The organism is Pedobacter sp., assembly GCF_037719805.1.
Lineage (GTDB): Bacteria > Bacteroidota > Bacteroidia > Sphingobacteriales > Sphingobacteriaceae > Pedobacter.
Genome location: NZ_JBBJLZ010000001.1, coordinates 922,744 through 980,414 on the forward strand (window position 1 = coordinate 922,744; position 57,671 = coordinate 980,414).

Annotated in this window: 51 protein-coding genes and 3 tRNA genes (2 of these 54 only partly in view); 30 read left to right on the plus strand and 24 right to left on the minus strand. The window is 40.5% G+C overall.

Going from position 1 to position 57,671, the window contains the following annotated elements; all coding sequences use genetic code 11:
- The 8 genes in view from WKF66_RS04115 to WKF66_RS04150 are tightly spaced (at most 35 nt apart) and all read left to right on the plus strand, a layout consistent with a single transcriptional unit that may run on beyond the window.
- Positions 1-588: the 3' portion of a fasciclin domain-containing protein gene (locus WKF66_RS04115; protein WP_489673138.1), read on the plus strand. 75 nt of this gene lie to the left of the window's left edge; only the last 588 of its 663 coding nucleotides appear in the window; its start codon lies off the left edge, out of view; its stop codon occupies positions 586-588.
- 11 nt (positions 589-599) lie between these two features.
- The gene (locus WKF66_RS04120) at positions 600-2,177 is read left to right on the plus strand and encodes a hypothetical protein (RefSeq protein WP_489673139.1); all 1,578 of its coding nucleotides are present in this window, start codon (positions 600-602) and stop codon (positions 2,175-2,177) included.
- Between the two features lie 6 nt (positions 2,178-2,183).
- Positions 2,184-4,190 (plus strand): FAD-dependent oxidoreductase, encoded by a 2,007-nt coding sequence (locus WKF66_RS04125; protein ID WP_489673140.1) that lies wholly within the window; start codon positions 2,184-2,186, stop codon positions 4,188-4,190.
- A complete protein-coding gene (locus WKF66_RS04130) occupies positions 4,180-5,631 on the plus strand; it encodes a glycosyl hydrolase family 28 protein (RefSeq protein WP_489673141.1) in 1,452 nt (483 codons plus the stop codon). Before WKF66_RS04125 ends, WKF66_RS04130 begins: the two co-directional genes overlap by 11 nt.
- Entirely contained in the window at positions 5,631-7,430 is a 1,800-nt protein-coding gene (locus WKF66_RS04135) for an FAD-dependent oxidoreductase (RefSeq protein WP_489673142.1), read from the plus strand. The genes WKF66_RS04130 and WKF66_RS04135 overlap by 1 nt, the downstream gene beginning before the upstream one ends.
- 2 nt (positions 7,431-7,432) lie before the next feature.
- Complete coding sequence (locus WKF66_RS04140) at positions 7,433-8,884, plus strand: sialate O-acetylesterase (protein WP_489673143.1); 1,452 nt, start codon at positions 7,433-7,435, stop codon at positions 8,882-8,884.
- Positions 8,885-8,919: 35 nt separating this feature from the next.
- Positions 8,920-9,483: a hypothetical protein gene (locus tag WKF66_RS04145; RefSeq protein ID WP_489673144.1), complete on the plus strand. Its 564-nt coding sequence runs from the start codon at positions 8,920-8,922 to the stop codon at positions 9,481-9,483.
- 25 nt (positions 9,484-9,508) lie between these two features.
- Complete coding sequence (locus WKF66_RS04150) at positions 9,509-10,744, plus strand: MFS transporter (RefSeq protein WP_489673337.1); 1,236 nt, start codon at positions 9,509-9,511, stop codon at positions 10,742-10,744.
- An 83-nt stretch (positions 10,745-10,827) separates the two neighbouring features.
- Here WKF66_RS04150 and WKF66_RS04155 read toward each other — a convergent pair.
- From WKF66_RS04155 to WKF66_RS04165, 3 genes are all read right to left on the minus strand, one after another.
- Positions 10,828-10,902 (minus strand) — tRNA-Val (locus WKF66_RS04155).
- 112 nt (positions 10,903-11,014) lie between these two features.
- On the minus strand, positions 11,015-11,584 hold the full coding sequence (locus tag WKF66_RS04160) for a hypothetical protein (protein ID WP_489673145.1): 570 nt from the start codon (positions 11,582-11,584) through the stop codon (positions 11,015-11,017).
- 478 nt (positions 11,585-12,062) lie between these two features.
- Positions 12,063-12,695 carry a DUF6266 family protein gene (locus tag WKF66_RS04165; protein WP_489673146.1) on the minus strand — a complete coding sequence of 211 codons (633 nt, stop codon included), beginning with the start codon at positions 12,693-12,695 and terminating at the stop codon, positions 12,063-12,065.
- A gap of 203 nt (positions 12,696-12,898) precedes the next feature.
- Here WKF66_RS04165 and WKF66_RS04170 point away from each other — a divergent pair, with 203 nt between their 5' ends.
- The gene (locus WKF66_RS04170; protein WP_489673147.1) at positions 12,899-13,531 is read left to right on the plus strand and encodes a hypothetical protein; all 633 of its coding nucleotides are present in this window, start codon (positions 12,899-12,901) and stop codon (positions 13,529-13,531) included.
- 299 nt (positions 13,532-13,830) lie between these two features.
- Here the strand turns inward: WKF66_RS04170 and WKF66_RS04175 are convergent, their stop codons facing one another.
- The 3 genes from WKF66_RS04175 to WKF66_RS04185 all read right to left on the minus strand — a co-directional run bounded on the left by WKF66_RS04175 (position 13,831) and on the right by WKF66_RS04185 (position 16,462).
- Complete coding sequence (locus WKF66_RS04175; RefSeq protein WP_489673148.1) at positions 13,831-14,370, minus strand: BLUF domain-containing protein; 540 nt, start codon at positions 14,368-14,370, stop codon at positions 13,831-13,833.
- A 329-nt stretch (positions 14,371-14,699) separates the two neighbouring features.
- Positions 14,700-14,775, minus strand: a tRNA-Leu gene (locus WKF66_RS04180).
- A gap of 1,123 nt (positions 14,776-15,898) precedes the next feature.
- The gene (locus WKF66_RS04185) at positions 15,899-16,462 is read right to left on the minus strand and encodes a hypothetical protein (RefSeq protein WP_489673149.1); all 564 of its coding nucleotides are present in this window, start codon (positions 16,460-16,462) and stop codon (positions 15,899-15,901) included.
- Positions 16,463-16,809: 347 nt separating this feature from the next.
- Between WKF66_RS04185 and WKF66_RS04190 the strand changes: the two genes are divergently transcribed.
- Positions 16,810-17,415: a PAS domain-containing protein gene (locus WKF66_RS04190; RefSeq protein WP_489673150.1), complete on the plus strand. Its 606-nt coding sequence runs from the start codon at positions 16,810-16,812 to the stop codon at positions 17,413-17,415.
- A 356-nt stretch (positions 17,416-17,771) separates the two neighbouring features.
- Here WKF66_RS04190 and WKF66_RS04195 read toward each other — a convergent pair whose 3' ends face one another.
- The 6 genes from WKF66_RS04195 to WKF66_RS04220 all read right to left on the minus strand — a co-directional run bounded on the left by WKF66_RS04195 (position 17,772) and on the right by WKF66_RS04220 (position 21,410).
- Entirely contained in the window at positions 17,772-17,969 is a 198-nt protein-coding gene (locus WKF66_RS04195) for a hypothetical protein (protein WP_489673151.1), read from the minus strand.
- A 570-nt stretch (positions 17,970-18,539) separates the two neighbouring features.
- The gene (locus WKF66_RS04200; RefSeq protein ID WP_489673152.1) at positions 18,540-18,854 is read right to left on the minus strand and encodes a helix-turn-helix domain-containing protein; all 315 of its coding nucleotides are present in this window, start codon (positions 18,852-18,854) and stop codon (positions 18,540-18,542) included.
- Between the two features lie 128 nt (positions 18,855-18,982).
- Positions 18,983-19,465 (minus strand): BLUF domain-containing protein, encoded by a 483-nt coding sequence (locus WKF66_RS04205; RefSeq protein ID WP_489673153.1) that lies wholly within the window; start codon positions 19,463-19,465, stop codon positions 18,983-18,985.
- Between the two features lie 692 nt (positions 19,466-20,157).
- Positions 20,158-20,235: transfer RNA gene (locus WKF66_RS04210), tRNA-Val, on the minus strand.
- Positions 20,236-20,339: 104 nt separating this feature from the next.
- Positions 20,340-21,065 (minus strand): DNA repair protein RecO, encoded by a 726-nt coding sequence (recO, locus tag WKF66_RS04215; RefSeq protein WP_489673154.1) that lies wholly within the window; start codon positions 21,063-21,065, stop codon positions 20,340-20,342.
- Complete coding sequence (locus WKF66_RS04220; protein WP_489673155.1) at positions 21,066-21,410, minus strand: diacylglycerol kinase; 345 nt, start codon at positions 21,408-21,410, stop codon at positions 21,066-21,068.
- Positions 21,411-21,469: 59 nt separating this feature from the next.
- On the opposite strand from WKF66_RS04220, the gene rlmF reads away from it, so the two are divergent.
- Positions 21,470-22,384, plus strand: coding sequence for a 23S rRNA (adenine(1618)-N(6))-methyltransferase RlmF (gene rlmF, locus WKF66_RS04225; RefSeq protein WP_489673156.1), 915 nt, complete (start codon positions 21,470-21,472; stop codon positions 22,382-22,384).
- Here rlmF and WKF66_RS04230 read toward each other — a convergent pair.
- Both WKF66_RS04230 and WKF66_RS04235 read right to left on the minus strand, forming a co-directional pair.
- Positions 22,381-23,697 (minus strand): DUF2130 domain-containing protein, encoded by a 1,317-nt coding sequence (locus WKF66_RS04230; protein ID WP_489673157.1) that lies wholly within the window; start codon positions 23,695-23,697, stop codon positions 22,381-22,383. The two genes, rlmF and WKF66_RS04230, sit on opposite strands and share 4 nt — an antisense overlap.
- 51 nt (positions 23,698-23,748) lie before the next feature.
- The gene (locus WKF66_RS04235; protein ID WP_489673158.1) at positions 23,749-24,435 is read right to left on the minus strand and encodes a metal-dependent transcriptional regulator; all 687 of its coding nucleotides are present in this window, start codon (positions 24,433-24,435) and stop codon (positions 23,749-23,751) included.
- 89 nt (positions 24,436-24,524) lie between these two features.
- On the opposite strand from WKF66_RS04235, the gene WKF66_RS04240 reads away from it, so the two are divergent.
- Complete coding sequence (locus WKF66_RS04240; RefSeq protein ID WP_489673159.1) at positions 24,525-26,813, plus strand: TonB-dependent receptor; 2,289 nt, start codon at positions 24,525-24,527, stop codon at positions 26,811-26,813.
- 23 nt (positions 26,814-26,836) lie between these two features.
- A complete protein-coding gene (locus tag WKF66_RS04245; RefSeq protein WP_489673160.1) occupies positions 26,837-27,979 on the plus strand; it encodes a putative sensor domain DACNV-containing protein in 1,143 nt (380 codons plus the stop codon).
- Here WKF66_RS04245 and WKF66_RS04250 read toward each other — a convergent pair whose 3' ends face one another.
- A complete protein-coding gene (locus tag WKF66_RS04250; protein WP_489673161.1) occupies positions 27,980-28,138 on the minus strand; it encodes a hypothetical protein in 159 nt (52 codons plus the stop codon).
- 322 nt (positions 28,139-28,460) lie between these two features.
- Between WKF66_RS04250 and WKF66_RS04255 the strand changes: the two genes are divergently transcribed.
- Together WKF66_RS04255 and WKF66_RS04260 are read left to right on the plus strand one after the other, a co-directional pair.
- Positions 28,461-28,826 (plus strand): PadR family transcriptional regulator, encoded by a 366-nt coding sequence (locus WKF66_RS04255; RefSeq protein ID WP_489673162.1) that lies wholly within the window; start codon positions 28,461-28,463, stop codon positions 28,824-28,826.
- Positions 28,826-30,370: a PspC domain-containing protein gene (locus WKF66_RS04260; RefSeq protein ID WP_489673163.1), complete on the plus strand. Its 1,545-nt coding sequence runs from the start codon at positions 28,826-28,828 to the stop codon at positions 30,368-30,370. The genes WKF66_RS04255 and WKF66_RS04260 overlap by 1 nt, the downstream gene beginning before the upstream one ends.
- A gap of 29 nt (positions 30,371-30,399) precedes the next feature.
- On the opposite strand, the gene WKF66_RS04265 is transcribed toward WKF66_RS04260, so the two are convergent.
- The gene (locus WKF66_RS04265; protein ID WP_489673164.1) at positions 30,400-33,132 is read right to left on the minus strand and encodes a carboxypeptidase-like regulatory domain-containing protein; all 2,733 of its coding nucleotides are present in this window, start codon (positions 33,130-33,132) and stop codon (positions 30,400-30,402) included.
- 263 nt (positions 33,133-33,395) lie between these two features.
- Here WKF66_RS04265 and WKF66_RS04270 point away from each other — a divergent pair, with 263 nt between their 5' ends.
- Genes WKF66_RS04270 through WKF66_RS04285 form a run of 4 tightly spaced genes read left to right on the plus strand, consistent with a single transcriptional unit; the run spans position 33,396 to position 39,733 of the window.
- Complete coding sequence (locus WKF66_RS04270) at positions 33,396-36,728, plus strand: TonB-dependent receptor (RefSeq protein WP_489673165.1); 3,333 nt, start codon at positions 33,396-33,398, stop codon at positions 36,726-36,728.
- A gap of 49 nt (positions 36,729-36,777) precedes the next feature.
- Positions 36,778-37,560, plus strand: coding sequence for a S1/P1 nuclease (locus WKF66_RS04275; RefSeq protein WP_489673166.1), 783 nt, complete (start codon positions 36,778-36,780; stop codon positions 37,558-37,560).
- Positions 37,561-37,566: 6 nt separating this feature from the next.
- Positions 37,567-38,835, plus strand: coding sequence for an alkaline phosphatase family protein (locus WKF66_RS04280; protein WP_489673167.1), 1,269 nt, complete (start codon positions 37,567-37,569; stop codon positions 38,833-38,835).
- 1 nt (position 38,836) lies between these two features.
- Positions 38,837-39,733: a glycerophosphodiester phosphodiesterase family protein gene (locus WKF66_RS04285; protein ID WP_489673168.1), complete on the plus strand. Its 897-nt coding sequence runs from the start codon at positions 38,837-38,839 to the stop codon at positions 39,731-39,733.
- Between the two features lie 43 nt (positions 39,734-39,776).
- Here the strand turns inward: WKF66_RS04285 and WKF66_RS04290 are convergent, their stop codons facing one another.
- Positions 39,777-40,409, minus strand: a complete 633-nt coding sequence (locus WKF66_RS04290) for an NAD(P)H-dependent oxidoreductase (protein ID WP_489673169.1) — start codon at positions 40,407-40,409, stop codon at positions 39,777-39,779.
- Between the two features lie 199 nt (positions 40,410-40,608).
- Here WKF66_RS04290 and WKF66_RS04295 point away from each other — a divergent pair, with 199 nt between their 5' ends.
- The gene (locus WKF66_RS04295) at positions 40,609-41,217 is read left to right on the plus strand and encodes a DUF4142 domain-containing protein (RefSeq protein WP_489673170.1); all 609 of its coding nucleotides are present in this window, start codon (positions 40,609-40,611) and stop codon (positions 41,215-41,217) included.
- Here WKF66_RS04295 and WKF66_RS04300 read toward each other — a convergent pair whose 3' ends face one another.
- The gene (locus WKF66_RS04300) at positions 41,218-41,475 is read right to left on the minus strand and encodes a hypothetical protein (RefSeq protein WP_489673171.1); all 258 of its coding nucleotides are present in this window, start codon (positions 41,473-41,475) and stop codon (positions 41,218-41,220) included. It lies immediately after the preceding gene.
- A 46-nt stretch (positions 41,476-41,521) separates the two neighbouring features.
- Positions 41,522-42,121 carry a peptide-methionine (S)-S-oxide reductase MsrA gene (gene msrA, locus WKF66_RS04305; RefSeq protein WP_489673172.1) on the minus strand — a complete coding sequence of 200 codons (600 nt, stop codon included), beginning with the start codon at positions 42,119-42,121 and terminating at the stop codon, positions 41,522-41,524.
- A 242-nt stretch (positions 42,122-42,363) separates the two neighbouring features.
- Here msrA and WKF66_RS04310 point away from each other — a divergent pair, with 242 nt between their 5' ends.
- Positions 42,364-43,326: an isopenicillin N synthase family dioxygenase gene (locus WKF66_RS04310; protein WP_489673173.1), complete on the plus strand. Its 963-nt coding sequence runs from the start codon at positions 42,364-42,366 to the stop codon at positions 43,324-43,326.
- A gap of 408 nt (positions 43,327-43,734) precedes the next feature.
- On the opposite strand, the gene WKF66_RS04315 is transcribed toward WKF66_RS04310, so the two are convergent.
- Positions 43,735-45,534 (minus strand): serine hydrolase domain-containing protein, encoded by a 1,800-nt coding sequence (locus WKF66_RS04315; protein ID WP_489673174.1) that lies wholly within the window; start codon positions 45,532-45,534, stop codon positions 43,735-43,737.
- Between the two features lie 119 nt (positions 45,535-45,653).
- Here WKF66_RS04315 and mutL point away from each other — a divergent pair, with 119 nt between their 5' ends.
- The 7 genes from mutL to WKF66_RS04350 are packed head-to-tail and all read left to right on the plus strand — an operon-like array spanning position 45,654 to position 53,498.
- Positions 45,654-47,513: a DNA mismatch repair endonuclease MutL gene (mutL, locus tag WKF66_RS04320; RefSeq protein WP_489673175.1), complete on the plus strand. Its 1,860-nt coding sequence runs from the start codon at positions 45,654-45,656 to the stop codon at positions 47,511-47,513.
- A gap of 2 nt (positions 47,514-47,515) precedes the next feature.
- Positions 47,516-48,253 (plus strand): rhomboid family intramembrane serine protease, encoded by a 738-nt coding sequence (locus WKF66_RS04325; RefSeq protein ID WP_489673176.1) that lies wholly within the window; start codon positions 47,516-47,518, stop codon positions 48,251-48,253.
- On the plus strand, positions 48,246-49,130 hold the full coding sequence (locus WKF66_RS04330; RefSeq protein ID WP_489673177.1) for a rhomboid family intramembrane serine protease: 885 nt from the start codon (positions 48,246-48,248) through the stop codon (positions 49,128-49,130). Before WKF66_RS04325 ends, WKF66_RS04330 begins: the two co-directional genes overlap by 8 nt.
- Positions 49,130-50,245 (plus strand): endonuclease/exonuclease/phosphatase family protein, encoded by a 1,116-nt coding sequence (locus WKF66_RS04335; protein ID WP_489673178.1) that lies wholly within the window; start codon positions 49,130-49,132, stop codon positions 50,243-50,245. Before WKF66_RS04330 ends, WKF66_RS04335 begins: the two co-directional genes overlap by 1 nt.
- A gap of 18 nt (positions 50,246-50,263) precedes the next feature.
- A complete protein-coding gene (gene cysS, locus WKF66_RS04340; protein ID WP_489673179.1) occupies positions 50,264-51,724 on the plus strand; it encodes a cysteine--tRNA ligase in 1,461 nt (486 codons plus the stop codon).
- A gap of 39 nt (positions 51,725-51,763) precedes the next feature.
- Complete coding sequence (locus tag WKF66_RS04345; RefSeq protein WP_489673180.1) at positions 51,764-52,615, plus strand: Cif family virulence factor; 852 nt, start codon at positions 51,764-51,766, stop codon at positions 52,613-52,615.
- A 1-nt stretch (position 52,616) separates the two neighbouring features.
- Entirely contained in the window at positions 52,617-53,498 is an 882-nt protein-coding gene (locus WKF66_RS04350; RefSeq protein ID WP_489673181.1) for a glycerophosphodiester phosphodiesterase family protein, read from the plus strand.
- A 2-nt stretch (positions 53,499-53,500) separates the two neighbouring features.
- Here WKF66_RS04350 and WKF66_RS04355 read toward each other — a convergent pair whose 3' ends face one another.
- From WKF66_RS04355 to WKF66_RS04365, 3 genes are read right to left on the minus strand one after another with little or no spacing between them, the layout of a single operon-like run.
- Positions 53,501-54,463 carry an AAA family ATPase gene (locus tag WKF66_RS04355; protein WP_489673182.1) on the minus strand — a complete coding sequence of 321 codons (963 nt, stop codon included), beginning with the start codon at positions 54,461-54,463 and terminating at the stop codon, positions 53,501-53,503.
- Positions 54,464-54,470: 7 nt separating this feature from the next.
- Positions 54,471-55,847, minus strand: coding sequence for a peptidylprolyl isomerase (locus WKF66_RS04360; protein ID WP_489673183.1), 1,377 nt, complete (start codon positions 55,845-55,847; stop codon positions 54,471-54,473).
- 49 nt (positions 55,848-55,896) lie between these two features.
- Positions 55,897-56,400, minus strand: coding sequence for a hypothetical protein (locus tag WKF66_RS04365; protein ID WP_489673184.1), 504 nt, complete (start codon positions 56,398-56,400; stop codon positions 55,897-55,899).
- Positions 56,401-56,509: 109 nt separating this feature from the next.
- On the opposite strand from WKF66_RS04365, the gene WKF66_RS04370 reads away from it, so the two are divergent.
- Together WKF66_RS04370 and rdgB are read left to right on the plus strand one after the other, a co-directional pair.
- Positions 56,510-57,076 carry a hypothetical protein gene (locus WKF66_RS04370; RefSeq protein WP_489673185.1) on the plus strand — a complete coding sequence of 189 codons (567 nt, stop codon included), beginning with the start codon at positions 56,510-56,512 and terminating at the stop codon, positions 57,074-57,076.
- A complete protein-coding gene (gene rdgB, locus WKF66_RS04375) occupies positions 57,076-57,660 on the plus strand; it encodes an RdgB/HAM1 family non-canonical purine NTP pyrophosphatase (RefSeq protein ID WP_489673186.1) in 585 nt (194 codons plus the stop codon). Before WKF66_RS04370 ends, rdgB begins: the two co-directional genes overlap by 1 nt.
- Here the strand turns inward: rdgB and WKF66_RS04380 are convergent.
- Positions 57,629-57,671, minus strand: partial view of an OstA-like protein gene (locus WKF66_RS04380; protein ID WP_489673187.1) — the 3' portion only. 2,120 nt of this gene lie beyond the right edge of the window; 43 of the gene's 2,163 nt are visible here — the last part of the coding sequence; its start codon lies beyond the right edge, outside the window; it ends in the stop codon at positions 57,629-57,631. The two genes, rdgB and WKF66_RS04380, sit on opposite strands and share 32 nt — an antisense overlap.

The window sequence follows — 57,671 nt, forward strand, 5'->3', positions numbered from 1 at the left end:
TGCGAGAAGCTTGCCTTACAAAAAAGTTACGACTACGAAGGTCAGGCTATAGACCCACATGTTAACATGACGACCTGGAAATATATGGAGTCCAGACCAGATGTTTTTTCTTTAATGTCTGAAGCTATTGAATATGCCGGGATGAAGAGTGTCTATGAACAAACAGAATCCAAGTATACCTATTTGCTGATTAACAATGTGGGCATGACTGCGTTCATCACCAAATACGGTTTTAGTTCTATAAAAAATATTGATGTGGAAAAAGTGAAGAAGCTTTTGCAGTACCATGTGATTGAAGGTGATTATCATGCGTATGATAAGAAACTTCCTACAGAGCCGATTTATGTCAAGACTTTATTGGCGGGAGAAGATGGATTGTTGACCATTAAAGTAAATAAATCATCTGCTAATTCAGTAGGGTCACCTATTACCAATGGAAACATTATTGTAAACCTAAGGCCGAGTAATTTTGTGAGTGCGAGCATAAGTTCGGTTACCTCTAATATTTTGCCGACAAATGGCGCCATTCATGTATTTCCAGGCTTTGCTTACTATAAGCGTGATGCAAACTATATTCCAGTATTTTAATATACCTAGAGATGAAAATCAAACAATACCTGGCCATCATAGCCGCTTTCCTGATCATGGGATCAGGCTGTAGCAAGAATGAAGAAATGGATTATTCCAGTACCAAACCGCCGGAGATCAAAGCGATTTTGGAGGTCGTGCAACCAGACTTAAATAAAGCAGATAATGTACCGTTAGTCTGTGTGGTTTTTGCGGAAGCTGGACTGAAATCCGTAAAAATGAAAATTGTAAAGGCTGGCGTTGAAACTGATTATAAAGAGGTAACTACCTTTTACGACAATAAACAGTATTCGGTAAAGGAACTTCCACTTTGGGATGAAACGGTTCAGTCGTTTAAGGTCATTGCCACAGACATGGCGGATCGGACTACAGAGAAAGTTATTCCTATCAGTGTAATCAAATACCTGGCAGCGCCTGTGATTACTTTTCCTGTGCCTGAAATTCTAATTGATGAAAATTCAGGTGCAATCGTCATTCCCAGAACTAAATTTTCTGTAGTTGGCGCATCGACTATAGTTAAGGTAGAGGTTAACTTGTTTTCGGCTTCTGGAACGACCCCAGTCCCATTAGATCCTCCACTAGGGGTAGCAAGCCTTACTTATGATTTTGATCAGGAGATTTTGTATAAAGCTGGCGATAATGCCTTACAGGTTTCGGTTACAGATTCTTATGGTAAAATTAAGATCGAAACTCTGCCCATCCGGTATATCTCTATTCCAGCGCCAGTATTAAAAGCATCAGGAACCACAACACTTGATCCTATTGTGACGGCAAGCAACACTTCAAGAACCTTAACGTTTACCGCTACATCAGGTATCGGTATTAATGCCATCAGGGTTTACAAGGTCGAGAAAAATGTGGTTACAGAGTTAACTTCAGTATCAAAAACCTATACTTCAGAGAAAGAGGTCGCCTTCTCTGCAGCTCTGCCTCCATTTACCGCTTCTACAACAGGGATACGAATCAGCGCATTTGACCAGTTGGGAAGAACGACAACGGTAGATATTCAAAGTGTTATCGATTTAAGTTACAATCCAAACGCCAGGATTGGTTCACAGTTTTACTCAAAGGTTGCTGATCCGGCTTATCCAGGTGTATTTAGTTTCTATTCTGTGAAAGATATGAAGACTTATGATCTGGCCACATTCTATACAAACAGGCCAAATATCGATATGTATTTCTACTTCTTTGGCGGTGCGGTCCGTTTGTATCAGGCCACAACGAACAGGCCGGGAGAAGCATGGTCGGGCGATCCAGCAAAAGGTATTCCGCTGATGGAGAACTGGACAGGAGTACCTAGAAATGCGACCAAGATCAAGAAGTTTACACCAGGTTCCTTTGCATTTACATTTGATAATGTAACCTCCACTGATTTGAAAGCAGCGGCAGTGCAGACTTACCTGAACAGCGCACAGGTGACCGCAGATTTTGCAAATTATACCGCAGGAGAAGTGGCCTTCTTTCAGACAGCTGCAACTTCAACTAACGGTGCTAAGATTGGTATGATGCGCATTGAGTCGTTTACAGTGGATCCTGCAAATACTACCAAAGGTTTTTATGTGGTATCATTTAAGGTTGTACAGCAATAAGTAGTAATGAGGAAAGTATTTTATGTTTTTTGTTGTCTGATATTGGTTTTGACCGCCTTCAAGCGTTCAAAACCAATAAACGACTATGATCTGATTATTTACGGTGGAACATCTTCTGGCGTGATAGCTGCATATGCGGCGGCCAAAGAAGGGTTAAAAGTAGCGGTTTTAGAACCAACAAAGCATTTGGGGGGATTAACGACCAGTGGCTTAGGCCATGTCGATATTGGTAATCCCGAAACTGTTGGTGGGTATACAATGGAGTTTTTGAAACGTGTAGGAACAGCTTACGGTATGAAAAGGTTTTGTACAGAAATGGAAAGTTCTGTTGCAGAAAAAGTATACCTGCAAATGATAAAGGAGGCTGGTGTAACAGTTGTTTATCAGGCCAAGCTACGGGAGAAAACCGGGGTTGAGAAAAGCGGTAATAGAATTCAGCAAGTCGTTTTGGAAGGCGGGGACCGTTACCGTGCGAAGATGTTTATCGATGCTACTTACGAAGGCGATCTGATGGCCTGGGGCAAAGTTCCATATCGCGTAGGTCGAGAAAGCAAGGACGAATACCAGGAGTCCTCAGCAGGTATACAGCAGTATACCGTAACCAAGCCATTAAGCGCTGCACGACTAACTGAAATAAAGAAATTAAGTGCAGCTTTTCCAATGGATTATATCTTCAGCGAGAAAGAGGCACTTGGTGCAGCAGATGGGAAGGTCCAGGCCTATACCTACCGATTATCCTTAGCTACGGATCCCCAAAACCGGGTTCCTTTTTATAAGCCTAGAAACTATAAACCAGAGCGCTATCGGGATCTGTTAAACAAAATTCTTAGAGACAAATTAACGAAGTTTGATAAGGTGACGACCGTTTATCCAATGCCCAATGATAAAACGGATATTAACCATTTGGACCTGGTAAATGCCTCCTGGAAATATCCAGATGGAAGTTATGAAGAACGCGCTTCTATAGAGAACTATCATAAAGAATATGAACAGGGCTATCTCTATTTCTTAGCAAACGATGTTAATGTGCCTGCAGCATTAAGGAAAGATACCCAACGTTACGGTTATTCAAAAGATGAATTTTCAGATAACAACCATTGGCCATACTTACTCTATGTTAGAGAAGGCAGGAGAATGTTGGGCAACTACGTAATGAAACAGCAGGATGCCTGGGATCATATCACGAAGAAGGATGGAATCGCTGTTGGCTCTTACTTTATGGATTGCCATACCATACAACAGTTAATAACCGCTAAAGGGGAACTGGTGCAAGAAGGAGAAATGGAACATGCGCCCTTCAGACCTTACGAAATTTCCTATAATGCCATCATCCCGAAAGCTGCGGATTGCGAGAATCTTTTTGTCACCATTTGTTTATCAGCCTCTCACACTATTTATGGATCCTTGAGAATGGAGCCTGTTTTCATGATGACAGGGCATGCCGCTGGTGTTGCTGCTGCTTTGGCGATTAAAGCGAAATCTACTGTTCAGGATGTTGATATTAGTCAATTGAGAGCAAAACTAATTGCCCAGAAACAGATCTTAAAGTTTGATACCAAGCCAGGTTTCTTTTTAGGTAAAGATAGTACTGGCTACGTGATGGATGATACTGATGCAGTCATAAAAGGCGACTGGCTACATTCTATAAGTTCTGCCCCATTTTTAATGTACAATTACCAGTTTGCAAGCCAGTCTGCAACCGAAACTGCGTCTGCGACTTATCATCCCAAATTACCAGAGGATGGAGATTATGAGGTGCAAATACTGTATTCTGCGGATAATAACCGAAGTAAAAATGCAAGGGTCATGATCAATAGTGATAAAGGCGAGCAAATGGTATTGGTTGATATGAGCAAGAAAGCCCCTAAAAACTATTGGCACTCTTTAGGAAAATTCAAGTTCTCCATTGACAAAAAACCGAAAGTGGTACTCTCCAATAAAGGTACTGGCGGCATTGTGGTAGCCGATGGTTTAAGATTTAATAAAGTAGAAACTAAGATCAATGAGAAATAGACCAATACTAGTTGTTGCCCTTTGCTTAGCTATACTGGCTGGGTTAGGTTTAAACTTAAAATCAAATGTTATCATATATGCAGCCCCTAAAGGGGAAACGCTAAGTAATGCCTATACGGTAACCGCTGATGGTAAAGAGGTGCCTGTATACATTGCAAAAGTAGCATCGTCCGACAGAAAGCTGCGTTATAAAGCAATGGATGACAAGGTAAACTCTGCTAAGTTTTTTGAAGAGGCTGCATTTAGCTATTTCGATCTATCAGGTAGTACAATGATCACTGTTAAAGCGGCGGTTGCAATTAAAACCGTTAAAATTCTTCCGAGTTCTTATCAGATCAATCCAATTATAAAAGATGGGTTGATCAGCTTTGCTATTAAAGCCGGGCAGCAAGTTACTGTGGAAGTTAACGGTGAAATTATTCAGTCGTTACACCTTTTTGCCAATCCGATTGAGAAAGATAAGCCAAATGCGAATGATCCGAACGTGATTTTTTACGGACCGGGCATTCATGAAGTAAGCAGGTTGGTGGTTAAAGACAATCAAACTTTGTATTTAGCTGGAGGAGCGATTTTAAGAACTGTGATTGGCGAAAACGAAAAAGCATCTACTGTACCTACGAGTGGGTTAAAAAACAAACCGTACCCGCCATCCATTACTCTGATGGGAAAAAATATAAAAGTTAGGGGTAGAGGAATCATTGATGCCAGTGCTTGTCCGACACATTCCCGCAACATGATCATGGTCCAAGGCGAGAACATCAGTATAGAAGGAATCATTTTGCGTGATGCCAGCTTGTGGACATTGCCTGTCAGACAATCGGCGAAAGTGCATATCGACAATATTAAGTTACTCGGTTACCGTGCCAACTCAGATGGCGTTGATATATGCAACAGCACTGATGTCTTAGTGGAGAAATGCTTTATTAGAACACTAGATGACCTGGTAGTGATCAAATCTTTAAAAAGTAAAGGGGATACTAACAATATTACTGTCCGCGGTTGTGTTTTGTGGAATGAAGTGGCCCATGCGTTAAGTCTGGGAGCTGAAATAAATGAGAACATTCATGATGTATTGTTTACTGATTGCGATGTTATCCATGATCAGGGTAGAGAATGGTCTTTACGTGTGTACCATTGCGACGGTGGATATGTGAGCAACATCCGCTTTGAAAACCTTCGAATTGAGGAATCTAAAAAGTTCATTTCCCTTTGGATCAATAAAGACGTATGGACGACAGATGAGCATAGGGGGCATATTGATAATGTTAGTTTTAAGAATATCACGGTAAAAGGGAGCCCTGTTTCCATTGAACTGCTGGGGTATGGGAAGTCGAATATGGTTAACAAGGTAGATTTTAGAAGTATTTTCATGAACGGCAAAAAGTTAACTGCCGACCAGGTTAAGAAGAACGAATTTGTAAGTAACGTAAACTTTAAGTAATGAGAAAGACAATACTGGTTTTTTTATTGACACTCTTCATTTTAACCGCATATTCGCAAAAGAAGTTTGATGTAATTGTGGTTGGTGCAAATCCGGGGGGCATAACTTCGGCAATTGCTGCTGCTAAGCTGGGCAAAAAGGTACTGGTATTAGAACGCACCAATCACATTGGAGGATTACCCGCGAACGGATTGGGTGCCACAGATATTGATACCCGGGGAGCGACGACAGGACTTTTCTTAGAATTTGTGCAGAGGATCAAGGCTTATTATGTCCAAACGTATGGAGAGGGTTCTCAGCAAGTAAAGGACAGTAGCGACGGTTATCATTTTGAGCCATCGGTAGCGGAAAAAGTTTTCTTAGCGATGATTGGCGAACAACCGAATATTACGGTCTTGAAACGTCGGCAGTTTGATGCTTCGGGGGAAAACATCGTCGTGGAACGTGCGGTAGTAAAATCGATTAGGGTGACCAACCGTGATAGTAAAAAAATTGAGCAGTATACTGCGGCGGTATTTATTGATGGTACTTATGAAGGAGATCTGGCAGCAGCAGCGGGAATACCTTTTAGCGTTGGAAGGGAAGGCAAGAGGCAGTACAATGAGATTGGCGCTGGTAAGATTTACAAATTTTGGGATGGCCCTGTAATAGACAGCTTAACTACACACGAGGCTGATACCGCTATTCAGGCATACAATTATAGGGTAAACTTAACGAAGCTCGCTGTTAAGAAAGTTCCGTTTCTTAAGCCAGTGAAGTACGATAGAAGTGAGTATGTTTCTTTGATTGCTGATATTTCAGAAAATAGACAACAGGCAGTTGGTGCGATGAAGACCGGAATTGATGTGATTGTAAATAGTGTTGTGATCCCCAATGGGAAGGTTGATGCAAATAACCAACATGCAGCTTTGATCTCCACCGATTTACCTGAAGAAAACTATAGATGGCCGAAAGCAGATTGGGCATGGAGAGATGATTTCGCCCTAAGATTAAGGTCATATATACAAGGACTTCTATATTTTGCAGCTAATGACAAAGCGTTACCAGCAGATTTTAGAGCCAGAGTGAACGAATGGGGTTTGGCAAATGATGAGTATAAAGACAATGGAAATTTCCCAAGACAAGTTTACGTTCGCGAAGGGAGAAGGATAATCGGCAGACATATATTTACCGCAAATGATGCTTTGCCGGTTAAAGGAGAGGAACGGCCACCGATTTATAAACGAAGTATATCGGCTGGGCACTACTCACTTGACTCACATGCGACTTTAAAAAGAGAAGAAGGCAAACCAGTATTAGAGGGGTTCTTAAGCTATAAAACCAAGCCTTATACCATGCCCTTAGAAGTGATGTACGCTGATAAAATAAAGAATGTTCTATGCCCTGTTCCGGTTTCGGGCACACACATTGGGTTTTCGACTTTACGCATGGAACCATGTTGGATGGCCCTTGGCCAGGCGGCTGGTGTTACTGCGGCATTAATGCAAAGAGACAACGTAGCGGCAAAAGACGTGCCCATTTTGGAAGTCCAAAAGATACTATTGCAACAAAAGGCAACACTTATCTATTTCGAAGATGTAAGCATTAAGGACCCTGATTTTGCCATGAGCCAACTATTGGGCTTAAACGGTTATCTGCCTGGTTTCAAGGCAAAACTTGACGATACTATCGACACGGAGACCGTTTCCAAATGGGAACAGTTATCAGGACTCAAATTACCCTTAAATGTTAAGGCGTCAACACGAAGAGCGGTGTTGAAACAGATTTACAACAAGCAAATGGAACGAAATCGTTTATAATTATGAAGAAAATATCCTACATTTTAGTAATTGCCCTGTTTTGTACCCTCCATGCAAAGGCCTTTATTATACTGCCTGAGGTGATTACAGATAACATGGTGCTGCAGCAAAAAGATGAAACAACTTTTTGGGGCAAAGCAGCCGCTGGAAAAACGATCACCATTACCCCATCCTGGAACAATAAGGCCTATACTGCGATCATCGATGCGAATGGTAATTGGAAGTTAAACCTCAAAACTCCAGCTGCGGGAGGACCATACCAAATTTCATTGAATGATGGGGAGTTATTGGTTTTGAAAAATGTGATGGTTGGAGAAGTTTGGTTATGTTCTGGTCAATCTAACATGGAGATGCCTTTAGGGAGCTGGGGAAAGATTAAGGACTATGAAAAAGAAATTGCCAATGCTAACTACCCAAACATTAGAATTTTGAAGGTGAAGAAAACCATTAATAGTCAGCCGCAACAAGATTTTAAATCTAATACCATGGGCTGGCAGGAATGCTCGCCTTCAACTATATCAGATTTTTCTGCAGCTGCTTATTTTTTCGCAAGAAGGATCATTAAAGATAAAAAAGTCGCTATCGGCCTAATTGATGCCACCTGGGGCGGTACCGTTATAGAAGCATGGACGAGTTCTGAAGCAATTGCTAAAGTTGATGTATTTACCGATACCGTGGCTAAAATCCAGAATATACCAGCAACGGCGAAACTAAGCAATCCAAATAAGCCTACATTATTGTTCAATGGAATGATTAATCCATTTCTTCCTGTAGCGATTAAGGGGGTGATCTGGTACCAGGGAGAGAGCAATAATTCAAGGGCTTATCAATATCGTGAACTATTTCCTTTGCTGATTAAAGATTGGCGAACCAAGTTTAATAGGCCAAACTTGCCATTTCTATATGTACAGTTGGCGAATTTCCAGGCGATAAATCCCAACCCCGGGGAGTCCACATGGGCGGAGTTGAGGGAAGCGCAGGCTATGGCGCAAAGTTTGGCTCACACTGGAATGGCGGTTGCGATTGATATTGGTGAGACAGGCGATATCCACCCGAAAAACAAACAGGATGTGGGTAACAGGCTCGCTTTGATTGCGCTAAAGAAAGTTTACAAGGAGAAAGTGATTGATGAGGGGCCGATCTATAATTCATATAAGATTGACGATGGAAAGATGATCATCAATTTCAAGCCTTCAGGGTCTGCTTTAAAAATTAGTGATGGAAATGTGTTAACTGGTTTTGCGATTGCAGGGGCCGATAAAAAGTTCTACTGGGCAACAGCTAAAATCGTGGGTAATCGTGTTGTTGTTTCTTCAAAGGATGTAAAAGTTCCAGTGGCTGGTCGTTATGCATGGGCAAATAATCCAGTTTGTAATTTAGTAAACGAAGCCGGTTTGCCCGCATCGCCTTTTCGAACAGACGACTGGCCAGGAATTACGGTAAATAAAAAATGATCTAAATAATAGCAATTAACCAAATTATAAACATTATGAAAAAAGTGATTCTATCCGCGGCATTGGTGTCTGCGTTATTAACGGCAAGAGCCCAGGTTTTTACAGAAACTTTTGGAAAGGTAAGTGCAAATACGAAAATTGCTGACCATCAATCCGCTAAAGGTTTTTCTAACAGTGGGAAATTAACATTCTCCGGAAACGCAGAACTGCAACAGCAGGGATCGTCTGACGGAACTTATACAGGCGCATCAGGTGGGGCGAACCTTCGCTTTGCAAATGTAGCAGGGACACATTTGATAGTCAGCGGTATTAACACCAGCAGTATTGAGATGCCCGTAATAGGCTTTGGCATATTGAAGGGGCCAAATAGTTCAAATGGTTCTGAAATGGCAGTAGAATATAGCACAGACGGAGGTAAAACATGGACAGGCACTAAATACAAACCCTTGCCTACTGGAGAGGGTACTGGTCTGGTTTGGAATTACAGAGAAACGGCACCAATACCAAAGGCGGATAATTTATCTGTCAGGTTTAGGCAGACAGGAGATTTTGTGGTGTTCCGTATAGATGACGTTGCTATAGTGGCAAAGGATAAATAATCGTATTAACAAAAATCAGAGCGTGATAAGAACAGCAGAAAGCCCAAAACAGACCAGGATTTTAAACGCCGCAGTAATTGTGGCGTCTCTTGGATACTTTGTTGATATCTATGATTTATTATTGTTCAGCATAGTGCGATTGCCCAGTCTGAGATCTCTAGGCTTTTCAGGCGAAGAGCTCACTTCAAATGGGATTTTTCTCCTGAACATCCAGATGGTTGGGATGTTGATTGGCGGAGTATTCTGGGGTATCCTGGGAGATAAAAAAGGAAGATTGTCGGTACTATTTGGCTCGATCTTTTTATACTCTATTGCCAATATAGCGAATGGCTTGGTTACCAGCATGGAAAGCTATTCGTTTTGGAGATTTGTGGCCGGTTTTGGCTTAGCTGGAGAACTTGGTGCAGGCATTACCTTGGTTGCGGAGATTATGCCAAAGGAAAAGCGGGGTTATGCAACTACTGTTGTTGCTGCCGTTGGTGTGAGCGGCGCCGTTGTGGCTTATTTTATAGCCCAGTATTTTACCTGGCAGGTTAGCTATTTCATTGGCGGCGGTCTCGGGCTATCCTTGCTTTTCCTACGAATTGGTGTTTCAGAATCAGGAATGTTTGGAAAAACGTTAGACAAGAACGCAGAGAGAGGAAATTTCTTTTCGCTATTTAGTTCTCGGAGTCAGTTTTTAAAGTACTTACGGTGTATTTTGATTGGCATTCCCCTTTGGTTCGTAGTAGGGATACTTATCACTTTGTCTCCAGAATTTGGTCGCGTATTAGGCGTTTCGGGCGATATCGATGCGGGTGCAGCAGTTGCATGTTGTTACGGTGGATTGGTGTTGGGAGATATCGCAAGTGGTGTTCTGAGCCAGATTTTAAAAAGTAGAGTAAAAGTTGTTTACACGTTTCTTACCCTTTCTGCTATAAGTATATCATGCTTTTTCTTTATTGAAAATATGGGCTTGACCACATTTTACCTGATCTGCCTGTTCCTGGGTTTCTCTGTGGGCTATTGGGTAATATTTATGACCATAGCTGCTGAACAGTTTGGAACAAATATCCGAGCTACCGTAACCACCACCGCACCCAATTTTGTACGTGGTGCTGTGGTTCCGCTAACAATTTTCTTTCAATATGCAAGGGGATTCTTTAATGGTTCAATAATTTACGCAGGGATAATTTTAGCCATTTTATGTTTGGGTCTTGCCTTTTGGTCTCTAAGTTACATGAAGGAAACTTTCTCAAAAGACCTTGACTATGTCGAGTAGGGCCAGTAGGCCTGGCCACTTACCGAAAGGTCCAGTTTAAAGAAAAAAAGCCTCTCAGTGTTCACTGAGGGGCTTAATGATTGTGGGAGTTACTGGGCTCGAACCAGCGACCCCTACCTTGTCGAGGTAGTGCTCTAAACCAACTGAGCTAAACTCCCAAAAAACTCGATTCAAAGATTGAAGACTTTCGTTATGCTGCAAACTTACGTATATCGAATCAATCCTACAATGATATCCTTGAAGTAATGAATCGGATACAACAATGAAAGTCTATTGTGTCAACGCTGGAACAACACGACTTGTTGTAAATCCTCCCGTTGAGGCTCCGATAATTAGTATACTACCACTCGTCTCGTTTGCGCTATCAATGTATAGCTGCCCATCTTTTCCGGTGCCAATTTGCATCTTACTGGAATCCATTGTCCAATAAAAAGGCGGTACACCGGTCATTGAAAGATTGTGAGTTCTAAAATAGCCTTTCCTTAACCGGCCTTTTATTACGCCGGTTTCTAAAGGGATTTCTCCTTTGTACAATATTGATTTTAGGTGCTTATTGTCCACAAGCTGCAACTCCATATGCGTAGACCGTAATAAGTTCGATCTGTTCTTTAAGTTTGAATCAGTAAAATGCCCCCATATCGTATCTGTAACTATAGTGTCGTTACCTAACTGTGTTTTAAAAATTCTATCGGAGCTTATAGGATACTTCCCAATGACCATCGGCGCATTCAATCTAACTAAGTCGTCGCGCTTCGGTGTCTTAAGTGAGACACAGGAGCAAAATAAAAATAGCAAAATCAATATTCCTTTTGACTGTACCGTTCTATGATAAGATTCCATTGTTGAAAGACAATATACAAACATTTACCGATGTCCCATTCAAAAGACTTTTTTAGTGTGCGGCTGTTAATTCATGGGTAGCTTTAGAGAATTCAAATATTATCTAGGTTTTGAAGCTGCAATTTCTGCTAGATATTCAACTGATATTTCTCTAAATATATTAACTATTCCCAAATAGGAGTTAAACTCCGGAATCTGCCGGTAATTAAGCATGAAGTTCTTTAAATCTCCAAAGGAGCACTTCCTAACTACTCCATTATCCTTTGTAGCAACTTCGTATTGACCATAGTATCCAGCATCAGGTACCAGTTCTTTTTGATTCGGCAGCTAGTAGATTTTACTAGCAATGAGTCTACTAACTATTTAGGTGCGTTTTTGGAAGCGTTTACAGAACCTTTTTTTAGGTTGACTAAAGAAACTGCCTTCCCTTTAATGGGCGTGTATGCTGAAGTAAATTCAATGGTTACAAACTCTTCGATTAAGAAAGATAGAAGTATTTGCTATCGCTAACGCTTTCGCGATCTTCTGCAAGGAAGGAAACGTAAACATGGCATGATCCATCCAGGCTTTTCGAACCTAAATCAACTATTTGATTTCCCTCCGAGCGTAAAGATCCACTAAGGAAATAAATTGGTTCTTCGGAATTGGAAAATACGAACAGAATCATCGCTCTATCATTCCTAACGCTGAAGTCAGCCTGTGAATCATAAGCCCAACTTACTGTTAGAGATTGGCTATTCTTCAAGACTGAAAGATTAACAACTGGTTTTAATTCTCCAACACTTATCATCACTTTGCTGTAATCTAATTTGAAGTTGGGATACTGACCCTCTATTGCATTTTTCATGTTGTAGGAGGTAGCGACATTATAGGGATTACTTGTCGAACCTTCCGCCTCAAACCTATATCCCAGATTGATTAAGCCTTTTATAGTTTTTAAAAATGCATTCACAGTTGTCAGACGGAGAGTTGATGCATGTTGTAAGATACTCTGCTTCTTTTTAGTTTTTCCGATTGTTCGTGTGACGATTTGACCACGTAATAGGTAAGTAACTAGTTTACCAATTTTTCCAGTTGTTGCGCCAAAGGCGCCTAAAGGCGATTTCCCCATAATTTAAATGATTTTCTTTTTTGTAATATAATTAAAGTTATTGGTTAATGCGCTATTGGTGAGGTATTAAAGCGGTATTGATCCGGCCTAGGACGAACCAACGCCGGATCAACGCCGGATCAACCCCGGCTCAACACCGGACCAACGCCGGTTCAACCTACAGCGAAAACCGAACATATAGAAAAGATGTTACCTTTATTATCATGGAACACGTTGATTCTCTTGCTTCGAAAGAAGTACTGATAATTATAATAACTCAAATTTTGCTGTGTGTGGCATTATTTGTTCGGCTAGGCAGAAGTGTAGAGAAAGCTAAGTTAGAATATGGCAAGCAGTCGTTAGTATATCAGCTAAACCAAGCAGAGCATATAAGACAAAAATGGGAGAGAACTAATGACCTATTTACTCATCTAATCGAAAACAAAAGTTTTGTTGAGAAGGTGACTTATCAATTCATCAATGAATATAGTACAATTGATCGTGGACAAAAGAACATTTATTTAGAGGGAATTCAAGAACGGAATAAGAATATTTTGATGAAGACATCGTTTTATGTTGACAAGGATACAAAAGATTTAATTACTGAATATCTAATGTCATGTTCAACCTTGACTTTAACAGCTCATCATTGGGGAAATAGTTTATCAATTATATCTAAAGCAGATGGTGGTGGAGTTTTCGTGAATCGAGATGATACACCTGTAGATGTAGATGTTGAATATTTTAAGAATAGAATACCTAATTATGTTAAGGCATTCGATGAGCAGCAGACTAATATAGATGAATATTTTGTCAGAATTGAAACCGCTTTAAAAAACCAATTAGATCTATCTTAATTAGACTTCAGTATTCACCGTTAGTCTCCATACACCGATGGCAGAACTAGAATGTAAGGGCTCATAAAGGCGACTACTGTGACTTTGAGATCATAATTTATAAACGTACTTCTATTTCTGGAGTGAAGAACTATGGGTTGTAATTAGCGCTGCAAGATTCCAAAAACTATTGCTGAAACTAACCAAATTAGTCCGATAAAGATGAGGGCATCTAGTTTTTTAGTAAGCTTCATATCTTTTGGTTTTAGTAAGATAAAAATAGGTGTATAAATATTCCACAGGTACTATGATATGTTTCATTATTTCCGGATAAGTTCTTTTCCTAATGGAGAAAGGTCATTACGCATAAAAGAAAAATGTTTCAGCGTACTCAAATTTTCTAAATCCTTATCCGACTGTTCTTTTTGATCATAAAACGTTTTCATGAACTGCATTAGAATGTTGTTGTCAATATCCCCGGTTACAGATAACATCAACAGATCCATCGAAAAGAAAAGCTGTAACTCTGGATTGGTGCTTAGATTTAGACGCTCAAATCCCATGTTCCAGGAACCAAATTGCCTCGTGTTTATAATTCCTTCTTTTATTACATAGATATCCCGGTGCCTTGGATCATGCTTAATATTGGAAAAAACTTCTTCGATATTGCTCTTCAAACCCTCCACCACTTGAATAAACTGGCATCTTATTTTCCCATCCAGTACCCCTTCAACATACGCTAAAAAGCCAGTTATACCATGACGACTGTTCCAAGTTCTAGATTCAGATACTAATTCCTCTAGCTCATCATTATTGAAAGCTCTGTCTGCGTTACTGATGTAAAGTTTAGTATAAAGCATAATTTCATTTTCTATTGGTGAATTGATTTTTAATGAGGTTAGATAAATAATTTTTTTCAGGGTGATACGTTTAAGTATGGTCTACTTAATTCAAAGTTGGGGGTCGGACATGAAGTGAACATGAATTTCCAGCTATATTTGATCCCCTAATTTCATGTTAATTTCATCTTTGCTAGAGTGCCTTGTAAGTACCAAAGGCAAGCAAACTCCCATAACCTTGAGAAGATGCCCACCTAGTTATTATTAGGAAATAGCTAATCTTCATCCTCGCAGAATTGCCTTCAAACGCAAAAAAGCCTTACAATTTGCATTGAAAGGCGTCCGTTTAGTGGGAGATACTGGGTTATAACCAGTGAACCCCTGCTTTTATGGCAGGTGCTCTGAACCAGCTGAGCTAATCTACCCTTGGTTCTAATCAACGTCTCAGCGTTTTTAACAGGCTTCCTCGTTTATGAATTTATCCTTACTTGAACTATTAAATTGAATTTGGACAAGAACTAACACTATACCAAGCCAATTTCATAGACTTGTGATTGTAATCATTTTATCTTTAATTAGGCTCTAATGCGATTACAATTAGTGTACATTTTCATACTCGGAAGGAGTTGAACAAATGGTATGAACTCCATGTAGTAATGTGTGGAGTTTTTATTAAAGCGATTTTAAGCACCTAAGCGCATCATTTTTGCAAAGTGAATTCGTATATCGTTTTCGATCTGATGGTTGCCCTTCTTTTACTAAAAACATATCTTAGTAATAACTCCTGACTTTATTCTAAGTTAACTAAGCATTCAGCTTTTCAAAATCGAATTTCGATGAAAATCTAGTATTGTAGATAAGAGGGTTTAAGGAATCAATACTTTATGATCGCAAAAACCAATATAGAAACAAGCCAGACTAGTCCGATCAGGATTAGTGCATCCAATTTAGTAGTAAGCTTCATAAGTTCAGTCGTTTGGTGGCTTAAAGGTAGGTAAAAAACATTCCATTTGCTACTATAATAGTGTAAATTTTACTTAGATTAGCTATGTGAATTGCATATGAAATTTTTTAAGCAATACTGTTTTATATTTGGTTAAATAAGCCCTTCGCATGGATATGTTGAGGGCTTATTACATTTGCTATTCTAATTGTCTGAAATGAAAAATTTCTATTCTGAAGTTTACGATTAAAGGAAATACAACCATTAGGAATACTTATTTATGGTAGATATCAGAATCTATAGGTTATATTCGTTTAACAAGGTTGGTTACCTGTTGATTTGGTTAGTTTAATAATTAAGACTCCCTACTATTAAATTAGTAAGGAGTTTTTTAATTAAACTCACATTTGGAAGATCTTTTAAAATCTCTTTGATTTATGGATTTCCATAGTCTATTTACCTATAAAGAATTCCGTCATTAATTTGGCAAGGGTTTTTGTTAAATCCAGCAAATACGATCTTTGATCCAACCACTTGCATTATCGCCATAGGCGTAGGTATGGTCTTCTGGGTAGAAGTCGAATTGTCAACGTCTCATTATTGATGTTAGCACTCTTTCATTTCAATTGCATTACCGATTGATTCAACATCCTCTTCAGGTATCAAATCAGATGTAACCCAACAAGGTCCATTGTCATGTTCTATGTTATGTTGAATGTTGCCTAATTTGCTTGCACCAATATTGACGTCAAATGTTTCGTCTTCTAATGGCGTTATTAAATATGTCTGATCTTTGATTACCACTTCAAAAGGTTCCTCTGTTTCCATATCGTCTTCTCTAATAGATACACTCTGATCGAAAGTAGGATACAATGTAAGATCATCCAGCTGCATACGATCAGGTCCATAGATCTTGATTTTAATCGGTTCAGTTACTTTATATTTCGCTTCAACCATTATTGAGTCCACGATACTAAATATACGATCTGTATAATGATCAACCTGTATTACTTCTGGAACTTGAATACTTATAACGTTTGAATCTGTAGGTTCAATAATAAACTTATGCCTGCCTAGCTCTGGATCAATTTCTTCCGCTTTTAAGCGAGTTTGCTCAAATTGATTTGCAATCAGTATTGCTAGTTCTGAAGTCTTTGTAGTTACATCCATGGAATTTCCTCTATAATTAATGGAACATCACTGTTTACCTTTTTGTTACTTATATCATTACTGATGGTGTGCTGCCTTATGGTATCATCCCATGGATTAATCAATTCTTTTATAGACAGATTATGACTGCCTTCTCTAATAGAGGACTAAATCAAGGTGAAGCTATTTATAAAGCATTGCGTATATCATTTCATGCAAGATACTTCAAGAACTCAATAATAGGTAAGCAGTTACCGTTTGAATTTAAAAAAATCAAACAATAAGCCCTATAACAAGTTAAAATTAAAAATGGGGTTTATATCCCGTAAGTACGAGTATTTATAGTAACACTGATTCAACTAGTTTATATGGAGGAAGAGATTGAATTGATAAATAAACTCTTGGGAGATCAGGCTTGGCTGTTGACAATGGTATTAAGCGCGAATAAAAGTGGTATCGTCATAACTGATCAGATGATGGAGGATCAGCCAATCATATATTGTAATGATGCTTTCTTGATAATGACAGGCTATTCAAGAGAAGAAGTCATTGGAAAGAACTGTAGGTTTTTACAAGGTACACAGCTAAAATTACACTCAAGGACAAGAATAAAGATAGCTTTGGCCAACGGGGGTTACTGTAATGAACGGATTATTAATCATAAGAAGGATGGTTCATCGTTCATTAATGATCTTTATCTTGCTCCCATCAGGGATGCAGATGGAACTGTAACTCATTACATTGGTGTCCAAAATCAAATTACCGGAGAAAGAAACGAGTCAATTTACGGCTCAGGGATATCTCATGAGTTGCGGACGCCTTTGACCGCCTTGAAAGGTTGCCTTCAACTCTTGAGCCGGGATCTTATACCAGATGATCTATTTGCTCAACAGAAAATTCTTCTCGAAATGTCTCAAGATAACCTTAATCGGCTTAGTAAAGCAATAGAAAATGTAATACAAACTAACCGGTAATTTTAGTTTCTTGATTTATAATTATAATTATAATATCCTATACAATACGGGTTTTGTTGGGGCCTTTAGCTAAATGCTAATAGTGTAGTATTTATTCAGCTAGCACTTAAACTACTTTAATATATTAGTGGTAATTGTAAATGAAATCTTTAAAATAACAGTAGATAACGTTACGTATATCTTTAAGCAAACGATAAAGGTTATACTCTTATAGTGAAGGGCATTGAGAAATTAAAATTAAAAGTTACTGTTAGTAAGAATTTACATTTTCATTGGGCAACTGATGAAGGACAAACAAATTATTTAATTGGTAGAATCGGTTTGGCAATTGAGCTTCATTACCTCGAACGATACCTTTAATCATTCAGTGCTTGTAATCCTTTGTCTGTCAATGTAGCAAAATGTTCATTATCTATTTCATTAATTTCAATAAGTCCTTCCCTTGCTAAACGCATAAAACCAGCTTGACTTCTCATTATAGTTTTGTCTAGCTTGATTTCATTATTTTGGGAAACATAAGTTAAAACCCTTTTTAGAAGTGGCATGTTATTCATAATTCGACTTTACCAGTAAATACAGGGATAACCCAAATGCGGGCAACGTAATTATAATTACATAACATCCATAATTGACCTGTATAGATTCATCTATCATAACCACATTTACTTGATATTAAATTTCTAAATTGAATACAACTGGATAGAATATAATGATGTTTAATGTATATTAGATTTTACCTAAACATTTAACATATGAAAGATCTTTACTCAATAGATCAATACTCATTGCAAGAATTGCAAGCAGACTGTATATCCTCTGCGATAAAGCTTAATGATGCCTTGAGAGATGTCGTGGAAGATAATTTTAGCTCAGTTTATGTCATAAAATATTATGCTAACTGTGTAAAAGCTAACAACGAATGCATTCAAAGGATTATTCAGTACCATAGTTGAAACTCTAGTGATAGTAAAAGCAGATGTTACAAATCAACATTCTTACTTAGCGATGGGGATCGACCATAAAGTTCAGCTCCCGTTAAATTAACGGTATCAAGGTAAATGCATTCATGGGCATATCACCAGTACTCGATGTTTATTAATATTCTATCTCAATAGCGTTGTCAATTATGACCCTTTAATTAGTTCAGAGTAACGTTCTAGCAGGTTAATGTATTTATCCTTCCAGTAAGCATCATCTTTTAATGGGGGGGATTCGTCAGTTTTCAAACTGATGATAGTTGCTTTTCGTTCAACTAGTGAGAAATCATGTTTAATAACATTTGATATCTTGTCCATAATTGATTCATCAATAATCTCCAGCGTAAACCAGTTATAAATTGTTCTTCGACTGACATTTAATGCAACGGCAATGTCTGTTATTTTTAATCCAGTTCTTCTTATTGCTCTTTCGAGTAATTGTCCCATATGAATTTCACCCATTACAACTATATACGTATTTTACCACAAGATAGTACGTATTCATCGCAATTGGGCAAAAATTGGTTTTAAATCTGACTCATGCGTCCTCTTATTCAACTTCTTATGACACTTCTTGTTGATGTTAAATACTAACCCAACTGTTGGTAGGTCACACATTCACATGCTATCGATTCTTTTTGATCATAGAAAGATTTCATGAAATCCATCAGTATATTATTGCCCGTGTTCCCATTTTCAGCTAGTCTTTCATAATTCATCGTAAAGAAGTGTTGCAAAGCTGAATCGTTGCTGAGTTTTATTCGTTCAACACACATTTTCCAAGTACTAAACTTCCTCTGGTCTATTATGCCTTCTTTTATGATCGAAATATCTTTATATCTAGTATCAATTTTAATATTGGCGAAAACGTTTTTAACATAATTCTCCGGCCCCTCTATAACTTGAATAAACTGGCATTGAGTCTTGCCATTTAGCACACCTTCAACATAAGCAAGGCATCCAGTTACACTATGTGAATTATTCCAGTTCCATGATTGGATTGCGAGCTCCACCAAGTCCGCTTCAACAAAGGGCTCATTTGCGCTACTGGTGTAAAGGATTGTATATAGCATAAGATTCGTAATTTAAATTTAAAACTATGCAAATAAGTTTGGCTTGCTTAGTAGCACTTCACTGTACGTTGCCTCAATAATCTTGACTGAATACTCAGTTAGCTGTATTGTAAGACATCTCTATCTCTACTGCTAATATCCTGTATTGTAGCTAAGTAAAAGTAACAGTCGTCTTGTGTTTAAATGATCTTAATCATTTATCCTCTCCGAATTCTTCGATATAGCTAGTGGTGCTAGTAGTAGTGATTATTTGCAATTATTGCTAATTCTTTAGAAGGCGCAGATTTCAAACGGAAGATCGGGGGTTGTTTCCAATGACTACTAATAAAAAAAAACCGGGATCGACCATAAAGATGAAACCTCGCTAAATTAACGCACTCATTAGCAATTATAAGACCTGAGCAAGCTAATTTATAATTTAAATGCAATTGATCAATTCTTAATTATGGGCTATGCAAACTTTAATCTTAACGGTTAGATGCATTCACTTCGAGAAGTGAAGAATAACGTTCTAAGAAGTCTAGGTAACGATCCTGCCAATAAGAATCATTTTTTACGGTTACCGGATCATTCGCGAAATCTTGTACTAACATTGTACTAACGATAACTGAAGGTTACTACTGATTCATCCTCGCCCTCGCAAACCACTGTAAAGCAAAAAAGCCTCTCAGTGTAAACTGAAAGGCTTTCATTGGTGGGAAATGAGGGGTTCGAACCCCCGACCCCCTCGGTGTAAACGAGGTGCTCTGAACCAGCTGAGCTAATTTCCCTTTGGTTCTCCTTTGAACGTTTCAGCTTTTTAACAGGCTTCTTCGTTGTTGGGAGTGCAAATATACATCCTTAACTCATTTTTGCAAAAGTTTTTTAAAGTTTTTTAGGAAAGGATCTCCTGCAAGACTTCATGTGAACGGATATCTCCAAATGATGCCGTGTGTAAGGTATAGTAAATCAATATTTTATCTAAAATCGAGCGTCTTGTCTTGTTGTCTATCTTAATTAAATAAATATTTTCAAAAGGGGAGTTGAAGAGTAAAATAAATAGGGCAGCATCCTCTCGGTCCAGGTAATTGCGGTGAGAAGGGGCCTGGGTTCTGAATTCTCCTTCCTGTAAGTCGAAATAGCTTTGGTCGCTTTTGGTCTGCATGCTCGGCGCAAATCCTAGAAATCTCGATAGCTTCAATAAAAAGGCCAGGTGAAAGTTAATATTCTCATCCCTGCATTCATCAAACCAACTGATGGCGCTGAAGATGAAATCGAAAAGGTTCTCATCAGCCATCTGCTGCCGGATGCTCTTGTAAAGAACTTCATTCAGAAAGATAGTCACCGTAGTTTTGATGATGTCATAGGGTATGGTGCTAAATACCGGCGAAGGCCTCAGCTCCGAAACCCGCTGAATGCCCTGGTTGTGCTTATGGTAAACAACCATGTCTACCAGATGGAGGGGTTGAAGCATGTTCATACTGATCTTCGCCCTGGGCTTCTTGACGCCATTGATCATGTACGACTGGATTCCAAACTTCTCCGTAAAGATTTGTACTACCACACTACTTTCGCTGTATAATGTGGTTTTAAGAACTATTCCCCTCGTTTTGTGTAGCATCTAGAGCTTTGGAATGAAGATGATCAAACCGGTAATCGCCGCAAGTATCGCAGCTATCAATACTGCTGCGGAAGCGACGTCTTTCACGATCTTAGCTTTTGGATGGATCTCCGGGGAGACCAGATCGACCAATACCTCAATCGCTGTATTGAAGAGTTCTGCCATAATCACAATGGCAGATACCGACATGATCCAAAGCCACTCTGCCGGCGACAACTTAAAATACCAACCTATCAGACCTACAACTATTAAAGCGATCAGGTGAAACCTAAAGTTTGGCTCAGACTTAAAGGCATGCGCAATTCCTTCAAACGAATAACCAAAGCTCTTTAAGAATTTACGCATACTGCAAAGTACGGGATGCTAGCGTAAAAATCCAATTGTTTATCCATTAACACTTACCTTTGCAATTATTACCTGCTATGGCCGAGGAAAAGACAGAACTGCACCCTAGAAATAAACACCGCTCCAACTATGACTTTGCAGCGCTCATTAAAAGTTTTCCTGACCTCAGGCAATACGTCGCTATTAACAAATATGGCAATGAGTCGGTTGATTTCGCAGATCCAGCTGCCGTTAAAGTACTCAACAAGGCATTATTAAGTCATTTCTATAACATCGGTCAATGGGATATTCCCGAAGGTTATCTGTGCCCCCCAATTCCCGGACGTTCGGATTATGTGCATTACCTGTCGGATCTCCTGGAAGAAGAAGAGGGTAAGTCAACAGGGAAGACTATAAAAGTGCTCGATATTGGTGTAGGAGCCAATTGCGTATATCCCATCATTGGTCATCAGGAATATGGCTGGACTTTCGTAGGGACAGATATTGACCCTGTTGCAGTGAAGGCCGCGAAGGCAATTGTTGCTGCCAACACAGACCTTACTGGGCATGTAGACATCAGACTTCAGGCAAACAAAAATCATATTTTCAAGGGAGTGGTTAAGCCCGGAGACTCCTTTGATCTTTCCATGTGCAATCCACCATTCCATGCCTCAGCAGAAGAAGCAAACGCCGGTACAAAAAGGAAGCTTCACAACCTGGGGAAACATAGGGGTAAGGAGACGACATTGAACTTCGGCGGACAAGCCGCAGAACTTTGGACGGAAGGTGGAGAAATTGGCTTCATCAGACAAATGATTGAAGAAAGCAAAGCGGTAGCCAATCAATGCAAATGGTTTAGCAGCCTCGTTTCAAAAAGCGCCAATCTTCCGTTTATCTATGCTGCACTCGATAGGGCAGAAGTTACCTGCTTCAAAACCATCGATATGGCGCAGGGACAAAAGATCAGCCGCTTTGTAGTATGGACTTTTAGCTAGTCGATCAACAGTGTCTCGTCATCATCGGTCAGGCTCAGTTGAATAGTGTCTGTTCCAGCAATTCCTTCAATAGATCCTCTGATGTGTGCTGCATTTAGCATCACTTTCTCGAGTTGCTTTTCTCTTGCCTTCCACATCTTTTCCATGGCATCACGTTCTCTCTGTATAGAGAGTTTCATGCTCATGAACCCTTCTCTTATAGCTTTCCATTGCTCTGAGAATTCGTTGCTGGTCAGGTAGTCATACAGCATGTGCATTTTATCGCCTCTGTTCTCTTGAGTTTTTGCAGCACTAAACAGCTTTAGTATTCCGTCCCTCAGGATGTACGAAACAGCTCTCACTTCATCAAAGGAACAGATCCATACCCCATCTTTCTCGCCAAAGCAGTCCATGCCTTTAGGGTAGCATTGTGTAACAATTACCGCCACGTCAACACCTGAACTCCGCATGTCTTTCTTGAGCTTTTCAATCCACTCGTTAGAGAAGTCTTTTGTACGCTTGCTCTCGTAAATAATCTTTCCGCATTCCTGACCAAATTGATTCCGTACATGATGAACGCAATCTGCACCTCGCACCCCTTTGCCAACTTCAGTGATTAAGTCAAAAGGGAAGGCATTTCTTAACAATTCTTCCAGAATCAGTTCCTGAACCTCGCCCTGCAATTGCATAGAGCCTTGTTCGGCTTTGCGCTTCATCTCTTCGGCAAGTTTCTTTTGGTCGTCCAGTTGTTTCTCCAGCTCTTTTACCCTTAACTGGTACTCGGTATCTTTAATGTTGTTCTTTTCTGCTTCTTGTTTACGGATCTGGTCGGTCATTTCACCCCGCTGCTCCTGAAGCTTGCGCTGGATTTCCAGTTCCATCTCCGCTTCTTTTGCCCGCATCGCCTCCTCCTTTTTAAGGAAGTCAAGCTCTTTTGAACGCGCTAATTTCAGTTTCTCTTCGCTTTCTTTCTTGGCGTTATCCGCCATCCGAAGCTGGTTTTCAAAGTCTGACGAGATGCTTTTACGCAGGTTCTCTTCCAAAACTCGTTGCAATTGCTTCTTTTCTTCTTCTAGCTTTTGCTCAAACTGCCTGGCGGTTTTATACTTTTGATCTTCAAATAGCTTAGCCTGTTGCTGTTTCTGTTGCTCGTAATGTGATTCCTGCTGCTGCTGTTTTTGCGCAAATTCTGCTGCCTTTTTATTAAATTCCTCTTCTTTCTTCCTGGTAAAAGATGTCATCTGCTCGCGCAGGTCTTTTTTATATTCTTCAGCCATTACCTCTTCTATTGGAAAGGAATGTGCACAATTCGGACACTTTATCTCTGTTGACATAGGTTTAAAATTATTGGAGAGGGTTGATTTAAACAGCCTACAAAAATACGATTATCTGGAGACAAATAGACTATCGGCAAATTTCATGGACACATTTCTAGGTACAGTTTCTTCAATGCTGATGTTCATGGAGCCATCAAAATCAATTACCTCCAGCACACTTATTTTACTACCGATAGTAATCTTAAGCTTCTCCAGGTACTGAAGAAAGGGTGTTGAGGTATCCTTAACGGCAATAACACGACAGTAGTCGCCCTCTTTCATTTCAGATAGGAGTGTCTTGGGCAAATCAGGCATTTCGCCGTTTGCCTTAGGAATTGGGTCTCCGTGCGGATCAAACTCCGGGAAGTTCAGGAACTCTTCCAATTTGTCTACCAGCTTTGTCGACTGAATATGTTCCAGTTGTTCTGCCACTTCATGTACCTCGTCCCAGCTAAAGTCTAGTTTCTCGTATAGGAAGGTTTCCCAAAGACGGTGCTTGCGTAGAATAGCTATACCATGGCTTTTCCCAGTTTCAGTTAGCAGGATCTTTCCGTATTTCTGATAGCTGACCAAGTCTTTTTCCTTTAACTTCTTGAGCATGTCGGTAGCCGTCGCCGGCTTCACCCCGAGGTAGGCCGCCATTTCATTGGTGCCCGCCTCTGACTTCTCTGCGTTCTGCGAGGTTAGTTTCAACAGTGCTTTTAAATAGTTCTCTTCTGTGAAAGACAGCATAGTCACAAACATAAATAATTTCATAGGGAACTAAGAATAATATATATCTAATATAATTTGTTAGATACCCCTAACTATACTAGTTTTGCTGTGTTACTATCTAAATTAGAATTATGAAAATATCTTTTACTTTTCTTTTGGCCGGGTTAATTAGCATGAGTCTTCAACTGGCAGGATTTGCGCAGACTGGATCCATTAAAGGAAAGATAATCTCTGAAGGATCCGCGGTATCCTCATTAAATGTAGCTGTCATCGGCAATGAGCGAATCACGAAATCGGATAGTTCTGGTACTTATGCTTTTTTAAACATACCCGTTGGGTCATACCGCTTGCAAGTCACTGGAATGGGTTATAAGAAGATGGAGAAGACCATAACAGTTACAAAGGATGAGCAGTCAATCTTAAACTTTGACTTGAGTAACTTTCAAACGAGTCTGGACGAAGTGGTAGTGACCGGAACATTAAAAGCAGTGAACCGATTAGAGAGTCCGGTTCCGGTAGAAGTATATACACCCGGCTACTTTAGGATGAACCCAACGCCCAGCATCTTCGACGCTTTACAAAACGTCAATGGGGTTAGGCCACAACTGAATTGCAATATTTGCAATACGGGTGATATTCACATCAACGGCCTCGAAGGGCCATATACGATGATTCTGATTGATGGGATGCCGATTGTTAGCAGCTTATCTACTGTGTATGGTCTCTCTGGTATTCCCAATTCGCTGGTTGAGCAGATTGAAATTGTAAAAGGACCTGCATCTTCATTATATGGCAGCGAAGCCGTTGGCGGCCTGATCAACATCATCACAAAGAAGCCAGAAAATGCCCCTAAGTTTTCTTCAGACTTCTTCAGCACTTCCTATTTGGAGCACAATGCAGATCTGGGTTTTAAGTTTAAAGCCGGAAATAAAGCGACTGTTTTAACAGGATTGAATTATTTTAATTACTCCAACCCGGTAGATGCTAACCATGATAATTTTACGGACGTTACGCTGCAAAACCGGATCTCTGTCTTTCAGAAATGGGAGATTAAGCGAAGAGAAGGTCGGAAATTAAGTCTGGGGGCGCGCTACTTGTTTGAAGATCGCTGGGGTGGGGAAATGCAGTGGAACAAGTCGTTCCGGGGCGGAGACCAGGTATATGGGGAGAGTATCTATACGCGCCGGTATGAACTCATTGGGAATTATCAATTGCCGGTTAAAGAGAAACTGTTCTTCGCGTTTTCATTGAATAAACACAATCAGGATAGTCGATACGGTACGACTTCTTACCTAGCGGAACAGCAAATTGGCTTTGGACAGCTTACCTGGGATAAAACGATTGCAAATCACGATCTGCTATTTGGTGCGGCCTTGAGGTATACTTTTTACGATGACAATACCGCCGCAACTACCGGATTGAACCAGGCTATCGCCAAAAATACCTGGCTACCCGGACTATTTGTGCAGGATGAGATTACCCTCAGCGCTGCACATAAAATTTTGCTTGGTTTAAGGTATGACTATAACTTTGTACATGGAAATATCATCACACCACGGGCTGCTTATAAATGGAGCATTAACGAAAATAACATATTCAGATTAAATGCTGGAACAGGGTTTAGAGTGGTCAATATCTTCACCGAAGATCACGCAGCGCTAACCGGCGCAAGATCTGTTGAGATCCCCAACAAGCTGAAACCAGAGAAGACTTACAATGTCAACCTGAATTACCTGAAGAAAATATATACAGAGAACGGTAATTTCATTGGGATTGAGTCTTCGGCTTTCTATACTTACTTTAACAACAGAATTATAGGGAACTTCGATGTCGATCCCAACAAAATAATCTATGACAACTTAAACGGTTATGCGGTCAGTAAAGGTTTTAATACCAGTGTAGATGTCACTTTTAACAGTGGACTGAAGTTAATCCTTGGGGCAACTTATCAGGATGTGGCTGTAGTGGAGAATGGAGTAAAAACCCAACAGATCCTGACGGAAAAAGTATCAGGCAATTGGGCAGTCTCTTACAAGATTCGTCCACTGAAACTATCTATAGATTACACTGGAAATATCTATAGTCCGATGCGACTGCCATTGCTGAGTGCGACAGACCCCCGAAAAGAGTATTCTCCTGTTTGGAGTGTCCAGAACATCCAGTTTACCTTTGCCGGCTTCTCGCAATTTGAGCTTTATGGAGGGGTGAAGAATTTGTTAAACTGGACACCAAACAAGGGCAATGCTTTTATCATTGCCAGGGCCAATGATCCCTTTGATAAGGAAGTCAAGCTCGATGCCGGCGGCAAGGTGATACAGACGCCTGATAACCCATATGGGCTGACCTTTGACCCCAGTTATGTGTATGGGCCCAACCAGGGAATCAGGGGATTTTTTGGCATTAGATATACAATTAAATAAATTGAATAGTTTAACTTTAGCGCATGCTTTACCATTCTACCTACCAGGCAGCCCGACTCATTGCAACAAAAGTTGAATCAATTTTTGCAGAACATTTGAGCGCAGCGCGGGAAAGTGGAGAAGACGATCTGGCACCCTTGCCAACCGCAAACGTTGTTGAATCTATATTAGACGCGACTTTTTGGGCGAGTCTGCGCAAAGAAGAAGGACATTCGCCAAAGATCTCACTGGCATTTCTACCCCCGCATCAAGCCGGTAACCCTTTAATATTTAAGCAAAAGCTCCCATTGAACCCTGGCGTACTTACCAAGCTTGCACCTGGTATTGAACGGGCTGGAATTCATCTCGGAATCTGGATTGAAGAGGATGAACTTTATGTCTGGGGAACGACCGTGAGCATCCCTAACTTTTGTTTTGTAGTTGACGTTTCTGAACCTGCACTTTTGGTTATTAAGCATCGCCGCATTTACGGCTTCGGAAAATTTACCAATATCGCGGTGCTTAAAGGTGATCAGGTAAAGATGGTGGATGCTCAATCTACAAACCTGCCGGATTGTCCCCCGATGTTGTTATCACTACTAGACCTTACTGCTCCTTCCTATTGGAATGACTCCGTAAATGTTTTGATCCAGATTGCGGTATCTATGAGGGCACATGGTAGAGGTGGAACCTTATTGGTTGTTCCAAGCGAAAGTAGCCATTGGTTGCAGTCCATCATTAAGCCCATACAATATTATGTACAGCCTTCATTTCACGGATTGTCTAAATTACTGCAACAGGAAAGAAAGGAAGCCAGTCAGATCTTTTGGCAAACGGCACTTAAGCGTGAAGTTGAGCACTTAGCTGGGTTGACCGCAGTGGATGGCGCAACGATAATAAATGATAAGTATGAGCTGCTTGCGTTTGGTGCCAAGATAGGCAGGGCCAAGGGTAAAGATAATATCGATGAGATTTCTTTTTCGGAGCCTATTGAAGGTGGAAATGCGGTTGTCATCCATCCGGCAAAGGTTGGAGGAACAAGACACTTGTCAGCTGCTCAGTTTGTTCATGATCAGCGTGACGCTACTGCACTGGTTGCTTCTCAGGATGGTCATTTTACGATTTACGGATGGTCTGAAATTCAAAATAGGGTACAAGCGCACAGAATTGATACGCTACTGCTTTAATTAAGCAAAAACTACTGAGCCGATAATCACCATCATTAATAATGCGATCATAACAATACGGTCAGCAATGATCCACTGCTTGCGACTTAATGCCTTCGTCTCTACTTCTTCTTTTTGCCTTACAAAGGCTTGGAAAATTGCTGGTGATTTAATTAACATAGGTAGATGTTTTTAGATGTATGTCACTTAATACAAAGCACAAGCCAAATACCTGCTTATTCTGCAAAATGTTAATAACTTGACTTTTAAGCGATTTTTCTGGTAGTATTCGTTCGAGAAATAAGGTGATGTCTTGATTAGTAGTGGTTTGTAACTCTATTTTATTTCTGGTGTATTGTTTTCTGTACTATTCGTAAAATTGTCTACAATTCGGTATATAAGAGCTCTAAAATAATATTATCTCTGTGTATCAAAGAGTTATATACTTTTATAGTACTATGTATTGCATATTACTATATAAAGCATATATCTTTGTATTATTATGATAGCAGAAAATACACAAACGCAAATGCGGAAAGGCATACTGGAATATTGTGTGCTCCTGATCATATCGAAAGGCGAGATTTACGCTTCAGATATTATCTCCGAACTAAAGTCCGCCAGACTGCTGGTAGTGGAAGGAACCCTGTACCCTTTACTGACCAGATTAAAAAATAACGGACTGCTCAGCTACAACTGGGTAGAGTCGACATCTGGTCCCCCCCGAAAATATTATGTGCTTACAGAAGGCGGAAAAGAAATGCTTAACCAGTTGGACCATACCTGGAGTGAACTTTCAAGTGCCATTGAAACTGCGAAGCATGTAGCCGACAAACCATCCAATAACTCTATTAACCTCAACAAGTAATGAAAAAGACACTCAACATCAATATTGGCAATACCATCATACACATTGAAGAGGATGCCTACGAAACCTTAACCATTTATTTAAATGAGGTGAAGTTCCATTTCGCTAAAAGCGCGGACAACTTCGAGATCGTTACTGATATTGAAAACCGAATTGCTGAGATGTTTACAGACATTCTACAAGCGCAACAAAAGCAAGTAATAGACATCCTGGATGTGAGGTCTGTTACGCAGCAGATGGGATCTGTGAAAGACTTCGAAACAGAAGAAGGGGATGACCAGCCAGAATCGGCGACGCATGGGTATGGTCAGGTGAAGAAGTTATATCGCGATACTGACCAGGCAATAATAGCTGGTGTGTGTGCAGGTTTGGCTCATTACCTGGATATGGAGGACAGGTGGATCAGACTCATAGCTATACTTACGGTCTTGTTGGGTGGTTCCGGTATTCTGGCATACATCGTACTTTGGATTATGATACCTAAAGCCGAAACTAAATCTGAGAAGATGGCTATGCGTGGTGAAGAGGCAAATCTTCGTGGTTTTGCTAATAGCTACCTGCAGCCATTTGTGACGAAATCACGGGGTTTTTTAGCAGAAGCATTTGAACTGTTAGGCCGGTTTGCCAATGGTACCGGTAGCATTATCCTTAAAATTATTGCAATATTCATCATTACGATCGGATCATTTACGCTTATTGCCCTTATCGTTTGTTTAGTCGCTTTTCTAGGCATCTGGGATTCAGATGTTACGCAGATGTTTCCTTTCAGTATGGTTAACGAAGAATACCTGAGTATACTAACTTTTGGAGCGTTCCTCACATCTGCTATTCCTCTATTAGCCTTAATATTATTTACTGTGAGGGTTGCCTTTAGCAACAGGCCAGTTAACAAAACATTCTCACTAGTGCTACTGATCTTTTGGTTGACCGGAGTCGGCATCACCATATTTCATGTTGCGAAGATCTCCTCTGAGTTTAAAGAGAGTGCAGAATTCGCACAGTTCTCCGAGGTAAAGCCATATGGCGAGTACACCCTGGAAATTGATAGAACACGATTCTTTACTAAGGAAGATAGCCTGCAATATCATATTGATCCGAGCAATTACAGAGGCAGAAAGATTTTGTCTGCAAGCGATGATGATTTCAATATGCCAAGGAGCGTATCGCTTAGTATTGAGAAAAGCGAGGATGAAAAGGTATCAATGAGCCAGAATTTCAGTTCCAAAGGCCTGACTTTTGAAACGGCATTGAAAAATGCCCAAAACATCCATTACAGTTTCCTACAGCAGGATTCTATACTAACCTTTAGTCCTGCTTTACACCTGAAGAAAAATACCAACTGGCGTGATCAGGAAGTCGACATGGTGTTAAAAGTTCCGGTAGGTACGAAACTTAAAGTCAATAAAGAGTTTAGCAGGTACTTAAGTTTATATGGCTATTGGGACTGTGACCATGAAGAGAACACTCAATTTACCGAACTGATCATGACTGCTGAAGGTGTAAAATGCCAGCATGAGCATGTGGTAGAAGAAAATAACGAATAACTTGGTAAGTAGCGATTGAAAACCAATCGCTACTTCACTATATAACGGTATACGGAGCGGGCTATATTACCCAGCTTATCAATGCCCTCAACTACTACACGGTAAGTTCCGTTTCCATCAGCATTATAGTATTCTAAAGACAATGGTTCTGTAGATGCGGCAGTAGTAGTCAGTTTAGAGTTCCAGTAAATGGTGCTGCGGAGATCATTGTAGTTATATGTGTTTGCAGGATTCACATACTTTGGAGAATAAAACTCACGTTGCTTACTAAAACCTTTTGGCTTGAACTTCAACAGATTCGCTTGAGGCAACATCCCCTTCAACTCTTGCAAACTGATTTTAGTTCCCTTAGGTTTAGCCTTCATATTAATGATGATCAATCCATTGGTGTTATACAACCGGTTAATGGTTCCAAGCTCATCTCTTGGGAAGATCTCTACGGTTTCAATATCTTCTGCATTTACGGAAAGCAAGCTGAAGTAGTCAACAGGCGTAGCATCAAGAAAAATCTGCACTGGTATCTTTTTTCCTTGCTGATAGTCCCTGCTCACATAAAAGTTGTTTTCAAAGTACGTTAGCCCTACCGCCATACTTTGCAAGCAAATGGCTACGGAATTACATCCCTTGAACCGGTCACCTTCAATCGTATTTCCAGTAATGTTACTTAGTCCCATGAATGCACTATGGTCTGAGTGACTCGGGCGTTTTACTTTAGCACCTTCAATCTTAACCTCTTTCAAAGTGGTAAGGTAGTTGTATTGTTTTTTGCTGTTTGCCAGGTATGGAGCAAGGGCGCTGTCAATATTCATAGTTTCTTCAGGACTATGAGTAATCTTTCTAACAGGTGCAGTAGGTTGAGCGTCTAAAAGAATCATTAGACTCGAGCCGCCAGCACTGTACTTCGCATTGATCACAACCTCTGCTGAATCGGGAAGATTAAGGTTATTGAAAACGAAGACACCAGAAGGGTTTGTTACCGCATCGGCACCAAATTTAGTCTCTGCAATAGTCATTCTCAACGCGCCTTTTTTTACAGGCATACCTGTGCGGTCTCTTAAAGTTCCCGTAATTCTTAAACCCTGCTCAGGTAAAAGCGTTGAAGGAGGGAATTTAGTCGCCATCACATCTTTATAATTAAATCTGCGGAAGCCTTGTGTAAGCAATAATACATCAAGGTCTGCGGCCTTCTTTTCGTCAGTTTTGTTGAAATAGTAGCTAGGCTTCTCTATATAACCCTTCAATTCTGAAGTCAGGAGCAACGAGCTTAAGATCGTTATCTCTGCATCTTCATCGACCGGAACTTTTTGCTCATCTGTAACGGAAACTGAATAGTTTCCATCAGCAAAGGAAATCCCATTCTTACCAGCGATGGAAAGTTTAACCTTTTGACGCGGTTTGTAGGTTGCCAAATCGCTTTTCACAGTAAGTGCCAATGCGTTGTTTGCAGGAATGAATGAAAGTCGTTCACTGATCGGTTCTCCGAGGTGATCAAATAGTGTGATCTGAGCTATCCCTGCCGGTAATTCTTTCTTAGGCACTTTTGCCACGACCAGCTGTGTCTTTAAACTGGTTTTTGCTGCGTAAGTAATAACACCGTTGTTCGTAACCACAATAAACATACGTTTGTCCTTGTTGGCATTAAAGTAGGTTTCATTGGCAACGATTTTTACAGCAAGTTCTGTCGGTGCTGTATTTGCGACCTGGATCGCTACGCCTGATGGTAAAGCTTTTGGAAGGTCATAGCTTTTTAGGGTACCGTCTTTGAAAGTGATGTTTGCCTTATAGGTTTTGCTGACTTCTGAGTTCAGGTAAAAAGATCCCATGCCTAGATGGGTAGATGTGAATGTGGTTATGGTATTTCCGAGGTTATCGGTTACCGTTCCTTTTAAATCTGTGCCGAGTCCGGAGCTGTTTAATGCTTTAAAACCGATCCGCGTAGCAATACCAGAAGTTATTTCTCCGCCTTCTGGGAAAAACTGCAAGTCGTTATCACTCTTTGTAGGAGTAATTTTAAAAGTAGAGGGTGCGATGTCGTCCGGACCAAGCGTAAGTTCAGTGATAAGCTCTCCGTTGGTGATCGGTTCATTCTTTTTAGCATCGATCTTTACCTTCAAAAAACCATTCTGATCCGTCGTTCCTTTTCCCTTACTAATAATATCAAAATTCGAGAGTACCCTCCAGGTTACTGCTTTGCCACCCTGTACTACGCCGTCCCTGTTTTTAAATTGAACCAACGCATCTACCGTTTGGTTTTTATCGGTTTGTGTCGTTTTATAACTAAACTGGGTGATGAGTTGCTTATTTACCGCTTCTCCAATAGGAATTGTTTTCTTGAAGAAATAGTCTTCTGCATCATTCATCATCCAAAGCGTATAGCCTTTGATGTAGTAATTTCCTTGCTGATAGTTGCCTGTGGTGATGGGTATATTACCCGATGCTACACTGTTGACTACAGGTAGTTTGATGGTTTGAACAAGTGAATCTCTGGAATTGATCACATCGACATAGACGATCTTACTTAATAAAGAAGGGGAATTAACTTCCATGGTAACGTAAGCTTTGAACCAAATGGTGTCACCTACGCTATAGTAAGGCTTATCGAAATGGAGGTAGACCTTCTCTGACGGATGTTGGTCGGAGAGTTTTTTGGATTGGCCAATTATCTTCTCAAGAATGACACTATCCTGCTGTTGTGCCCGCGCATTAAAATGAAAAGAAGTAAAAAGTAGTAAAAATGCTATGATGAAGTTAAAGAATCTCATTGATCTATGTAAGCTGTAAAGAATGCTAATATATTCATTTAAGAACTTAATCGCTCAAATGCACGACATCTTTAACATTTTTTGACAGTTGGGAATAGATTTATTCAAATCAGAATCCTGAGTTTATATAGTAGTCCAGCGTAACACGCTTAATACCTTTTCTCCACTTTAAGTTAACATACGTTTAACAATGTCTTAAACACCCTAAATGACCTTTGCCCCCCTTAGTCATAAGGGCTGGCACTCACTAACAATTTCATAAAATGAAAAGACTTATTACCTATCTTTTATTATTATTTTCTGCATTCACGGCAAGCGCACAGGTTACCACCGGTAGTTTGTCTGGAACCATCAAGGAAGCAAATACTACCCTTCCTGGTGTTACAGTGAGGGCAATTCACGTTCCATCAGGAACGTCCTATTCTGCAAGTACGAATGAAGATGGTCGTTTTACAATCGCCAACATGCGTCCGGGTGGACCTTACAAAGTTTCTGTTACTTATGTAGGAATGGATCCTAAAACCATTGAGAACCTAAGCATTCCTTTAGGCGACACCTACATTCTGAACCTGGTTTTAAGCTCGAAAGGAAATGAGCTAACTGAAGTTAACGTACAAGGTGCCAGTAAAAACTCTGCATTGAATGCGAGTCGTACAGGTACTTCAACTAACCTAAACAGAAAGGAGATCAATGCTTTGCCAACGTTAAACAGAAGTCTGAATGACTTGATCCGCCTAACGCCCCAAGCCAGTGGAACATCCATTGGAGGAGGTAACTCGCGTCAAAATAACGTGACTGTCGATGGTGCAGATTTTAACAACAATTTTGGAATTGGTGGTAATCTTCCAGGTGGAGGAAATCCGGTTTCAATTGATGCATTGGAAGAAATTTCTGTCAACGTTACTCCTTATGATGTGAAGCAAAGTGGTTTTATCGGCGCTTCTATCAATGCCGTAACACGCGCTGGAACAAATGAATTTTCAGGATCTGCTTATACCTACTTTAGAAACCAAAATCAAATAGGTAAAAGAGTAAGCAACTACCCTGAACTTACGGATCCAACCGATCAGAAGTATAAAACTTACGGAGCAAGACTTGGAGGTCCGATTATTAAAAACAAGCTATTTTTCTTCTTAAACGTAGAAAGGGAAGAGCAAGTAAGACCAGGCCAGACCCGTTTAGCGGCTACGCCTGAAGCACCTTATAACTCGGGGATTCCTAACGTTGTAAGGCCAACTGTTACTGAACTTGATGCTATTAGTAGCTATCTAAAAACTACTTACGGATATGATCCGGGTATTTATCAAGGCTATGCTTCAGAATCTGAAAGAACAAACCTGTTAGGTCGTCTGGATTGGAACATTGATGCAAACAACCGTTTCAATATTCGCGGTAGTTATGTGAAAACTAAAAGTCCTTCTTTTGTGAGTACTTCACGTAGTCCACTTGGTGCTTTCCCTGGCGGCGGATCCCGAACCGGTAACACCGCTTTAGCTTTCAAAAACTCTAACTATTACGGGGAGGCTAATTTATATTCCATTACTGCTGAATTAAACAGTAAAGTTTTTCAAAGATTTAACAATACCCTACGTCTGTCTTATACCAATCAGAATGATCCAAGAAGTTCTGATAGTGAAATTTTTCCATTGGTAGATATATTAAAAGAAGATGGCAATACCGGAGCAACACCATTTACTACTTTCGGGTATGAGCCTTTCACTTATGGTAACTTACGAGATGTTCAGGTCTATTCACTGAATGATTATTTTACCTGGTCAGTAGGTAAGCACAATATTACTACTGGTATCCAGGGTGATTATAGTGTAACTAAAAATGGTTTTCAACGTTTTGGAACCAGTTACTATACTTTCAATTCATGGAATGATTTCACAAGTGGCGCAAAACCAATTGAGTTCGCTCAAACCTATTCTTTGTCGCCGAATTATGAACAAGCCTTTCCAACTTATAAATTCTGGCAGTTCTCTGGATACGGTCAGGATGAATTTTCAATTACTGATAGATTAAGAGTAACTGGTGGTGTGCGTTTGGATTTGGGTACTTATCCAAAAGTTCTGAAAGAACACCCATTGGTATCGCAGTTGGCATTTAATGGTGGAGAGCATTTAAATACTGGGAATCTTCCAAAATCACGTGTAGCAATTTCTCCTCGTCTGGGCGTGAACTGGGACGTTAAAGGTGACAGATCTATCCAGGTTAGAGGTGGTGCTGGTGTTTTTACTGGCCGTATTCCTAATGTGTGGATCGTTGCTCAGGCAGGTGACGCTGGGATGTTACAGATCACTGAAACCTATTCAGGACAAAACAACACGCCTGGTCCCTTCAATCCAAACATAGGGGCTTATCGTCCAACTACTGTTCCAATAGCTGGTACAGTGTTGCCAAATCCTATTACGGTAATGGACAAAAATCTTAAAATGCCTTCTGCATTTAAGACCAGTCTTGCAGTAGATTTCAAACTTCCTTATGGAATTGTAGCTACAGTTGAAGGTATTTATAATAAAGATCTTCGTACTGTATTGTTTAGAAATGCAAACTTAGTTGACCCTAAGCCGCTAAATATAGAGGGTTATCCGGATAACAGAATGATCTATCCAAGTGCTGCGACAGATAAATTCATTAACCCTATTTTGAATGGTAAAGCCGTTCCTAACGGAACAGTTATCCCGGGTACAGGCGCAAGACAACCGGATGCATTTAATGTGATTGTGTTAGGAAATTCTAACAAAGGCCATTACTATTCCGTGAATGGAACGTTAAGCAAGCGTTTTACCAATGGATTCGGTACTACAATATCTTACATCAGAAGTGCCGCTAAGAGTTTATTTGAAGGTGGTGGTGATCAAACTTTATCTTCATGGCAAGCAACCAGCACAGTTAACGGCGCTAACAATCCAACACTTGGATATTCAGGTTTCGTATCTCCAGACAGGATCATCGCTTCAGTCTACTATCGTAAAGAATTTCTTAAGCATTTAGGAACGCAGTTGACATTGGTTTATGATGGATCCAATGGACGTACTGGTTATACTTACTCCACAGACATCAATAGAGATGGAGTAACTGGTGATTTGATTTATGTACCAAAAGATGCGTCTGAGATTACATTTGTTCCGTTCACAGTTGGTACCGGTGCAGATCTAGTTACATATACAGCTAAACAGCAAAGCGATTTGTTCTTTAGGTTTGTTGATCAGGATCAATACTTAAGAGGTAGAAAAGGTAAATATGCTGAGCGTAATGGTGCAATCACACCTTTCAATGCGCAGTTCGATTTCCGTTTCCAACAAGATCTTTTCACGAACGTTGGAGGAAAACGCAATACCATTCAATTTAACCTGGATATTGAAAACGTCGGTAACCTTGTAAATAAGAATTGGGGAACGCAGGTTAACTTTGGTCCAACATCGATATTAACGCCAACTAACGTTGCGCTGTTAACTCCAGGTGGCACGACTAAACCAACATTCAGGCTTCAGACCGACAGGAACTTCCCTGTAGTTAATGGCACTCGTGATGTTGTAGGATTTGCCTCGACTTATGAAATGCAATTCGGATTCCGTTACCTATTCAATTAATTCATTTTTAATAAGGGAAGGCGCAAGCCTTCCCTTTAAATATTTAGCAATGCTTAAAAAAATCATGCTGGTGCTTATGCTGACCAGCTTTAGTACTTTATTTATATCCTGGGGAGTGGTGGGCCACCGGGCAATAGGTGAGATCGCCGCCAATCGCTTAAGCTCAAAAGCGAATGCCTCCGTCAAGGAGATCTTAGGAACGGAAAGTCTTGCCATGGTGAGTACCTACCCGGATGAGATCAGGTCTTATAGTCAGTTTTCTTACACGGCGCCATGGCACTATGTAAACATGCCAGAGGGCTTAAGTTATGAAGAATTCAGCAAGCAGTTAGTTGCCCTAGATAAGCCGAACATCTATAAGGCAATTTTAAACTGTATAGCAGATCTGAAAAGCAGTTCGAAGAGCAAAGCAGAAAAGGTTTTTGCAATGAAATTTCTAGTACACCTGATTGGTGATATTCATCAGCCAATGCATACCGGACACGCTGAAGACTCTGGCGGTAATGCAATAAAAGTTAAACTGATGCGCAAAGAAACCAATTTACATGGCTTATGGGATAGCGGTTTGATCGACTATGCAGGATTAAGCTATAAAGAACTTGCTGCTGTTTGTGGCGATCTGCAGAAGAAGGAAGTGAAAGAGTGGCAGAATGAAGACGTCATAAAATGGACTTATGAATCCTATCAGATGACGGCGCAACTGTATGCAGAAGCGGCAAAAAAGTCTGATTTCGACTATGATTATTATCCACAGCATGCAGACTTAATGAAGAAAAGAATTGGACAGGCAGGTATCCGTCTTGCTTATGTTCTTAACAACATCTACAAATAATAATTAATGAGAAGAAATACAATTCAGATTCTATCGCTGACCTTTTTAATGTTAGTTGCCTTATGTGGCAATGCACAGACAGATACGGTCCAGCATGTTGTTGAAGGACGAGCTAATTCGATCCAACAACAAAAGAAGCCTTACGTCATACTAATTTCTGCAGACGGTTTCCGCTGGGATTATGCAAAGAAATACGGTGCAAACCATTTGCTTGAACTTGGAAATGGAGGAGTATCGGCAGCATCCATGATTCCCAGTTTTCCTTCCGTTACATTTCCTAATCATTATAGCATTGTAACGGGTTTATATCCTTCGCATCATGGTTTAGTGAACAATTCATTTTATGATAAAAAAGAAAATGAACGCTACTCGATGGGCGCTAAGGCCAAAGTGAGGGATGGTAAATGGTATGGAGGAACACCACTTTGGGTGTTGGCCGAACAGCAGCAAATGCTTGCTGCAAGCATGTTTTGGGTAGGGTCTGAAGCGATCATAAAAGGCACCCAACCGACTTACCAATATGATTATACAGAAAAGATAAGTGTGGCAAAGCGGATAAATGAGGTTAAAGCCTGGTTAAATCTACCGGAAGAGAAGAGGCCGCACCTTATTACTTTTTACGTTTCAGAACCAGATCATGCAGGGCATAGCTTCGGTCCGGAGGCGCTTCAGACCGAGCAGGCAGTCAAAATGGTAGATTCGATGGTCTATGACCTCACAGAAGCAGTTAAAACTACTGGATTGCCGGTAAATTTCATCTTTGTGTCTGATCATGGCATGACGGCGGTAGACCGTGAAAATCCAATACGTACACCAGCGGCAATTGATACCGCAAAGTATTTGATCGCTTCCTCAGGTACGATGATGGATATCCATGCCAAGAATAAGGTTGATATTATCCCTTTGTATAATCAGTTGAAAGCTTCTGAAGACGGCTATGTAGCCTATCTGAAGGCAGATATGCCATCACACTTGCACTATAATGCAAAAGATGATCGAATGAACCGCGTTGGAGACATTTTGCTATTGCCAATCTGGCCTCGTGTATTCTCTAACCGTAAGCCAGGCATTGGTCATCATGGTTTTGATCCTTCAGCTGTTAAAGATATGCATGCAACTTTTATTGCCTGGGGACCAGCCTTCAAAAGTGGCGTTAACATTCCTTCATTTGAAAACGTTAACGTATACCCATTAATTTCAACTATCCTTGGTCTAAAAAACACTGAAAAGATTGATGGTAAGACTTCCATTTTGAAATCAGTATTAAAGAAATAACATGAAACTAATAATCTTTTTTATTGCCGCAACGTTTGGCGTAAACTTCGTCTCTGCACAACCCTCCCCTATAAAGTTCAAAAACGTTGCAGGATTGCAGCAATTTATGAAGTGGACACCAGACAGGTATCCACTGGTAAGTTGTCACCGTGGCGGTGTAACTGCAGGCTTTCCTGAAAACGCAATTGAGACATTTGAAAACAGCTACAAATTACATCCAAGTATAATAGAGTGTGATGCTTCTCTAACAAAGGATTCTGCGTTGGTAATGATGCATGATGATCGTTTGGATCGTACGTCAAATGGTACTGGTTCTATTGGCGAGAAGACATTTGCGGAATTGAAAGCGCTTTATCTGAAAGATGGTAGTGGAACTTTAACAACTTTCAGGATTCCTAGTCTTGACGAGGTCTTAGCATGGGGAAAAGGTAAAGTGATTTTTACCCTGGACGTAAAAAGAGGTGTGCCGTATGCTAAGATGGTAGAAGCGGTTAGGCGCAACCATGCTGAAGCATATAGTATTATGATTACCTACAACGCGAATCAGGCAGCAGAAGTACACAAACTTGCACCCGATCTGATGATTTCTGCATCTATTCGTAGCGCAGCAGATTTAGAGCGGATCAATCAGTTAGGTGTGCCTAATGACAGATTGGTAGCTTTTGTGGGAACGACAGCTCCTGATAAGGAGGTTTATGAGCTCCTTCATAGTAAAGGAATCTGGTGTATTTTAGGTACAATGGGTAACCTTGACAAAAGCGCTAAAGCACGTGGAGAACAGGTCTACAGTGATTTGATAAAAGGAGGCGCAGATATACTATCAAGCGACAGGGGTGCAGAAAGTGCCATGGAATTAGCTAAATACGCTAACGAAGCTGGGCTTAAACTAAAAAACTAAACAATGTTATGGTCTAATTGCGATTAGACCATAACATTAAATATTATTTATACTCAATTACAAAATCCTCAAGAGGGGTGCGTACTTTCTTCAACTTTAGTAACCAGTCATTCGCTTCATCTCTGTATCCTAAAGGCAAGATTGTTGTGCTTCTTAAACCAAGTGATTTAAGATTTAATAGTTCATCTAATTGAACAGCATCAAATCCTTCCATCGGAGTGGCGTCAACTTTAAGCATTGCGGCTTCAGTAATGGCAACACCAAACCCGATGTAAGCTTGTTTAGCTGCGTGTGTATAACTCTCTTCCGGCGTTTTTGCAGTAAAGTTTGCCACCATTGAATTTACAAAATCAGCATTTGCAGCATCCGGCAGGCCGCGCTCCCTATTAGTATGAGCATATACAGCCCTCACTCTCTCTTCGCTGTAACTATCCCATGCAGCGAAAATTAGCAGGTGCGAACAATCGGTAATTTGTGACTGTCCATAAGCCACTGCTTTAATTTTCTCTTTCCATTCTGGATTTGATACTACGATTACCTTATAAGGCTGTAAGCCAGAAGATGTTGGAGCCAAATGTGCCGCGGCTACAATTTGGTCAACCTTCTCTTGTGGTACGATCTCACCATTCATTTTCTTTGTTGCATATCGCCAGTTAAGGGCTTCTTTAATACTCATCGGTTATTGGTTTTATCTATTTAAATTAATTAATATAACGGTGTTAGCAAAAGTACACACGTTATTGCTTGTCTGAGATATCCGGAGTGCTTATGACCATTTTATGATAAGCACTGATAAATCTGGATTTGGCTCCCTAAAAAACTATCTTATGATTTAGTGGTTATTGTAATAAACGTTTAAATAAAAACCTGTAATTATGAAAACCACTAAGTCATTTTATTTTTCCATTCTTATATGCGGCTCCCTTGCTGCTTGTCAGGGCTCAGATCAAACTGGTAGTGAGTTTAAAGATTCATCTACGTTAAGCGAGCGTGCTGACTCTGCCAGGTCGGCAACCCCTGCCGATCCTAAAAATGAGACCAGTGAAGCGAACGTAAATGATGACTCAGCAGCATTTATCAAGGCCGCGGCATTAGGTTCATCAATGGAGATTGAGCTCGGTAAATATGCAATGCAAAATTCTGAGAATAATAAGGTTAAGGAATTTGCTGCAAAGATGGTTGCTGATCATACACTTGCCAAAAGTGATCTCATGAAAATAGGTCAAAGTGCAGGGATATTGTTGCCGACTGAATATCCTGCAGATGTAAAATCCCACATGGCGGAGATGATGAAGCTTAAAGGTAAAGCATTCGATGATCATTATGCGAGTATGATGGTTAACGACCATGTAAAAACCATCACACTTTTTGAAACCGCCAAGTCATTAAGAGACGACCCTTTAAAAGACTATGCAACAAAGACGCTTCCTATTTTACAAACACACCACAGATTGGCTACTGAACTGGCAGCGAGCCTGAAATAATTAATCTTCTTCGAGATAAATTTGATGTACCAGGAACTTAACTTTTGAACTCGGTTCTAAAAGGTCTTCAATATCTTCGGAGTCGATGTGGTATATCGTATCGCCCGAATCAGGGATTTCTGAATTGGGAATAAGTTCAAAGAATTTAACACTAAGGTCGCTATCCAGTTCAGTTAGCTTGATATATGTGATACCATTCTGCTTCCAATCGCTTAAGATCTGCGCATTAAACAATCGATAAGGGTTTTCATTTTCCATTAACTGTAAAGTTAAGGTATTTGAAAACCCTTATTTGTCAACCAGCCTAGTTTTTCAACTTGTCTTTAAATATTTTCTCTAGTTTCTCCATTTTAGGAAGAATGACTGCACGGCAATATGGCTGACTACCATTCTTATTATAATAATCCTGATGGTAATTTTCTGCTACGTAGAAAGGAGCAGCTTTGTTGATTGCAGTGACAACAGGTTTGCCAAAAGCATTCTTAGTATTGAACTCTTTTTTATACTTCTCGGCCAGTGCTTTTTGCGCATCATTATGATAGAAGACCACCGAACGATATTGAGGACCCACATCTGCACCCTGGCGGTTTAAGGTTGTTGGATCATGGGTTTTCCAAAACACCTCCAATAGTTCTTCGTAACTGATTTTCGCAGGATCGTACGTCAACTCAATCACTTCTGCGTGGCCAGTAGTGCCAGTGCATACATCGTCATATGATGGATTAACGACATCACCACCTTCATAGCCCGACCTTACCATTGTTACGCCTTTTAAGCGTTGGAACACTGCTTCTGAACACCAGAAACAACCGTTACCAAAAGTCGCCTTCTCTAATTTCTGCTTCTGGGCGTTAACGCTGCCTACGGACAAGAGGATCACTATAATTGCTAATAACTTTTTCATGCTCATGTATTTTAAGGAATCATTTGTTATGTAAAATTACGTAAGCTCCCGCCAAATAGATTCAGGTTTGGTCAACGCAGGTCTTAAATTACAATCAACTGATATGTGCAAGACAGCTCCGGAGGCTAATTGTGTAAAACTTATCCTAGTTAATTTCAAGGTATTGCATCCTGCACGGTGAGCGCATTCCATTTTATTAACAATAGTTTCTAAATTAGTGTTATCACTATAAATTGATTGATATGTCAGCACCTTATATTCCAAGTTTAGACCTTAATTCGTATATCGATGGAGACGATGCGCAGCGTAAAAAGTTCTCGGACGAGCTTGGCCGCGCATTCAACGACTCCGGCTTTGTAACCATTACCAACCACGGAGTTAGTCAGGAGCTGATCGATAAGCTTTATGAAAAGATCCAGGCAGCTTTCAGTCTCCCAACTGATCAGAAGCAACAGTATGAAAAGATTGAACTTGCAGGTCAGCGGGGTTATACAAGTGCCGGTAAAGAAACTGCGAAGGGTGCTAAAACAGCTGACTTGAAAGAATTCTGGCAAATTGGTCAGGAAGTGCTTGACAACGATCCTATTAAATTTGATTATCCTGAAAATGAGTTTCTGGTAGAGATTCCTGAATTTAATGAGGTCACCAGAGAGATCTATCAACGCCTGGAAAGTAATGGAAAACACTTGCTTCGTGCGATTGCTACCTATCTTAACTTGCCGGTTGACTATTTTGATCAGCATGTTCACAATGGCAATTCCATATTAAGAGGTATTCATTACTTCCCAATTGAGCACCCGGAAGCACTATCTGATGATGCGGTGCGTGCCGGTGCTCATGAAGACATTAATTTAATCACTTTATTGATCGGTGCGAGCGCTGATGGACTGGAAGTGTTAACCCGTAGCGGAGAGTGGCTTCCTATTAAAGCACAACACACTGATATCGTTGTGAACGTTGGCGACATGCTTCAAAGACTTACAAATAATAAATTAAGATCTACCACACACCGTGTTGTCAATCCGCCTCGCGAACTGATGAAAACTTCAAGGTATTCTGTTCCGTTTTTCCTACACCCACGCTCAAATATGGACTTGACCAGTTTAGAATCTTGTATTGATGAGGAGCATCCAAAAGTTTATACGGATATGACGGCAGGGGAGTATCTTGAAGAGCGGTTGAGAGAGATCGGCTTGAAAAATTAAGCCGACTTCTCACGGGCTGCATTAAGTTTCGCTGAAGAAGCGAAAATGAACGCTATGCCCGGTCGAAGCAGCTGAATTTTTCTTTAGTCGATTACAGTGGGGTCGATTGGTAGGGAAGGGGTTAAGTTTATTTCGGTTCGATTGGTAGGGAAGGGGTTAAGTTTATTAGGGTTCGATTCGTAGGGAAGGTATCCGTTTATTAGGGTTCGATTGGTAGGAAGGGATCAATTTATTACGGTTCTATTGAAGGTATCCGTTTATTTTTAATTCGCTAATTCCTCACATTCCCTTCCAGGTGACCTTGAATGACAACATCGAAATAAAATCTGGTTTCTATGAGAAGACCTAGCGTTCATTTTCGCTTCTTCAGCGAAACTTAATGCAGGCTTCGAACTAGAATACCTTATTTTATTTAGTACCCTTGTCTATGGCCCTATTGATAACATCTTCGATGCGCCCCCGAATCCTCATATTCCCTAACTTATCTGAAACACTCGGATTCACTCTATTTGACAAGAAAACGTAAACCAATCCTCTTGAGGGATCTACCCAGACACAGGTGCCGGTATACCCAGTGTGGCCAAAGGTTTGTGATGATGCCAGCTCAGATGGATATTTCTTACTCAAATCAGGATCAAATCGATCAAAGCCCAAGCCTCTTCTGCTAACGGGCGACTGCTTTTGAGTAAACATATCTACTGTAGTCGACTTAAAATACTGCGTTCCGCCGTAGGTGCCTTTATTTAATAGCATTTGGTAAATGATTGCCAGGTCATTCGCGCTGGAGAACAGCCCTGCATGACCAGAAACTCCTCCAACCAAGGCGGCACCTTGATCATGTACGTATCCTTCCAACAGCGTTTTTCTAAAATACGTGTCCTGTTCAGTTGGGATGATCTGCTCTCTGGTAAATCTGTTTCTTGGTAAGAAGCCAGCTGTTTGCATTCCGAGTGGTTTGTAGAAGTTATCTACGACATACTGGTTAAGAGGAACCCCACTTAAGCGCTCTACAATATCCTTCATCACATACATACTGATATCACTATATACATACTTACCTCTGGTTCGTATTGGCGAGGTAAGCATCTTTGGCCACATCACCTCTTTAAAGTAGTTTTTACGAACATAATAGTTGTCTGCAACTTTTGTTGGAAAAGCTGCACTAGAATCTCTGCTATAGTCGGTTGTTTTTAACGCGCTGTGAAATGGGATGTAGGGGATGAATCCTGCCTGGTGCAACATGACCTCGCGAACAAAGATGGAATTCATCGGAAGTTCACGCGCTTTTGGTATGTAGGCCCCAATATTAGTGTCGAGATTAAGCTTTCCTTCTTCAAAAAGACGCATTACTGTCGGTGTGGTTGCTGTTGTCTTGGTTAATGAGGCAAGATCAAAAATATCTGTAACCTTATCTTGAAGAGGACTATCATAGGTGTGGTGTCCGTAACCTTTGCTAAAGATCACTTTGCCGTCTTTCACTACAAGGACTACTGCTCCAGGTGTGGCTCTAGCATTAATTGCTTCATTTGCAATAGCGTCGATTCCTGCAAGATCGTCTGAGTTTACATTCGCATCTTCTGGTAAGGTGTATTTTAACCTTGTAGCTATAGTGGTAAAGCCGGATCCCGCAGTATACTTTGGAGAGAAGGCTGTAGCTAGCCGTTTAGTCATTCCGATGCCGCCAAAGATTGCCTGTGGAATCAGCTCGGCAGACATTGCGTTGTTTTGGTCTGTCCAAATAATAGGCGCTTTTACGGCGTCAAACGACGCAAGGCCGCGACCATCGCCAAATAAGGCAATGATAACTTGTTTGTTCTTTGAAAGACTGGCCAAGAAATTGATGTTTCTGGCGTCATTACTTGCCGAGGTTGGTAAGGCGACAATGACTGTATTGAAGTATTTTAAATCATCTTCCAGGTCGTTCAACGTGGTTGAGCTCAGGTAATTATTGGAGTTAAACGAACTTACCTTGGTGTATTTATTAAGTAAACTATCGAATGGTGTTGCATAGGCAAAGTTTAAACTTACAGATGCAATATTTAATTTTTCTATTTGTTTAACAGGAAGGATATTTTCATGATTGTTAAGTAATACGAGGTTGGATGATATAGCATTTATGTTGGCTAAAATCTCCGAGTTTTCTTTATGTTGCTGTGCACAGGCAGTAAATGAGCATAAAGCAAGGAGGCCGATAACGATTTTGTTCATGGCTCTAAATATATAAAAAGCATGCCAATTGCCGGTTCCGGTTATCCAATTATGTCAAAAGGATGGCGGGAGATGCACCTTATTTTGCGTAAATTAGCAGCTTTTACCAAAGATTATACATGTCAGATATTATACATCTTTTACCCGATAGTGTCGCTAATCAAATTGCAGCCGGAGAGGTTGTTCAGCGACCGGCATCGGCTGTAAAAGAACTTCTGGAAAATGCCATTGACGCAGGGGCGACCAAAATACAATTGAATGTCAAAGATGCGGGCAAGGCATTGATACAAGTTATCGATAATGGTTGCGGGATGAGTGTTACGGACGCGCGTATGTGTTTCGAACGCCATGCAACTTCCAAAGTGAGAAAGGCAGAAGATCTGTTTGCGATTCGCACAATGGGCTTCCGCGGAGAAGCAATGGCTTCCATTGCGGCAATTGCCCAGGTGGATATGAAGACTCGTCGGCATGACGAAGAATTGGGTACTTTGATAGAGATTGAGGGTTCTGTATTCATCAAACAGGAGCCTGTAGCAACCCCTCAAGGCACTAGTATTTGCATCAAAAACCTCTTTTATAATACTCCGGCACGCAGAAACTTCTTGAAAAGTAACCCTGCAGAGATGCGTCATATCATTGATGAATTTCAACGCGTATCAATGGCACATCCTGGAGTGGCCTTTAGCCTGCACCATGATGGGGTAGAGATCTATAGATTGCCAATTTCACCTTTAAAGCAGCGTATAGTACACCTATTTGGTCACAATTACAATGAGCGGTTAATTCCCGTTGAGGAGGAAACCAGCATCATCAATTTGAAAGGCTTTATTGGAAAGCCCGAATTCGCTAAGCGGACCAGAGGAGAGCAATTCTTTTTTGTAAATAACCGTTTCATTAAGGATCCGTACCTGAACCATGCAGTTAACCGGGCCTATGAAGAGCTGCTACCTGATGACAACTTCCCCTTGTATGTGCTGTTTATAGACATCGATCCTGCGAAAATTGATGTCAACGTACACCCTACAAAGACAGAAATAAAATATTTAGAGGAGAAGTCCATATATGCGATTCTACATTCGGCTGTCAAACGTTCGCTGGGACGATTTAATATCAGTCCGACCATAGACTTCGATCAGGAAACCGGTTTCAGTGCGATGATCACTCCTAAGGCTCCAGAAGAAATTGTTCCACCGAGCATTAATTTTAACCCGGATTTTAACCCCTTTACTGCTGAAAAGCCAATAAGGGAAAATGCTTACGCCAGCTTTAGTAAACACTACGGTGGTGGCGGGATGTCACCAAGCACCACGAACTGGGGCACTTTGTATGAGATTGCGAAGGAGCAGACTCCCGAGCAGCACATCTTGAATTTGCATCAGGATGAGCAGCATGAACAATTTATTCCAGCCCAAAAGCAGTTGATGCAATTGCATGGGCGCTATATCATTTCACAGATCAAATCCGGACTGATGTTGATTGATCAGCAAGCTGCTCATGAGCGCGTATTATACGAAAGATTTATCCTACATCTGGAAGATAGAAAAGGAGCATCTCAACAAAGTCTTTTCCCTCAAACGGTAACATTGAGCCCTAATGATTATGAACTGGCCAAAAGTTTACTGGAAGACATCAAGAGTCTTGGTTTTGAGGTGCGCGAATTCGGGAAAAATACGTTAGTTATAGAGGGGATACCTGTTGATCTTGGCAGTGCAAACATTAATGAAACGCAACTGTTCGAGCATTTGATTGAAGGATTTAAGAATTCCCAGCAGGATTTGAAATTGGATAAGCGGGATGCGTTGGCAAAAAGTATGGCCAGAAACAGTGCCATTAAGAGTGGTACGGTTTTAGGTCAGGAGGAAATGAACACCTTAATAGAGCAACTTTTTGCTTGCAAAACACCTAACTTTAGCATCAGTGGAAGGCCTGTTATCCAAACCATTGGATTATTGGAACTGGATAAGAAATTTGAGAGATAACTATGTTTAATAATATACAGATACCACCGGTAGTAAAGAATTTGCTGATCATTAATGTGATCTTCTTTGCAGCCAAATACATTTTAACCGCATTTAATCTGCCCTATTTATTAGGAGCTTTTTATATCGATTCACAGTATTTCAAAGTTTGGCAACTGATCACTTACATGTTTATGCATGGAGATATCATGCACATCTTATTTAACATGTTCGCGTTATTTACTTTCGGCGGCGTTATAGAAAATAGGTGGGGAACAAAAAGGTTCATTAACTTTTATCTGATCACTGGTCTTGGTGCCGTGGCGCTACAGATGGGGGTTCAGGCTTACGAAGTCTACCAGATTACCGGCCATGCGATGAACAATCCTATAAATGTTGACCTTGTTCAACAGATTGCAACTGTTAACATACCAAATATCACTCAGGAACAAAGAGATACTTTAATAGGCATCTACGGTTTCCCCATGGTTGGTGCTTCAGGAGCAATTTTTGGACTACTGGTTGCATTTGGAATGCTTTATCCAAATTCAGAACTGTACATTATGTTCATCCCAGTACCTGTAAAAGCTAAATACATTATACCTATTTATATTATTTTCGAATTATCTTTAGGGGTGGCGCAGGTACCAGGGGATTCGGTTGCACATTATGCGCATCTTGGTGGAGCGTTGCTAGGATTTATATTGGTTAAGCTTTGGAAGGATAAGGACAACAACAGATTCTATAACTACTATGAATAATAATATTTTCAGTGATTTAAAGGTTAAGGTATTTAAATCCGGCGACCCTTCTTTCTTATACATAGGAATCAATACGCTGATATTTATTGTCGTCGCGCTGATCAACGTGCCGTTTTTTCTTTCAGGAAACGGGGGCTTGATCTATGATGATTTTATCAGGAATTACTTTGCCTTCCCGGCAGATATCTTTTCGCAACCATGGAAGTTTTATACCATTCTTACTTACCAGTTCTTTCATGACGGTTTTTTTCATGTGCTGTTTAATATGCTTTGGCTGTATTGGTTGGGAAGGATCTTTCTGGATTTTCTAAAACCCAGACAGTTTCATTTCGTTTACCTTTTTGGAGGCGTTCTGGGCGCAATTGTCTTTGCACTTGCCTTCAATATTTTCCCTGTATTCAGAAACATCCCTGGAGCCACAATAATCGGTTCTTCGGCTGCGGTTATGGCTATTGTGGTGGCGACAGCTACCTTGGTTCCTAACTTTTCTATCAGCTTGCTACTGTTTGGCGAAGTCAAGTTGAAGTACCTTGCAGTAGCTTATGTGGTATTGGATCTTATCGGAAGTAGCTCTGCTAACGCCGGCGGTAGCTTTGCTCACCTTGGTGGAGCTCTTTTTGGATTCACTTATATCAGAATGCTTCAAAACGGCAATGACTGGAGCACTATCTTTAAAAAGAAGCCCAAACTCAGAGTAGTGAAGAAAGATGACAGGCCTGCCCGTCATGACGATGCAAATCGATCGGCGGCACGTAAGAATGAAGGGTATATTGATCAAAGGGAAATTGACGCGATTCTGGATAAGATTTCTAAGACCGGTTATGATAAGCTAAGCAAAGAGGAGAAAGAGACGTTATTTAAAGCAAGTAATCATTAATGAAAAAGAAGTCCGAACTTACTTTCTTTGATAAGTTAGCGCGCTTTATTGCGATCATATTGGTAATTTCTCTTGTTCTGGGCTGCCTTGCAGGTCGGATCGACCCACGAGACAATAAATATATTCCTTTTTTCGGCCTTGCCTATCCTTATTTGCTAGTGCTCAATGCCGCTCTGATCATCTGGTGGATCATTAGAAAGAGATGGTCCATGGCATTGTTATCCTTTTTAGTCATCCTATTTGGTTGGCAAGCATTTAATGCCTCAATAGGCTTTTTTGGTAACCAGGGATTAGGCCCGAAAACAGATAAAGAGGCTATTAGAATGATGACTTACAACGTCCATAACTTTAGGCCTTACGGGGAAGAAGTGATAGAGACTGTTAAGGAACAAATGCTTGATCTAATCGAGGATGAGCACCCGGATGTAATATGCTTTCAGGAGTTTTTTACGCGCTATAAAGGTCCATACAATATCACAGATAGTCTAAAGCAATCTTTAAAAATTAAGAACGTTTACTTTGTGCCAATCTCACAAAATGAGTATGAGGCAAATGGTCTTGCTATTTTTTCACGATATCCTATTGTTAACAGGGGACAAGTTGATTTCAAGGATAACAATAACGGAAATACTTGCATATGGGCGGATGTGAAAGTGCAAAACAAGGTGATACGCGTGTATAACGTGCATTTGCAATCTATTGGTTTTGATAAACAAGATTATAATTATCTGGATAAGATCAAGAAAAAGATGGACGCAGAAATTTCTTCATCAAAACGTATCGTTTCCATGTTAAAATATGCTTTTACAAAACGAAGTGATCAGGTTGATTACATGCGAGCGGATATGGATAATTGTCATTTGCCATTTATCATAGCGGGGGACTTTAATGACACCCCGGCATCCTATTCTGTAACCCAACTTACTTCTGCGTTAAATAACAGCTTTGTAGAAGAAGGCACAGGGTTCGGTCGTACATACAATGGTAAATTCCCAAACTTCCAAATTGATTACATCTCTGCAACTAAAAATATAGAGATACTTAACCACCATATAATAGGGGCCAAATTGTCAGACCATTTTCCTGTTCGCAGTGATCTTAAATTAAAGCCCTAAAATATTTACATTTGCAGCATGAATACAAGCTTACAGCTATACAATACCCTCAGCCGTAAAAAAGAACCCTTCGAACCCCTTCATTCTCCAAACGTTGGTATGTATGTTTGTGGGCCAACCGTTTACAGTGATGTGCATTTGGGTAACTGCCGTACGTTTATTTCATTCGATTTAATATTTAGATACCTAAGATACAGCGGGTTTAAAGTCAGGTACGTCAGAAATATAACTGATGCCGGACACCTGGAAGGAGATCGTGATGAAGGTGATGATAAATTTGCTAAGCGGGCAAAGCTGGAGCAACTGGAGCCAATGGAAATTGTACAGAAGTATACCCTTGGTTTTCATGACGTTTTAAGGATTTTTAATACGTTGCCTCCTAGTATTGAACCTACCGCCACCGGTCACATCATGGAGCAGATAGAGATGATTAAAGAGATCATCGATAATGGTTATGCCTATGAGGTTCAGGGTACCATTTATTTTGATGTCGAAAAATATAGTAAAGAATATAATTATACCATACTCACCAACAGAAATCTGGAAGACATGCTCGCCAATACACGTGAGCTTGGTGGACAGGATGACAAGCGTGGAAGACTGGATTTTGCATTATGGATTAAGGCAAAGCCGGAAACAATAATGCGCTGGCCATCACCATGGGGTGTAGGTTTTCCTGGCTGGCACATCGAATGCTCTGCCATGAGTGCGAAGTATTTAGGCGATGAATTTGATATCCATGGTGGTGGTATGGATCTGGCCGCAACTCACCATACCAACGAGATTGCGCAGTCAGAGGCTTGCAGTCATAAGCAACCTGCCAAATATTGGATGCATACCAACATGTTAACTGTCAACGGCTCAAGGATGTCCAAATCCTTAGGCAATGGATTTCTTCCTGCTGAACTTTTTACAGGAGATCATCCTTTGTTAACGAAAGGATATAGTCCGATGACCGTAAAGTTCTTCATGCTTCAGGCACATTACCGCAGCACGCTGGACTTTTCTAATGACGCACTGGAGGCTTCTGAGAAAGGCTTCAGACGTTTAATGAATGCAGTTAATCTTCTTGAAAGATTGAACCCTTCTGAAACCAGCGATTTCGAGATTCAGCCAATTGCAGACAATTGTCTTGGAGCAATGAATGACGACTTTAATAGTCCTGTTGTTATTGCTGAATTGTTCGAGGCGGTTCGGATCATTAATACGGTTCACGATGGTAAAGCAAAAATTTCTGCTTTAGAGTTAGAAAACCTGAAAAAGTTGATGAAGGATTTTGTATTCGACATCTTCGGTCTTAAAGATGAAGACAGTTCTAATACTGAGCTCAATTCAGTGCTCGATCTGGTCATTGATATCCGTAAATCAGCGAAAGAGAACAAAGACTATGCAACCTCAGATAAAATCAGAGTTGGCTTACACGCAATGGGCATCCTGCTTAAAGATAGCAAGGAAGGCACTACCTGGAACAAAATCTAACAATCATAACCCTATATAAGGTCTGTTAACTATCACACTATGACAACAAAAATTCTTTACACCGTTATTGCTTCCATGATTACTTTTGGTGCTTATGCACAAAAATCTGATGGAACAACAAAATCACTAGTGAAGGCCGAGGAGGAATTCGCTAAAAGCCTGGCGAAGAACGGTTCTAAAACTGCATACACTACATTTGCTGCTAACGATGGATTGGTATTCAGACCAAATCCTGTCAATGCAAAAACTTACTATGGATCACAGCCTGAATCTACCGACGTAGTATGGAGTCCCGCATTCGCGAAAGTGTCAAGAAGTGGTGATTTCGGCTATACGACTGGTCCCTTTTCTGTTGGTGGTAACGAATATGGACAATACCTTTCTATCTGGAAAACAGTAAATGGTAAATGGGAATTAGCCCATGACCTTAATGTGTCGCACAACAAGCCTTTAAATAAAGTAACTACTACGTTTGTTGAGCCAAAGGACTTTTATAAACCTAAGTTCCTGAATGATAAACAAAGACAAACAGGAGCAGAAATTATCGCCACTACAGAGGAAACGTTAAATACCTTACTTAAAACTCATGGAGTTCCTGCATTTGCCGGTTTCGTCAATCATGATGTTCGGGTACTGTTTCCGGGTTACGAACCTATTATTGGTAAGGACAAAGCAGTTGCATTTTTCAATAGCATGTTCGCGAAAGTTACTTTGAAGAGAACCAAGGTGGTAAAAGCTGATGGAGGTGATTTGGCCTACAGTTATGGTGTAGCCGCGATTGACTATAAAGCAGATCTAAGAGAAAGCTTTAATTATACCTTCGTTTATGAGCGCCAGCCGGATGCCATGTGGAATTTAGTTGCCGTAGTCTTTGCTCCAGCAGAGCGCTAGTATGAGAGGCAAGCTGCTCAGCGTACTGCTGTGTTTAATCTTTATGACGGCGACTGCTCAGAAGTTTGATCTTCAAGGTAATCGCGGTGCCCGGGGCATCATGCCCGAGAATACCGTTACAGGAATGCTTAGAGCCGTCGAATTGGGGGTTACTACCCTAACCATGAATGCCGTCATCTCTAAAGACAAGCTGGTGGTGCTGTCTCAAGAACCGTATTTTAACCACGAATTCAGCACGCAGCGGAATGGTAAGCCTATTACCTTGAAGAATCAAAAAACCTTCAATATCTACAAAATGGATTATGAAGAGGTTAAGAAATTCGATGTAGGTCAAAAGGTTCATAATCGATTTCCTTATCAACAGAAATATCCTGCTTATAAGCCTTTGCTAGAGGAAACAATCATTGCGGTAGAGGACTATGTGAAAAGCAATAAGTTACCAAAGCCGGAATATAGTATAGAGACTAAAACGATTCCAAAAGGGGATAATGAGTTCCATCCGGAGCCAGCAGAGTTTGTAGATCTTATTATGGCAGTGGTCAATAAGTATAAACTAGCGAAGCGGGTTACCATACAGTCAATTGATAGAAGAACCCTTCAGTACCTTCACGAGCACTATCCTAAAATCAAAACCTCTTTAATGGTTGACGAGAAGGTGGACTTTGCTCAAAACGTAGCGGACCTGGGTTTCAAACCAACGGTCTATAGTCCAACATCAGCTCTTGTCGGAAAAGGTTTAGTAGACCGTTGTCACGAAGCGGGAGTGAAGATCATTCCATGGACGGTTAACACCGTCAAGGACATGAAAGAATTGATTGCACTCGGAGTAGACGGAGTAGTAACTGATTATCCGAATATCTATAAAAAGGTAACAGAAGAATAGGGCTAGAAAAGCTTCTTGATGATGTGTTCGATGGACAGGCCTTCTGCCTCAGCTCTATAGTTCCGAACGATACGATGGCGCAGGATAGATTCTGCTACTGCCTGGACATCTTCTATGTCTGGTGAATACTTTCCGGTAATTGCTGCATGACATTTAGCACCTACGACAAGAAATTGGGATGCCCTGGGACCGGCTCCCCAACTCACATACTTATTGACGTCTTCCGTAGCTAAAGCGGTATTTGGTCTGGTTTTTCCGACTAGCCTCACAGCATATTCGACTACGTTATCGGTGACAGGAATATTTCTGATCAGCTTTTGAAAATACTGTATCTGCGAAGCATTAATGATCTTTTTCAATTCAACACTTCTGTTACTGGTTGTGTTTTTTACGATAGTCAGCTCATCTTCGAATGATGGATATCCTAAATGGATGTTAAACATAAATCTGTCTAACTGTGCTTCAGGCAAAGGGTAGGTGCCTTCTTGTTCAATAGGATTCTGCGTAGCCAGTACAAAGAATGGATTTGGAAGCACATGGCGTAAGCCAGCAGCTGTCACGGCTTTCTCCTGCATCGCTTCCAAAAGCGCTGCTTGAGTCTTTGGAGGAGTTCTGTTGATCTCATCTGCCAAAATGATATTACTAAATATAGGACCTGGGATAAATTTAAAACTCCTGTCCTCTCCTAAGATCTCCGCTCCAATAATGTCGCTAGGCATTAGATCAGGTGTGAACTGGATTCTGTTGAAGTTCAAATCCATTACATCGGCCACAGTCTGGACTAGCAACGTTTTTGCTAACCCCGGTACGCCAACGAGTAAACAGTGGCCATTACTGAAAACAGATATCAATACAGATTTGATGACTTCATCTTGTCCAATAACGATTTTGCCTATTTCGGCACTGATGTTCTTGAATGCCGCGTGAAGGGCGTCTACTGCTTTAATATCGTTCTCAAATTGCATACCTGGATTAGTTTTTAGCAGTAACGTCCTTCTGCCAAACTTTTAGTTCGTCGCAGGTACCGTATTCGCTGTTAATTCTAATGTAGGTATTTTCTCTTCTCTTTTCAAACCATTCGCTCATGATTCTATTGACTTTATCTTCCTGAGCTTTTTCTTTAAACTTAGCGTAATCTTGTTCCAGGCTTCCTTTGTGTGGCGCAACTTTAGATTTTAAATAAAGGATTTTGTAGCCTTCTTTTCCATCTTCAGGGTTAGTAAATGCAACTGGTCTGGAGAAGCTACCTGCTTTCATCGTATCAACAACCAGGAACACTGCTGGGTCGAGCTTATCAGCAGGAATGAAGGTTGTTCTTGCAGTAACTCTATCCGCATATAAGATCATACCACCATTGTATTGAGAATCCTTATTGTCTGAATACTGAGATGCGGCAAAAGAAAATGGAATTTTCTTGTCTATCAGATTTTTATAGATAGTATCAGCCTGTAATTTAATGCGGTTCATACTCTCAGGAGTGTTCTTAGGGCGAACTAGGATATGTCGTGCCTGAACTTGTTCACCACGGCGTTCTATTACTTGAAGAATGTGGTAACCCGCTTCAGTTTCAAAAACTGGTGAGATCTCTCCCGGCTTAAGCTTAAATGCCCAAGCAGTAAACTCCTTAAACATTTTTGTACGGTCAAAGAAACCAAGGTCACCACCTTCAGCTGCTGAACCTGGATCTTCCGAGTAAGATTTAGCGAGGAAGCCGAAATCCTCTCCGCTTTTAACCCTTAGTCTAAATGCATCAATTTTATCGTAAAATCGTTGTTTCTCCGCTTTAGTCAGCTTAGGATGCAAAACAATCTCGCCGACCTCAAATTCGGTTGGAATATCAGGCAAGCTGTCTTTCGGATAAGAATTAAAATATTTTTTAACCTCAAGTGGAGTGATGCTTACATCCTGTGTAATTTGTCCCTGCATTTTTTGAGATATCATTTGCTCCTTGATGTCAGGTCTGATCTCGTCCTTGTACTGCAAAACGGAACGGTTTAAGAACTGCTCTAAGCGCTCCTGACCACCGGCACGCTGGATCTGCATACGCATTCTCTTGTCAACTTCTTCATCAACCTGAGCTTCTTCAACATAAACAGAGTCGATCTCTGCCTGCTGCTTAAGTAATTTGTTGCTAAGAATCTGACCTAACAGGTAGCATTTGAATTGTTCGTCAGCTGCATTCCCCGCATTCAGATATTGAGCATATTGCTGATTGAGTTCAGATAATAATATGATATTGCTACCAAGCACTGCAACTACTTTATCGAGATTCTTTTTCGGTAATTGTTGTGATTTCGCATTGAAAAACAAGCAGGTAAGTACGCTTGCGATCGCTAAAAATTTCTTCATTATTGTAGTGTTCAATTGTATTCTATGTTGCAAAATTATCAATATTTTATTACGGCCTTGCCATTGTCTTAATTTGTTCCTCGTCAACCTTGACTAGATATTTTCTTCGAAGCTCCGTTATCCAACTTTGTTCCAGCTGTACCTGTGTTTCTTCGTCCTGCGCTTTGTTCCAGATCTTAAGTTCTGAAATGTTGAACATCAGCACTGCCTCTTTATATTCATTCATCACGAATTTATACTCGGCACTCTTTTTAGATAGTCTCTTCTGTGCCAGTAGTGCAGCTTCATACTTTTTAATCTCAGCCAAATAGGCAGTATCTTTGTCCAACTTCAGTTCCATTGCATCTAAAACCTTCAGCTTGAAATTTACATAAAGATCAAGATAAGCTCTTAGATCTTCGTAAGAGACACTGGTAATGCCAGCATGGTTCCTCTTGTAAATCCACATAAACTCTTTATCACGTATTGCTTTTCCATCTACAATGGCCACGTTCTGGGCTAAACAAACAGTACCAAAAAGACAAAGAACAGTGATCGAACAAACTTTTATCACAAGAGGTTTACGGTATAATTTTAAGGCATAAAAGTAATAAATAAAGGCGCTATTAGTAGATATTTAACTAATTTTAACAGAAAAAAGATTTCCTTTAAAAATCCCCTTAATGCCTGATCAACTGACTACAAACGGAGATGCGTTGCGATTATTCTTTACAGATGATGTTTACATTGTAAATGAACCGGCTATCACCTGGGGACTACCTCCAGAGCCTGTGGGCGAAATACTTGCAACAGCAGATGTAGTAGTGGCGCCAGTCGCAGTTGAAGTTGAGGCTAAGCGAACTTCTGACTTCACATTTTTGGGAGGTAACAAACGTAATATCCTGATACTTGTAAATGATGAGCAAAACGACGTCAGTGATGAATCAGGAAAGGATTTGTTAAGAAAGATTGTCAAGTCGATTAACCTTGTCACTGCGGATTTTGCTTTAGTCAACTACGCAAGACATCAAGGAGCAAGCTTCGATGAACTTCGCGACTTTTTCAAAAGTTCATTGGTGTTCTCTTTTGGGGTAAAACCATCGCAACTCGGATTGAAAGATCATCCCGCAAACACAGTGGTCCTAGAAGGCGAAGTAAGAATGGTATTCTCAGATGAGCTTCGGAAAATGGATGCTGATCTTGCAGTAAAAAAAGCGCTTTGGGGCGTTCTTCAAAAGCTGGCAATCTGATGAAAGAACTTGTCTTTGCTACAAACAACCAATACAAAGCAGATGAAGTAGGCAGGCTACTATCTGGACAATATAAAATATTGACTCTTAAAGATATCGGCTGTGAGGTGGAGATCCCTGAAACTGGAAGTACTTTCGCAGAAAACGCTGCGCTAAAAAGCGGGTATGTTGTAGAAAATTACGATCTGGACTGCTTTGGCGATGATAGTGGATTGCAGATTGATGCATTAAATGGCGAGCCAGGGATCTTTTCTGCCAGGTATTCAGGATCCAGGATTGATAGAGAAAACATGGATCTTGTTTTACATAACCTGCAGGGAATCAAAAATAGAGCCGCAAGATTTACTACCATGATTTGTCTCGCTCAAGGGACTCAGCATTATTTCTTTGAGGGTAGTATAGAGGGTACAATCAGGACGACTCCATCCGGGGATATGGGTTTTGGTTACGACCCGATCTTCCAGCCAGATGGGTATACTATTACCTTTGCCGAGATGACCACAGCAGAGAAAAATCAGATTAGCCACCGCGCTTTGGCAATGAATAAACTCATCACTTTTTTAAAGGAACAATCTGCTTCTTAAGGAGCGTATCA

Coding starts and splice junctions, on each gene's coding strand:
- WKF66_RS04325 (WP_489673176.1), top strand. CDS start 47,516: ATGTTTAATAATATACAGATACCACCGGTAGTAAAGAATTTGCTGATC.
- WKF66_RS04135 (WP_489673142.1), top strand. CDS start 5,631: ATGAGAAAGACAATACTGGTTTTTTTATTGACACTCTTCATTTTAACC.
- WKF66_RS04200 (WP_489673152.1), bottom strand. CDS start 18,854: ATGGGTGAAATTCATATGGGACAATTACTCGAAAGAGCAATAAGAAGA.
- WKF66_RS04285 (WP_489673168.1), top strand. CDS start 38,837: ATGAAACTAATAATCTTTTTTATTGCCGCAACGTTTGGCGTAAACTTC.
- WKF66_RS04170 (WP_489673147.1), top strand. CDS start 12,899: ATGGAACACGTTGATTCTCTTGCTTCGAAAGAAGTACTGATAATTATA.
- WKF66_RS04230 (WP_489673157.1), bottom strand. CDS start 23,697: ATGTCAACAGAGATAAAGTGTCCGAATTGTGCACATTCCTTTCCAATA.
- WKF66_RS04220 (WP_489673155.1), bottom strand. CDS start 21,410: ATGCGTAAATTCTTAAAGAGCTTTGGTTATTCGTTTGAAGGAATTGCG.
- WKF66_RS04315 (WP_489673174.1), bottom strand. CDS start 45,534: ATGAACAAAATCGTTATCGGCCTCCTTGCTTTATGCTCATTTACTGCC.
- WKF66_RS04190 (WP_489673150.1), top strand. CDS start 16,810: ATGGAGGAAGAGATTGAATTGATAAATAAACTCTTGGGAGATCAGGCT.
- WKF66_RS04330 (WP_489673177.1), top strand. CDS start 48,246: ATGAATAATAATATTTTCAGTGATTTAAAGGTTAAGGTATTTAAATCC.
- WKF66_RS04160 (WP_489673145.1), bottom strand. CDS start 11,584: ATGGAATCTTATCATAGAACGGTACAGTCAAAAGGAATATTGATTTTG.
- cysS (WP_489673179.1), top strand. CDS start 50,264: ATGAATACAAGCTTACAGCTATACAATACCCTCAGCCGTAAAAAAGAA.
- WKF66_RS04280 (WP_489673167.1), top strand. CDS start 37,567: ATGAGAAGAAATACAATTCAGATTCTATCGCTGACCTTTTTAATGTTA.
- WKF66_RS04290 (WP_489673169.1), bottom strand. CDS start 40,409: ATGAGTATTAAAGAAGCCCTTAACTGGCGATATGCAACAAAGAAAATG.
- WKF66_RS04345 (WP_489673180.1), top strand. CDS start 51,764: ATGACAACAAAAATTCTTTACACCGTTATTGCTTCCATGATTACTTTT.
- WKF66_RS04250 (WP_489673161.1), bottom strand. CDS start 28,138: ATGTTAATTAAATCACCAGCAATTTTCCAAGCCTTTGTAAGGCAAAAA.
- WKF66_RS04185 (WP_489673149.1), bottom strand. CDS start 16,462: ATGGATGTAACTACAAAGACTTCAGAACTAGCAATACTGATTGCAAAT.
- WKF66_RS04350 (WP_489673181.1), top strand. CDS start 52,617: ATGAGAGGCAAGCTGCTCAGCGTACTGCTGTGTTTAATCTTTATGACG.
- WKF66_RS04175 (WP_489673148.1), bottom strand. CDS start 14,370: ATGCTTTATACTAAACTTTACATCAGTAACGCAGACAGAGCTTTCAAT.
- WKF66_RS04125 (WP_489673140.1), top strand. CDS start 2,184: ATGAGGAAAGTATTTTATGTTTTTTGTTGTCTGATATTGGTTTTGACC.
- WKF66_RS04130 (WP_489673141.1), top strand. CDS start 4,180: ATGAGAAATAGACCAATACTAGTTGTTGCCCTTTGCTTAGCTATACTG.
- WKF66_RS04235 (WP_489673158.1), bottom strand. CDS start 24,435: ATGAAATTATTTATGTTTGTGACTATGCTGTCTTTCACAGAAGAGAAC.
- WKF66_RS04295 (WP_489673170.1), top strand. CDS start 40,609: ATGAAAACCACTAAGTCATTTTATTTTTCCATTCTTATATGCGGCTCC.
- WKF66_RS04245 (WP_489673160.1), top strand. CDS start 26,837: ATGCTTTACCATTCTACCTACCAGGCAGCCCGACTCATTGCAACAAAA.
- msrA (WP_489673172.1), bottom strand. CDS start 42,121: ATGAAAAAGTTATTAGCAATTATAGTGATCCTCTTGTCCGTAGGCAGC.
- WKF66_RS04205 (WP_489673153.1), bottom strand. CDS start 19,465: ATGCTATATACAATCCTTTACACCAGTAGCGCAAATGAGCCCTTTGTT.
- WKF66_RS04165 (WP_489673146.1), bottom strand. CDS start 12,695: ATGGGGAAATCGCCTTTAGGCGCCTTTGGCGCAACAACTGGAAAAATT.
- WKF66_RS04370 (WP_489673185.1), top strand. CDS start 56,510: ATGCCTGATCAACTGACTACAAACGGAGATGCGTTGCGATTATTCTTT.
- WKF66_RS04145 (WP_489673144.1), top strand. CDS start 8,920: ATGAAAAAAGTGATTCTATCCGCGGCATTGGTGTCTGCGTTATTAACG.
- WKF66_RS04335 (WP_489673178.1), top strand. CDS start 49,130: ATGAAAAAGAAGTCCGAACTTACTTTCTTTGATAAGTTAGCGCGCTTT.
- WKF66_RS04275 (WP_489673166.1), top strand. CDS start 36,778: ATGCTTAAAAAAATCATGCTGGTGCTTATGCTGACCAGCTTTAGTACT.
- WKF66_RS04255 (WP_489673162.1), top strand. CDS start 28,461: ATGATAGCAGAAAATACACAAACGCAAATGCGGAAAGGCATACTGGAA.
- WKF66_RS04265 (WP_489673164.1), bottom strand. CDS start 33,132: ATGAGATTCTTTAACTTCATCATAGCATTTTTACTACTTTTTACTTCT.
- WKF66_RS04120 (WP_489673139.1), top strand. CDS start 600: ATGAAAATCAAACAATACCTGGCCATCATAGCCGCTTTCCTGATCATG.
- WKF66_RS04360 (WP_489673183.1), bottom strand. CDS start 55,847: ATGAAGAAATTTTTAGCGATCGCAAGCGTACTTACCTGCTTGTTTTTC.
- WKF66_RS04310 (WP_489673173.1), top strand. CDS start 42,364: ATGTCAGCACCTTATATTCCAAGTTTAGACCTTAATTCGTATATCGAT.
- WKF66_RS04355 (WP_489673182.1), bottom strand. CDS start 54,463: ATGCAATTTGAGAACGATATTAAAGCAGTAGACGCCCTTCACGCGGCA.
- WKF66_RS04240 (WP_489673159.1), top strand. CDS start 24,525: ATGAAAATATCTTTTACTTTTCTTTTGGCCGGGTTAATTAGCATGAGT.
- recO (WP_489673154.1), bottom strand. CDS start 21,065: ATGCTACACAAAACGAGGGGAATAGTTCTTAAAACCACATTATACAGC.
- WKF66_RS04195 (WP_489673151.1), bottom strand. CDS start 17,969: ATGAATAACATGCCACTTCTAAAAAGGGTTTTAACTTATGTTTCCCAA.
- rdgB (WP_489673186.1), top strand. CDS start 57,076: ATGAAAGAACTTGTCTTTGCTACAAACAACCAATACAAAGCAGATGAA.
- WKF66_RS04260 (WP_489673163.1), top strand. CDS start 28,826: ATGAAAAAGACACTCAACATCAATATTGGCAATACCATCATACACATT.
- WKF66_RS04270 (WP_489673165.1), top strand. CDS start 33,396: ATGAAAAGACTTATTACCTATCTTTTATTATTATTTTCTGCATTCACG.
- mutL (WP_489673175.1), top strand. CDS start 45,654: ATGTCAGATATTATACATCTTTTACCCGATAGTGTCGCTAATCAAATT.
- WKF66_RS04300 (WP_489673171.1), bottom strand. CDS start 41,475: ATGGAAAATGAAAACCCTTATCGATTGTTTAATGCGCAGATCTTAAGC.
- WKF66_RS04140 (WP_489673143.1), top strand. CDS start 7,433: ATGAAGAAAATATCCTACATTTTAGTAATTGCCCTGTTTTGTACCCTC.